A 57,671-nucleotide genomic window follows, 5' to 3' on the forward strand; every position below is an offset into this window, starting at 1 on the left:
TGTTTTGTGATGGGGGGTGAGGGGGTGTAGAGTAAGTTGGAATAAAAAAAAGTGAGCTGGGGCTCACTTTGGTTTGGGGGGTGTTTGTTATTGACCGGCTGGTGCGGGCGCTACAGCGGTAGAAGTTGCGCAGCCCTTCACTGCAAAATCTTCACCAACATCACTGGTACAGCTCCAGCCATTGGCTTGAGTATAGCCCCAGGTGACCTTTTTGCCCTGAATGCTTGTTGATGCATTATTGGCAAAAGTTGCTTCAATTTTGACATCGTTCCCAAGCGTGATGGTTGGCTTGTTGTCCTTCATTAAATCGCTGTTAAAGGCACCGATATCGCATTTGGCAGCATCGGTAATGCCTTGCATTAAGCACATATCAACAGCGGTTCTGAGCTGGCTGGTTTCCATCACCACACGGCTGACTTGGGATGATGCAGTGTAATTTTGGTATTGCGGGATGGCAAACATTGCCAATACGCCGATAATGACAATAACGATAAGTAACTCAATGAGCGTAAATCCTTGTTGGGATTTCATGTTGTGTTTTCCTTTAAAAACAGATTATGTGAATAGGGAATTTAAAAAGTGCAATTGGTGAATAGTATAGAGCAGAGTACCAATAAATTCAAGGTGTGGTTAGTTTTATTAATTGAAATATCTCCAATTGTTCAACTTAAGCAAACCCTGCATTTTCTAAGCGACCTATGCGGTCATGAAATGCACCAAAGCTAGTTGCTATCAGGCTGCACCTCTTACCGCCACTATCTGCCACACGGGGGCGATATAGATGTAATCGCTGTCTGTGTGATAGCCAAGCCCATGGTCGCCTGTGTGCGTTTTGCCGTTGAACACGGCAAAAGCGATAGCCAAGTCGCTCAGAATGACGGATGGTTTAAAGTCGTCTGTATATTTGGTCACGAAAACACCCCAAAGGCCGTCTAACTTTTGGGGTGCGGTTTAGATTTAAGCGGTTGTTTTTTTGCATACAAAAAAGTCAAATAATTTAGGCAAAAAACGCATAAATCATTTGACTTTTATTGTAGTATTTACTATAATAAACACAACAAGGCAAGTACTCGCAATACCTGCCTTGTTTAGGTGGTAAGGCTGACAACCTTACTTAAACCCACCCAGTAGAGGAGTAACTGCGATGAAACGAATTATCCAAATCGCAATTATCCTTGTGCTATGTATTCTACTTAAGTCTAGCAGTTAAGTCAAGTAAATAGCACAAGCGACTACCCCAGCGGTATCGGGGTAGTCCGCTACTAGCGTGGTATGACTTTTAAGGATGATACGATGCCAAAACTTGTTAAAACCCCAAAAACCCGCTCACAAATCCAAGCCGATTCTGATGCCAAGCGTGGTGTCAAAGTGGCAAGCTACAAATTCCCGATTGAGTTCATCGACGAGCTTGCCGAGCTATCTGCCAAAACAGGCTTATCACGCTCAGACATCATCATGGCAGCAGTCAAGGCGTGGAATCAAAACATCGACTGATGCCGTAGCACCATTGCCACTCGTTTTGCCTAGTTTTCGCCAAAGATTTCTCGCACGTTTTCTAAGCGACCTATGCGGTCGTGAAGATGGCGGTGACTCGAGCGGTGGCCACAGGCATTTTCTAAGCGACCTATGCGGTCGTGAAGACATTCATAACGACGCAACAAGTCAAAGAATTTTTCTAAGCGACCTATGCGGTCGTGAAGGAGTATATCAACGCTAACAAAGATGATATTTTTTTCTAAGCGACCTATGCGGTCGTGAAGGTGATTGTTTTCTTATGTCATTTAAGACATTATTTCTAAGCGACCTATGCGGTCGTGAAGAACCAGCAACAGCAGAAGCCAAAGAAGCTTTTTTTCTAAGCGACCTATGCGGTCGTGAAGTAGCCTGCCAATCGCCCTAAAACTGATGCAATTTTCTAAGCGACCTATGCGGTCGTGAAGACGGTACGTCAGCATATACGCTAATCTTTGTTTTTCTAAGCGACCTATGCGGTCGTGAAGGGTATCAAGCTGTGCTTATGCGATCTGCCACTTTTCTAAGCGACCTATGCGGTCGTGAAGACCTAAATATCACTGGTTATGGCTTTTATTCTTTTCTAAGCGACCTATGCGGTCGTGAAGTGCTCATTGCGTAATCTTTGTGCCCGTAGTCTTTTCTAAGCGACCTATGCGGTCGTGAAGTGATTAGCTCGTTGACGATGCGTTTGGCGTGTTTTCTAAGCGACCTATGCGGTCGTGAAGATACAAGCAATGCTATTGATGCCGCCTTTGATTTTCTAAGCGACCTATGCGGTCGTGAAGTCATCAGGTTCGGCTTTAGCATACTGCTCAACTTTCTAAGCGACCTATGCGGTCGTGAAGCCTGCACTCATGGCTTGACCGTCTGCACCATTTTTCTAAGCGACCTATGCGGTCGTGAAGTATGCCACAGGGCTCATAACCCTGCTGATGCTTTTCTAAGCGACCTATGCGGTCGTGAAGATACAAGCAATGCTATTGATGCCGCCTTTGATTTTCTAAGCGACCTATGCGGTCGTGAAGTTATTGTTTTGCTTGATAACAAAACTGGTTTTTTTCTAAGCGACCTATGCGGTCGTGAAGCCCCGTGAAGTTCACAAGGATAAGTTTTTCCATTTCTAAGCGACCTATGCGGTCGTGAAGAGCCTTAGCATCGATGTCGGCCTAAGATAATATTTCTAAGCGACCTATGCGGTCGTGAAGACTTCACAAGTGCCCAAATGCGCTATCGGATGTTTCTAAGCGACCTATGCGGTCGTGAAGGATAAGGATAGAGTCAAATGCATATCGAACAATTTCTAAGCGACCTATGCGGTCGTGAAGTACACGCTCATGGGGCAACAATTTAGCTGATTTTTCTAAGCGACCTATGCGGTCGTGAAGTTTAAGGGTCGCCGTCAATTGGTTTGGTCTCGTTTTCTAAGCGACCTATGCGGTCGTGAAGTACGAAATCTCATTCCACCCTTGCTACATATATTTCTAAGCGACCTATGCGGTCGTGAAGATAAAGGCGACAATTTAAAGGTTCTATTGAGTTTTCTAAGCGACCTATGCGGTCGTGAAGTTGCATTAACATAATAATCAAGTAATTCATCATTTCTAAGCGACCTATGCGGTCGTGAAGAATAAGGCTTTGAGATTATCACCGCGATAATGTTTCTAAGCGACCTATGCGGTCGTGAAGAAAAAGCCCCGTCATAGTGCTGGAACACTCGGTTTCTAAGCGACCTATGCGGTCGTGAAGCGGCTAAACTTGTACCTGCTGCGATTTCTTGGTTTCTAAGCGACCTATGCGGTCGTGAAGTTCAACATTAGCTTGAGCAAATAACGGAAAAATTTCTAAGCGACCTATGCGGTCGTGAAGGCTTTTGTGATGATAGCACCAAACGCATCATTTTTCTAAGCGACCTATGCGGTCGTGAAGGACTAAAAGCCTAAAAAATGGCTGCCGCATTATTTCTAAGCGACCTATGCGGTCGTGAAGTTACCAAGTAACTCCAGACGGCGCAGCTCTCGTTTCTAAGCGACCTATGCGGTCGTGAAGAGTAATTATAACTGAAAAAATTAAGAAATAACAGTCATTTATGATGGATTGACCTTTTTTGCCCAATCAAAAATTGACCAGTTATAACTTATTGATTTTATTAAGTTTTTAAATAGTTGCAAAAATAAAGGTATTTTTTACACCCATCATCATCCGACGGCAAATTCAGTATAGCATAACTCATACGGCGGGCGAACACTATAAGCTTATAATTTAGCCATTTTATCGCTTGACAGCTTATAATGTGTATGATTAAATTAAATTTATCATAAAGGAAATTAACGCCATGGACACGCTCAAACCTACTGATTTAAAAGCAATTTTACATTCAAAACGTGCCAATATCTTTTATTTGGAACATTGCCGTGTCATGCAAAAAGATGGGCGTGTTTTGTATTTGACGGAAACAAAATACGAAAATCATTATTACAATATCCCTATTGCCAATACCACTTGTATTCTACTCGGCACAGGCACATCTATTACCCAAGCCGCCATGCGAATGCTTGCTAGTGCAGGGGTTTTGGTTGGATTTTGTGGGGGTGGGGCGACGCCGCTATTTTCGGGTGCTGAAATTGAATGGCTAAGCCCACAAAGTGAATATCGCCCGACTGAATATGTGCAAGGTTGGCTGTCCTTTTGGTTTGATGAACAAAAACGACTGACCATCGCCAAAGAATTTCAATATAAACGTATAGAATTTATTCAAAAAATTTGGTCTAAAGATAAAGAATTAAAAGAAGCAGGTTTTCATATTGATGACTCTGATATTTTTGGGGCTTATAGTTTCTTTAAAAATAAAATTCCTGAGATAAACTGTGTCAATGACTTGCTTTTAACTGAAGCACAAATGACCAAACAACTCTATAAAGCAGCAGCCACACGCTGTCAGCTTTCTTTTGAACGCAATCCTGAAGCAGGCGACAGTGCCAACAATTTCTTAAATCATGGTAACTATTTGGCGTATGGATTAGGGGCGACAACGCTTTGGGTGCTGGGTATTCCACATGGTTTTGCAGTCATGCACGGTAAAACTCGGCGTGGGGCACTCGTATTTGATGTGGCGGATTTGGTCAAAGATGCGATTGTGCTCCCTTGGGCATTTGTTTGTGCCAAAGACGATTTTAGCGAACAAGAATTTCGCCAAAAAATCTTGCAAAAATTCACGCAACATAAAGCACTCGATTTTATGTTTGAACAAGTGAAATTGGCATCACAATATTTCAAATAAGGGAAATAAAATGATTGTTACCTTTATTTCTCAATGTGAAAAGAGAGCACTCCCACGCACGCGTCTTGTGCTGGATGCGTTTGCCAATCGGATTGGTGATAATACTTGGCAAACGGTCATCACCGAAGACGGTTTGGCAATGGTTAAAAAATTGCTCTCTCGTACCGCCAGCAAAAGTACGGCAATTAGTTGCTATCGTTTTCATACTCGTAAACACAGCGAGCTTTTGTGGATTGTGGGTAATCGTCATAAGTTTAATGAATGGGGCTTTGTGCCTGTCAATCGCACCAAACGCAATATTTTGCATAGTGAATGGCAAAATGATTGGCAATATATTAGTGCTATTCAGATTATGGCGACTTTATCAGCGTTATTACATGATTTGGGTAAATCAACGCTTGGCTTTCAACATAAATTAACACAAGGGAGTACACAGGGCGACCCGTATCGTCATGAATGGATTTCTTTAAAAATACTGTTGTGGCTAACGCAAGATTGTCAAACGGATACCGCATGGTTAGAACGCTTTGCTCAAATTGATGATTGGTTAGCGAAACAAAAACCATCGGCATTAAGTCGTTATTTACAAACGGATAAATTGGATTTTGCGGATTTGTCCAAATTACCGCCATTGGGCGGGTGGCTTTCTTGGTTGATTGTCAGTCATCATCGTTTACCGCCTTTGACGGATATGTTTTTCGGTCATAAAGAGCGTCATCAATTTCAATATCACCCGACATCACGATTGTATTTTGAGCGGTCTTTAAGCAAAGTTTATGCTGAGCTAAAAGCCCATAATTATTGGGTCAGAAATCCTAAAACATTGGATACAGGTGGTAAAAAGCTCAAAGATTTTTGGCAATTTGAAGAGTGCGTGATTGACAGTAAATCTTGGCAAGGCAGTGTCAAACGCTGGGCAAGAAAAGCCTTACAAGACCCGACACTACAAGCATTATCAGCAAAAAATCAGCCTGTTGATAATGCTATTTTGCTCTATTTATCAAGACTGTGTTTGATGGTTGGAGACCACAATTATTCATCATTAAAAGATAATGATGCTCGCCGTATAGCAACGCAATCTGCACTTACTCTATTAGCCAATACCGACCGCAACACACGCAAACCCAAGCAATATTTAGATGAACATTTGTTGGGTGTAGCGTCATTTACCGCACATTTTGCACGCCATTTGCCGATTATTAGCGAGCAATTACCCACGCTCATTAAACATCGTCCATTAAGTAAAAATACCGATATTGACCGATTTACTTGGCAAAATCATGCTTTTAAAATGGCTAAAAGTGTACAAGCCGATAGTGATACACACGGCTTTTTTGGGGTCAATATGGCATCTACAGGTTGTGGCAAAACGATTTCTAATGCCCGTATTATGTATGCTTTATCCGATGAGAAAAAAGGGGCGAGATTTACCATTGCGTTGGGACTTAGAGTTTTGACTTTGCAAACTGGCTTAAGTTTACGCAAAGATTTACATTTAAATGACGAACAACTGGCAATTTTGGTAGGCGGTAGTCAAGTGCGTCAATTATTTGCTATCAATCAACAAGAACAGGCATTGGAGCAGAACACGGACGACCAATCAAGCACCACATGGGGCAGTGAATCGGCAGATGAATTGGTCGATGGGATTGTAGATTTTACGCCAAATTTCCATGCGTTAGATGAGCTTAATATTGATACCTTGCTAGCTGAACGTAAGGCACGAGATTTGTTATTTTCGCCTGTGGTAACGTGTACCATTGACCATTTAATCGGGGCGAGCGAATGCAAACGGGGTGGTGGATATATTGCTCCGATACTTCGTTTGTTAAGTAGCGATTTGATTTTGGATGAACCTGATGATTTTGACCATCAGGATTTACCTGCATTGGCACGTTTGGTGCATTTGGCAGGAATGTTTGGCTCAAAAGTGTTGCTGTCATCGGCAACGCTACCGCCTGATTTGATAACAGGATTATTTGAAAGCTATTTGGCAGGGCGAAAGTTATTTAATCAAAGCCAAAACAAACCCACGCCACAAGTGGTGTGTGCATGGTTTGACGAACAAAAAAATGGGACGAAGATTGAGTGTTGTAGCGACACACAAAAATTTAATGAATGTCATCAAGCCTTTGTACAAAAACGTGTGAAATTTTTGCACGAACAACCTATTCGCCGTAAAGCAAGCATTTTGCCTGTTGAGATTGCGTATCATCAAGACAAAAAGGCTCAATTTTATACAGAATTGGGGCAAAAAATTATTGATGGAGCAATGGAACTACATCAATCCTATCATACGGTGAATGAAAAAACAGGGCAATCCATGAGCATTGGTTTGGTTCGGATTGCCAATATCAAACAGTTGGTACGGCTTGCGTTTTATCTAAAAGATGCTCAAGTGGATGAAAATACACATATTCATGTGGCGTGTTATCACGCTCGGCAGTTATTGGTTTTGCGAAATCAGTTGGAATACGCATTGGATAAAGTCTTAAAACGCAATGAATATGATGAACAGGCGATTTTTGAGCATAAAGAAATCTATCAGACGATGGCTAAAAGCCCTACAAAACATCATATTTTTATGGTGCTGGCAACACCTGTGGCAGAAGTGGGACGAGACCATGATTATGATTGGGCGATTGTTGAGCCAAGTTCCATGCGGTCAATGATTCAGCTTGCAGGGCGAGTGTGGCGACATCGTCCCAAAAAACAGGCAACGAATCGCAATATTTTGATATTCAATCATAATATTCGTTATTTACAGCATCATGGTCAGCAGTTAGTTTTTACAAGACCGGGGTTTGAAACCGAGCATTATAAGCTTACAAAACATGATATGACCACGCTGATTAGTGATGATACCTTAACTCAAATTGACGCACGCCCACGCATTTGGACGAAGGAAATCAAAGGACAGCCTGAAACATTGGCAGAGTTAGAACATGGTTTGATGAACCATTTATTTCATCAAAGTAAAACCAATTATGTTAATGCCTATTGGCGAGAAGTTGGCTCATCTAATCGGATACATACGCACTTGCAACAAGTTTCGCCATTTCGCCATAGCGATGAACAACAACAAGAATGGGTACTTATTCCCAAACAAATCATGGAAGAACATGACGATGGCTTTTGTGTGTATGCCGTAGAAGATATTCAAAAAAATGGGTTAAGAAATGCCAATACACACAATGCCTATATCCAAACCATAGCGTTTGATTACGAGCATTCGCAAATTAGCACTTGGCTTGTAGGCGATGTGTATGATGAATTATTGCATTTGCAAACGCATTTGCCTGAACAAAGTTTATCGTATTTGGCAATCCAATTTAGCCGAGTGATGTTACCAAGCGGTGGGCGGCATGATAAATGGTATTTTTGTTCATTTTTGGGGATTGTGGCGGAGCGGTTAAGCTCCTAGCTATTGCTTTATAAAATATGATTTAATACGAAATAATAGAAATTAAGGAAGTTTTTAAGATGATAACAAACGACCTTGCTCAAACGGCAGTCAGTAGATTTTTAGAGCAACAGATTGACGTTAAGTCAGAAAAATTGCAAAAACAACTGCTGAAAGCTCAAGAAGATGGCAATCATGCTTTGATAACAGAATGTCAGGCTGAAATTGACGAAATCAAACAAAAATTTGAACGTACACATTGGCTAGATTTGGCTGTGAATAGCATGGCAAAACAGCTTAAATTTGGCACGCACATTTCCAAAGGCATTCACCCTGATGCCAAAGGCGATAATGTCAATTTTATCCCTAAACAACAACGACCTAATACCTTGGTTGGCACACATAGCCTTGCTAATCCTGCATTAGATGCCAATGGCAATGCGGCAGCTCTACCTTTAGCGTCATTTTTTGATTTTGATGTAGCTGAAGGTGTAAAAGTTCGTGATTTGATTTTAGCTGATAATGAGCAATTTATTGCGTCTTTGTCTGATGATAAAGAGACGGCAAGCGATTATCACGCACGCTTTAAACAAGTTTTACAAAGCACGATGGAAAATCCAACGACCCATGAACGCAATAAACAAATGCTTTGGGTAACCAATGATGATACGGCTAATCATTTAGATGAACTACAATACATCAACATTATTCCGTTATATCCATCTGCTTTATCTTATGAAGTTTATTTAAAAATTAACCAATTAAGATATTCTGATGAAAATAAAAAAGCATTAGAAAATCGTTTTAAACCCAATGCCAAACATACGCCATATGTCAGCATGAAAGATTTGGCAACTGTACAATTAGGCGGTTCAAAACCACAAAATATTAGCCAGTTGATGAGCCGACAAGGCGGTCGCAATTATTTATTGCCATCATTACCGCCTAAAATTGCACAAAGTCGTGAATTTGCGTTATCTAAATTTGCAGAAAATTTCTTTCATAGCAAAACTTTAAAATACCATATTCGTGATGATTTTGAATATGTCATTCAAGTCGTGAAAGATGCCAGAAACAATGTAGATGTGCGTGATAAACGCAAAGATGCGATAGACCGTATGTTGCATACCATTTTTGCCATTGCACACACATTGCAAGACAAACCAGCAGGTTGGTCAAAAGATTATGCTTTATCACTCTCGCAAAAAGTATGGTTAGACCCTTACCGTGCAGATTTGGACGGCGAAGAAGAATTTGCCCAATACAAATCCCAAAATGAATGGCAAAAAGACATTTTGGACGACTTTGCGTCATGGTTTAATAATGAATTGAGAGAGCAATTTAAAAACTTAAAATATGATATTGCCGATGCAGAATTTACCCAGTGGAAACGAGTAATTGAAGAGATGCAAGGGTTCTATCAACGTATGGGCAAAGGGGTATTTTTATGAGTGAAAAAATTCCAGTTGGTTACATCTATTTTCACAAAGTGGTGATTTGTGATGCCAATGCCATTTCTAGCCCTTTAACGTTTGGCTTTCCTGCGGTAACAGGGTTTACAGGTGCATTTCACGCTTTATCTCGCACCATGATGGCAGATGCACGATTTGCTGATTTGGCATTGGGTGGTGTGTTGTTGGCGTGTTATGACTGTACGCCCAAAACTTATCGCACCAGTAAATACCGTGATTATACGTTTAATCAAACTAGAAATCCGCTTAAAAAAGATGGCAGTACAGCGTCTATTGTGGAAGAAGGCAAATGCAATTTGGTGATGAGTTTTGCGGTAGAAGTGTTGGCAAATGACCTGATTTCTGAGCAACTAAGTCAGGAATTAACCCAATTTTTATCGCAAGCAATTTTCAGACAGCGAATTGCAGGCGGTAGTGTAATGGGAATGGCAAAAACCGACCCTGTACGATATTTTAATCTTTATAAAGTACAAGAACTTGTGCCATTGTTAATGCCTGCATTTGTATTGATGGACGCAAGTTCAGAATTTAGTGAATTAATTACCAAAGCCCAAAGCCAAAGCCAAAACCAAAGCACAACACCGCTTGATGTGCTGTTAGATGTTTGCACATTACATCATATTCCTGAATTAGATATTGATGGCAATACCAAATGGCATACCCAGTCCATTAAAACAGGATATGGCTGGCTTGTTCCCATGCCGATGGGGTATCAAGCGATTAGTGAGCCGTTTGACGCTGGCAAATTGGCAAATGTGCGTAATCCCGAATATCCAAGTCAATATGTAGAAGCCGTTTATGGTTTGGGCAAATGGGTGTATCCACACCATTTAAAAGACAATATTGAAACGGCTTTTTGGCGACAACAGTATGATGAAACTGGACTGTATTTACTAACACAAGCAACATCATGGTAAATATTTTTAATGAAATTTAAGGAGTTTATTTTATGAGCAAATTAACGACTGCAAGCGTATTGGCATTTGAACGCAATTTGGACATTTCTGATGGTTTTATGGCACAAAAAAATAGCCAAGATGAAAAAAGCGTGGCGACTCCTGTGCGTATTCAAGAAAAATCTATTCGTGGCACAATCAGCAACCGTTTGAAAAATAGCATTACGGCTGACCCTGCCAAATTAGATGCGGAAATTGAAAAAGCTAATTTACAAAAAGTGGATTCAGCGTCTTTGTTGGAAGAAAATGACACGTTGATTGTATCGTGGACGTGCAAAGTATTGTCTTTTGACGGTAAACCAAATGTATGTAATGACCAAGCCTATCAAAGCAAATTATTGGCAACGGTACAAGGTTATTTACAAGAACACGGCGTGAAAGAATTAGCACATCGTTATGCGACCAATATCGCTAATGCTCGTTGGTTATGGCGTAACCGTGTGGGTGCAGAGAAAATTACTGTATCTGTAACGTGTAAAATCGCAGATAAAGAGCATACTTTAACCTTTGATGCGAAAAACATTTCGGTACACGATTTTGCAACGAATAATGCTGAATTAGCAACTTTGGCAAATTGGATTGAACAAGGTTTAACCAATCAAGCTTTTGTGATTTTGAATATTAAAGCCGAAGCGATTGTTGGTTACGGTCAAGAAGTGTATCCATCACAAGAGTTGATTTTGGATACAGGTAAAACCAAAAGCAAAGAATTGTATAAAATCAATGATAAAGCGGGTATACATTCACAAAAAATTGGTAATGCCATTCGTACCATTGATACATGGTATCCAGATGCCCAATTTCCGATTGCGATTGAACCCTATGGTGCAGTAACGACTATGGGTACAGCATTCCGCCAACCGAAACAAAAACAAGATTTCTACACTTTATTTGACAACTGGGTGTTGAAAGATGAAAAACCGAGCGTAGAAAATCAACATTATGTGATTGCGGTGTTGATTCGTGGCGGTGTGTTTGGGGCAAGCGGGAAAGAATAATGCAATTTTATCAAGAAATCACATTATTGCCTGATGTAAACCTTAGTCCATATTTTTTATGGACTAAGGTTTACACCCAACTCCATCTTGCCTTTGTTGAACAGCAAGATGATGATGGCAAAATCGCCTACGGTGTTGCATTTCCGCAGTACCGATTAAAACCAGAAAAACAAATTGGTTTTTTAGGGTTTAAAGTGCGTGTGTTTGCCCAAACTGAAGCGGAGTTGCAGGCATTAAACCTAGCAAAATGGCTAGAGCGACTGACTGATTATGTGCATATCACCAGTATTCGCCCTGTACCTGTGGATAAAGTGACGGGTTTCTCACACTATTACCGCGTCATTCCAAAAATGTCTTTAGATGAGCGTATTGTACATCAAGCGGCTCGCCATGATGTATCAGTAGATGCTGCACGAGAGCATTTAAAGGGCTATCAGACCCAAGCGACCATTGAGCCATATATTCAGCTCAAGAGCCAAAGTACAGGGCACAATTTTGCTTTACACATCGGCAAGCAGTCTGCCGATGGTCTGGGCGATGGCAAATTTGGTGCTTATGGACTTAGTCGCAGTGCAGGCGTGCCAGAGTTTGGGTGATGGACGATGTTTTGGCGGAGATTCTTGCCAATCATTTGTGCCACAACACTTCTGCTCCGCCATCTAGCCGTGCCACCACACGCGCTAGGATAAACAGATAATCCGATAGGCGGTTTAGATACTGTAAAGTCGTCGTACTGATATTGCCATCACGCTCGTGCAAGCGGATGACAAGCCGTTCGGCATCACGGCAGATACTGCGTGCGATGTGTGTTTGGGCGGTTGCCACCGAGCCTGCCGGCAAGATAAATTCCTTGAGATAGGGCAAATCATTATTGTGCGTCGATGCCCAGTTTTCAAGCTGTGTCACATCGCTTGCTGTGATGGCGATATAGCCGATGTCTTGGTGGTTTGGTAGGGCGATTTCGCCGCCGATATTGAATAATTTATGCTGAATGGCGCTGATTTCATCGCAGACGGCGGGCAGTTTGTCCGCCAAATACGCCTGTAGTAGCCCCATTTGAGCATTTAGCCCATCTATGATGCCCATCGCATCAAAACGCAAATCCGCCTTGGATAGACGGCTGCCATCGCCAAGTCCTGTTGTGCCATCATCGCCTGTGCGTGTGGTGATTTTGGATAATCGGTTGCCCATGATGTCTCTCTTTTATTAGCTATCTTGCCATCATAGCACAAGTCTCAAATGTGTGTAAATTGTGAGTTGAGGCCGATTTTCGGCTTTGGATATTGGTAAAACAAAAAAGCATTCGCTGAACATGATGTCATGCGAATGCTTTGACAGCCTTGCAAAGAATTAAGAAATAATTATTGCGAAGATGTAATTATGTATAGTGCAAGAACTAGCTAATTGCTAGTCAAACATGATGTCACACTTAGGTAATAGTTCTTGCAATTCATCTTTTTGCTCATCTGTCAAATGATCGGTAATTTCCGTATTTCTCAAATCAAGAATGAGTAATTTTTGCAGAGATTTGGCAATATTAAATAAATTTTCAATATCTTCTTCTGGATCATCGGCGCCAATACTAGTGTCGCTCAAATCAAGATGAGTAAGATTTTTGATTCCCGCTAAAGAATGTGGGATAAAACTTAGGGTATTATCATGTTTGAAGCTTAATGATTTTAATTCCGACAGATATGCCAATCTATCGAAATGTTCAAAGCAAAAGCCTACAAGCCAGCTGCCAACTTCAGACTGAGAGGCTTCAGTGACAGACAGATGCTCAAGTTCCACAATATAGTCATTGACAAGATAGGGCATTAAGGCGTCATTTGCTTCCTGATTTAATTGCTCGATAGATCTGTGGTAAATATAGAACGCACCATCTTCATCTGTTTCACAATTATTATCACTTAATATACCCAATTGTCTTTCAAGCTCATAAAGTAGCAAAAAGCGCATATTGCTACCTGCGTTTAGCCACCACTCCCAGTTTTCATTTGCCTTTTCATCTTCATCAATGCTTTCATCGATGTCATCGGCATCATCTTGGTGTAACTCGCCATTTAATAAGTCAATGAGTTTCGCCCCCATGGTCTGAGTATTCCAGTTCTTATCATAATCTTCATTCATGTCAGCAAAAATCAAGCGCAAAATGGCTTTGGTGCTGTCAGGAGTAATGGTGATAATATTGTTTGCAGACTGTTCAATGGTGTGTTTGTATAGCCCATCCACACCATTAAAGATGGCTGCTTTTTTGGCATCGGAAGATACTACGTTGCTAGCATCTTGTGCATGCAAAAAGTCGATAAGCTTTGCACCAAACTGCTGAGTCGTCCAACTTGTCTCATAGTCAAAACCACAATGTTTGGCGATTAGACGAAGTTGTGCTTTTGTGCTAACGGGAATAACTTTGATAGAATTGTCTTCTAAGCGCTGAATGGTGTGTTGGTGCTTGCCGTTACTGCCAAGATATTCGGCATAATTATCACTCATAAAAACTCCTATAATTTCTGATTGCATTTCTCGTTGCGAGATAGAGAATAATGTAACTAGCATTGATTCCGACAAGCTTAAGCGCTTCATCTGTGGATTCGGTGCTAAGCCATCAGGATTCATTCATAATCTGATAAGTTACTACCATTCGATTGACAGAATGATTATATCTTTTGTATTTGGGAAACGCTTTTTAAAAGCTACAATCACAGCAGATTCGCTCTTGCCGTCTGCTCTGAAATAACTGCAATTCATTTTGTTTTTTCCCACTTGAGCTGGTATACTCAAATCGAACAGTTTTTGCTGTATATTGAGCCATTAGGTTCATCCTTAATGTTTGCTAAAGCTTATTTGTATTCTACTTCTCCCTTACGCACCGTGTCAAGCTTTATGTAGAAGAAATTAGATGACCGACAAGCTTGAATACAAAGAGCTGAATTTTAAGAGAAGGTTTGTTATAATGGGTTGTTAAATACCACCAAGGACTACCTATGCAAACCTTTAACCCAGCTGAGCACATGGTGTTTTGTCGTAAATACAAAGAAAATTTGCCAAAACTGCCAAATCCGCCATTTCCCAATGCCAAAGGTCAAGAAATCCAAAACACCGTGTCTGCCAAGGCATGGAATGAGTGGATTGAACTACAAACCATGCTGATTAACGAAAATCATCTTAGTATGATTGACCCAAATGCCAAAGCATTTATCAACGAACAGCGTGAAAAATTTCTTGATAATGCCGATTATCAAAAGCCGCAAGGCTACACACCGCCAAAGGCATAATCAAATTGCATGAATTGATGGTAAGGATATGCTATGCTTAAGATTGAGAATATTATTGAGCCGATTTTGGTGGGTGATGCTCGCCCAAGCAGCTTGGTAGAATTTCCCGTTGTCCATGTCCAGCCTGTCCAATGGGGCGATATGGATAGTTTTAAACATCTAAACAATGTCGCCTATTATCGTTATGCAGAGTCGGCGCGTATCAGCTATATGCGTGCGCTTGGACTCATGCATGAGCGTGAGGATTTGCTGACGATTTTGGCAGGTTCAAGTATGCAGTATCGCCGTCCGGTCAATTATCCAGATACCTTGCTGATTGGCGTGCGTATCAAGCATCTTGGCAATACGAGCCTTGTGCAAGAATACACGGTGTTCAGTCATGACCAGCAGGCGGTTGTGGCGATGGGCGAGGCGGTGATTGTTCGCACTGACAGTACTATGTCAAAGACGCCGTGGACGGATGCTGAGCGAGCATTGATTGAGGCTTTTGAAGGTCGCAAGTTTGAAAAAGCCTGACTAAGCAAGTCTTGATTGGTTCTGACCTAATTTTTTGATTTGCCAAACCAAATCATTGCAAAAAAACAAACCCTGCCGATGAAAGTTGGCAGGGTTTGTTTGTCGATGCGCCTGAATAAGACGGATAGAATTAAGCGAGTGCCGCCACAATCTTACCATGAATGCCTTCAAAGCCCCCATTTGACATGATGATGATGGCATCACCTGCGGTGGCATTCGCCTTGATGTGGTCGATGATGGCATCGACGCTATCTAGCACTAGCTGATTTGGCGCATCACCGATGGCATCGACAAGCCCCCAAGTCAAGCCCTTTGGTTCATACCAAATCACCTGATCAGCGAGCGATGCCGATGGCGCTAGGCTATCACGATGACTGCCAAGCTTCATGGTGTTTGAGCGTGGTTCGATAATCGCCCAAATACGGCGGTCAGCTAGGCGTTTTTTAGCGCCATCAAGTGTCGTGGTGATGGCGGTCGGGTGGTGAGCAAAGTCATCAAAGACCAAGATGTCATTCACATCACCGATCAGCTCCATACGGCGCTTGATGCCACCGAAGCTTGATAGTGCAGCACAAGCTGTCTCGACGCTGACACCGATATGGTGCGCAGCGGCGATGGCGACCAGGCCATTATTGACATTGTGCAGACCGCTCATGCCCCAATGCACTTCGCCCATCTCATCGCCAAAACGAACGCCAAATGCTGAGCCGTCAGCTGACTGTAGTGTCGCCTGCCAATCACCATCACCGTCGATGGCGGTGCGTAGCACTGGTGTCCATACGCCTTTGGCTAGGGTTTCTTCTAGGCTGTCAGTGTTTGATGGCATGATGATTTGCCCTGAGCTTGGAATCATGCGAATCATATGATGAAACTGCGTCTGAATGGCGTCCAGATTGGCAAAAATATCCGCGTGATCATATTCTAAGTTGTTCAAAATCGCAGTCGTCGGGCGATAATGCACGAACTTAGAACGCTTATCAAAAAACGCCGAATCATACTCGTCCGCTTCGATGACAAAATACTGCTCACCTAGGTGACTAGAATGAGCAAAAGCACGCTGCAAGCGTTCATCTTCGGTGGCAACGAGTGGCACACCACCAATCAAAAAGCCCGTATCAATCCCTGCATACTGCAAAATCCATGACAGCATGGTCGTGGTCGTAGTCTTGCCATGCGTACCTGCGACAGCAAGCACATGGCGATTTTTTAGCACTTGTTCATAAAGAAACTGCGGGCCCGATGTATAAGGCAGGTGCTGATCGAGCATATACTCCACCGCTTCCATGCCGCGCTTACAGGCGTTGCCCACCACCACCAAATCCGGTGCAGGGTCTAGATGTTCGGCTTTGTATCCTTCCCAAATCTCCACGCCAGCGTCTTGTAGCTGTGTGCTCATCGGTGGGTAGATGTTGGTATCTGAGCCTGTGACAGTATGACCTAGATCACGAGCCAGTAGTGCAAGCGACCCCATAAATGTGCCACAGATACCAAGGATATGAATGTGCATAATTGACCTTTAAAACTGTAAAACTTGAAAATAATAAATGGATAAAATTAAGGTTGGTTTTTTAAGATTTTTTTCAAAATCACACCTTGTACAACCAAGGCAAAGATAAACATAATCAGCGCCTGTGCAGGGATGGATAGCCCAAGCACCGTCCAGTCGATGATGGTGCAGTCGCCTTTGGCAAATAGAACTTTTGAAAAGACATCACCCATCGGCATGGTGTCAATCATATAGTTGAGCCCTGCGCCACATTCGACCATCTCGGTTGATGGGAAATAATGAATCCAAGTATGACGAGCAGCGACGCCAAGCCCCCACAGCGTGCCTGCCATGCCACCTAACCAAAATAGCAGGCGGACGGTTTTGCCTTTTGGATTAAAGATGGCTGCCAATAGCGCAAACACGCCCAAAATCCACAGACCAATCCGCTGAAAGATGCACAGCGGGCACGGGTCAAGGAATAAATAATTTTGTAGATAAGCGATGACAAAGACGCTGACCACGACCGCCATGACGACAAGTAGGGCATTTAGGGTGCGATAACTTAGGTTCATTGGGCGCTCCAGTTAGCGGTAGGCTTGCACATAGTCATAAAAATCAACGGTATCCGACGCTTCTAGGCGTGCTTGCTCGGCGATGGATTCGGCGGCGATGGCATCAAATTTGGCTTCGTCGGCGCAACTTAGTGCATGACGCAGTAATTCGCCTTGATGTTTTTGGGCGAGCAGTTTACCCAGCGCCCATGTGCCACCGGCTCGGCGTGAGTCGGCTTCGATTTGTGCGGAGAGCGTAAAATCAGGATTGGTGGCTTTGCCTTGCATCATCGCCAGCGCACTGCGGTAGTCATTGCCCCCATGATGCGCATCAAAGGCGTCAGCGATACGCTGCATCTGCGATAGATGATGGACAATCCAATCATGCAGGCAAACCTCGCCAGTCTCGGTGCTGATGGTGATACCGCTTTGGCGACCGTGATTGACGACGGTTTCGATGTTTTTGTTCAGGCGTTTTTCTTCATCAGGCAGTAGCGCAGGCGATTCATTGAGCAGGCAGTACAGTGCCAAGACTTCCAAGAAACACGCCGTCGGCACGCTGATGCCGATATCGACATAGGGGTCTAGGTCAATGGCTCGAAATTCCACATAAGCAATGCCCCGTGCCGCCAGTGCCGCCGTTGGCGTCTCGCCAGATTTGGTGGCTTGTTTTGGGCGAATCGGGCTGTAATATTCGTTTTCGATTTGTAGAATATGGCTATTAATCTGAATCGGATTGCCCTGCGCATCATCGACGCCGATGGCTTCAAAGTCGGCATACGGCGTGCCGATGGCTTTTCGCAGACCTTGAATATATTCATCTAGGTCATTATAGCGAATATCCAAATCTTCTTGGACGCTGTTGGTGTAGCCAAGCTTGCCCATGCGTAGGCTCGTGCCGTCGGGCTGATAATAGCTACAAGTCTCGCCAAGTCTGACAAGGCTATGCTTACGCCCACTCAAAAATGTCCCACACACCGCAGGGCTAGCACCAAGTAGATACAGCACCAGTGGCGTTAGGCGTTTAAAATTGCGAATCAGTGCCAGATATTTGGCATTTTTAAAGCTTGCCAAATCCTTGCCATCGTCATCGGCAGCGTGCCATGCGCTAAACAAATCATCGCCCACAGACAGATTATAATGCAGTCCTGCAATCGTCTGCATCTTGCGACCATAACGCACGCCAAGTCCCGAGCGGTATAGGGTCTTAAGCTTACCAATATTGGATGTGCCATAGTCCGCCAGTGGAATGTCGCTGTCGGTATCTGATGACATACACGGCATCGACATCGGCCACATCAGCTCATCATTCTCAAGCGAGCGATGCACGAGTACATGCAAATCTCTGAGCATATCCAAAGCTTGTTTGATGGATGGCTTGGGGTCGGTGATGAGCTCAAGTAGATTTTCAGAATAATCGGTGGTGATATAAGGGTGGGTCAGCTTTGAGCCGAGCTTGGCTGGGTGAAAAGTCTTGGCAGAATAGCCATCAGGCTGCATCCGCAAACCTTCTTTTTCGATACCACGCTGCATCCCTGCAACCAAATGCGGTGCAAACCAAGTCGGTAGAGTAAAGGTTGATTGAGTCATGGTGCAATTCTTATGTTATGGTGTTTGCTTGTTGGATTGTCTTGTTATTATAAAGAGAAGCAAACCGCTTGGCAAAATAATTTGGGGCGCGGCGGTGTGCTGCTTTTGCATATCGATAGGCAAAAACGGCACACAAGCCCTTAGATAGAGAACGATGAGCCACAGCCGCAGGTGGTGGTGGCATTTGGATTATTGACAATAAAGCGAGAGCCTTCGAGCCCTTCGGTGTAGTCGATGGTCGAGCCTGCCAAGTATTGATAGCTCAATGAATCCACCACCAAAACTTCAGTACCATTATCAAAGGTGGCATCATCATCGCCCAATTCTTCAGCAAAATCAAAGCCATAGCTAAAGCCAGAACAGCCACCACCTGTCACATAGACACGAAGCATCAAGGCGTCATTGCCTTCGGTGGCTTTGAGCTTGGCAAGCTTGGCAGCGGCATTGTCAGTTAGGGTCAGACCAGTATTCCCAGTATTCATAGCGACTTTGTCCAAATAGTGTCCAAAAATTAATTCTTGACTTAAATAAGACCGATTGTCAATTATACAAGGTTTTGTTGTGGAAAATAAGTGATTTTTGGTAAATTTCACCGTGCTATACCACCGCCAAAATCAGCACAGTGGTAGATGAGCGATGCTCGCCAATAACAATGCCGCCGATTGTGGCGACAGTGTGTGATGTGGTTAAGCCATGGTTTTAAAACTTAATCACATCATTTTCTGCAGGTACAAATACTCTATCGCTAAATTTATGTGTTTTGATAAACTCACGCATTTGCTCACGACTGACCGTTGCATGGTTCACAGCGTCCATATGCACCGTGATGATTTGGGCATGGGGGACGGCTTTATAAGCATGAGCCACATCGTCCGTTCCCATAATCAAACTACCATCAAAACCTTTTAATTGGGCATAGCCTGTATTTAACACTAGCACATCAGGACGATAGTGTTTTAAGGCACTATTAACGTCATCATTCCAAATGGTATCGCCCACGACATACAGCGTTTTTTCACCACGAGCTTGAAAAACAACACCCATCGCATCACCTGCAATTTCTGCAACTTGTGGAATGGCATACATGGCATCTGTGCCATGCTGTCCGCCAGTTTTGGATAATAAGACATCGCCAAATTGTGTATTTTTGCCTAAAACTCTGACATCTTTAAACCCTTGTTCACGAATAATGCGTGCATCACCTGCATTTTGTACAAAAATCGGCAAATCTTTTGGTAAGCGGGTTTGGGCGACTTCGTCCCAATGGTCAGCGTGAGTATGGGTAACAATAATTGCATCGACACCTTTAATCACTTCATCAATGCTTTGTTTCATATCAATCAAAGGATTGCGTTTTTCGCTATTGACCGTGCCTTCAAATCCTGCATAACGCCCTTTTTCTGCCAAATATGGGTCAATCAAAAAGGTTTTGCCTGCATATTCAATTTTAGCGGTTGCATTACGAATATGTTGATATTCACTACTGGTTTGAGAGATTGCTGTTTTGGTCACAACCTGATGTGATGTCGCTTGACAAGCAGTTAAGCCAACAAGGCTTGCTAACATAAGACCTAAAGTGAATTTTTCAAACTTAACATTTTTGATAAACATAGCTTTCTCCAAAATTATTCAATGGTGTTGATGATGTCTATTTTATCAGCCTAAAATTTGTGCTACCATTGACCTATTTATCAAATAACGAAAGTTTTGGGTCAATTATGCAAAAACCTTATCGTATTGGTTTGATTCTGTATCCAGAGATTAGCCCTTTTCATTTTTCAGCACCATTTATGGTGTTTAGCCATTGTCAAGAAAATAATCAAGCTTTGTGTCAAATTCATATCATTGCCACGCCCAGTAGTTTAGCGAATCAAAATAAATTTTTGATACAAGCCGATGGTGATTTGGCATTGCTTGATGATTGTGATATGGCAATTATGTGCGGTTGGCATGATATTCACACACCGCCTGATGATGACTTGGTACAAGCCTTACAGCGGTTTTATGCCAAAGGCAAGAAAATTGTTGGGCTGTGTTATGGTACTTATGTGCTCGCTTATGCAGGATTGCTAGATGGTAAAAAAGCAACAACGCATTGGTATCAAAATGATGTATTTAAAACCTTATTTCCCAACGTACATTTAGATGAAAATGCCTTATATGTTGAAGATGGGCAAATCACAACATCGGCAGGTACAGTTGCTGGGCTGGATTGTTCGCTTGCGATTGTGCGGTCATTGTTTGGGCGTAAAGTTGCCAATCATGTGGCTAGGCTTTTGGTCGTATCACCACACCGATTGGGCGGACAGGCTCAATATATTGAAGAGCCTGTTTACGAGCATCATCAAGCAATGGGTGAATTATTGACACATATCCGCCAAAATCTCATGCATTCCTACCCGATTGATGAGTTGGCAAAACGCCTAAATATGAGCCGTAGTTCCTTTACTCGGCATTTTCGCCGTGCGACGGGACAGTCGTTTCATGATTGGCTGATTCATGCACGGGTGCAACAAGGGCGAGATTTGTTAGAAAGTCATACGCTATCTGTTGAGCAAATCGCTGAACATGTCGGATTTGGCACGGCGACGGCTTTTCGTGAACAATTTAAAAAGATTTATCAAGTATCGCCACAAGCCTATAGACGGCAGTTTTTGGGGGAATAGGCACTAATTGGCATCACTTTTTGGACACACCCCAAAATACCGCTTATATTCACGGCTAAATTGGCTTGGGCTTTCATAGCCGACCTGATGACATACTTGTGTGATTGGAATATTTTCTTTGATAATCAATTGCTTAGCCTGCATCAGCCGCAGCGATTTTTGGTATTGTAGCGGTGATAAGGTCGTGATTTGTTTAAAATGATGATGAAAGCCCGACACGCTCATACCGCACAGCTTAGCTAAGCTATCCACGGACACTGCATCACGATAGTGGCTTTGTAGATATTTGGTGGCCTTAGCGATTTTTTGGGTGTTGGAGTTGATGCTGACCATGCGTTTTAGTTTGTCGCCGTGCTCGCCGATGAGTAGCCGATAATAAATTTCTTGCTGAATCAGCGGTGCAAGAAAGGCAATATCATCTGGAGTTTCGTGCAAGAGTAATAACCGCTCAAAAGCGTGTTTGAGTGCATCATCCAGTTGCCATTGTCCAAAGCTATCTGCTGGCTGTGATGATGGCGCAAGGTCCACTGTATGATTGAGCAAAATCTGATGCACTGCTTGCCTATCAATTTTCATCGATAGCATCACAAACGGCTCATCGACGGTAGCATGGCGAATATTGCCACACATCGGCACATCCACAGGGCAGAACATAAACTGCTCATCGCCAAACACAAACACCTGCTCGCCGAGCTGAATTTCTCGCTCGCCACGAATGACAATGCAGATGCTCGACTCTTGGATGATATTTTCATAAGAAAAAGGCTTATCGGCATGATGAATGATTAAGCCTTGAATGGCAGAATGATAAGTTTGATTGTGCGGAATCACTTGTAATAAGCGGTTCAATTGGTTATCTGATAGCATGAGCGATTATCTAAATATCATAAAAATTTGTAGAAATAGGCAAGTATTTTGCAGTAATGATATACCGCTTATCGCCCAAAATCAATATAATAATCCCATCAACAGTTAATGCAGAACTAATTTTATAGTAATTAATATTTAAGGTGAATTTATGAAAATTTTCTATCATACATCAGCAACAGCAACTGGCGGTCGTGATGGTCATACCCAAGTTGATGATGGTTCAATCGGTTTTGATTTGGTATCATTTCAAAATACCAGTGGCAAAGTTGGCACTAACCCAGAACAGCTATTTGCAATGGGTTACGCCGCTTGCTTTGACAGTGCGATGAACCATGTTGCCCCAAGTTTGGGAATTAAACCGACCAAATCTAGCACGACTGTTGGCGTGGGTATCGGTCAAAAAGCGGACGGTGCATTTGCCCTAGATTTGGATATTACCATCACCGTTGAAGGCTTGAGCGTGGAAGATGCCAAAACATTGATTGAAAAAGCCCATGCAGTTTGCCCTTATTCTAATGCGACTCGTGGTAATGTCGATGTGCGTCTGCACGTCAATGTTGTGCAAACTTTTGATTTATAATCATTAAAATCATCGTATGCCATTTGTGCTATGCAAATGGCATATTTTTTATTGGAGAATGTCAATGTTATTTGTGGCAAAAATTGGCGTATTTTTGATAGCGATATTACATCTGTATATTTTGGTACTAGAGATGTTTTTATGGGACAAAACTGCAGGTAAAAAGACGTTTGGACATAATGATGAATTTGCCAAAACTACCAAAGTACTGGCAATGAACCAAGGCTTGTATAATGGCTTTTTATCCGCAGGGCTTTTTTGGTCATTGCTGTCGGTTAATTTTGTGGCATTGGCGTACTTTTTCTTGGGCTGTGTGGCAGTTGCAGGCGTGTTTGGAGCGATGACTGCCAGCAGAAAAATCATCTTTTTCCAAACCGTGCCTGCACTCATTGTCATGGGGCTTGTGGCGATAAGCTAGATGGCATGGCTTATTTGCTTGGCTGACTTGCCAAAATCTCACTCAAATTCTCTTCAAGCCAATCCACCAAATCAGCCAGTTTGATGCTTGCCGTTTGCCCATATTCGGTGAGCGTATATTCCACATGGGGCGGCACGGTGTTAAACGATTTGCGATGCACCATGCCATCTTGCTCAAGCTGTTGCAGGGTTTGCGTCAGCATTCGCTCGCTGATGCCTTCAATTTCACGGCGGATTTCGCTAAAACGCTTAGTGCCTGTGGCAAGTACAATCATCACCAGCACGCCCCAGCGGTTGGTGAGATGCTGTAGAATTTGGCGAGAAGGGCATTGTGCGGATAAAACTCGCCCTTTTTCAAAATCAAATGAATTTTTTGACATTTTTAAACCTTTTAAAATCAGTGACTTAGCAAAGTTTCGCTAAAAATTTTCATACTTACAAATTTGTAAGTACTTACTAAAAATAATTTATATATTTATAATACGCCACATCAAGCAATTTTGCAAGATTTTAACTGATTAAACAATTGGAGTATATGTTATGAAAAAATTTGCAGTCATCGGCGCAACAGGTTATGTGGGCGGGGCGGTTGTCAAAGAATTGGCAAGCCGTGGTCATCAAGTTACCGCATTTGTGCGTGATATCGCCAAAGCCCCACAAGCGGATAATGTAACAGCAGTCGTAGCTGATGTACATTCAGACAACTTTGCCGAGCAATTACAAGGCTTTGATGCGGTGGTGAGTGCATTTAACCCCGGTTGGACAAACCCAAATATTGGGGCGGATTTTACCCGTGGGGCAAATGCGATTGTAGAAGCAAGCAAAGTCGCTAATGTGCCGTATTTATTGGTTGTGGGTGGTGCAGGTAGTTTGTTTGTTGCGCCAAATGTGCAACTGATTGATACTCCTGCATTTCCAAAAGAGATTTTTGATGGGGCTAACGCTGCACGCAATTTATTAACTGACTTACAAGACCGCCGCGATGTCAATTGGGCGTTTATCTCACCGCCTGCCCTGCTTGGCGTCACTGCTGGCTATAGCGAAGAGCGTACAGGTGTATATCGTTTAGGCGATGATAATCTGTTGATGAATGGTGATGTACCTGCAGGCATTAGTGTTGCGGATTTGGCGATTGCGATTAGCGACGATGTAGAAAATAAAGCACATTTGCACAAGCGTTTTACTGTGGCAAGTAAGTAATTGAAAAATCAATAATAAAATGGTCAGTTTTGCTATTATCATTTGCAGAATTGACCATTTTTATTTTTAGGTAGTCTGAAAATTATTACCAATCCCTATCCGCAAAATACCCCACCAAAAAATCCACCAACTTCCGCACCGTCAATGGCAATTTATGCCGAGACGGGTACAGCAAATAAATCGTGAATTTGGGTAATTGCCAATCGGTCAACACCGCTTGCAGTTGCCCCGTTTGCACATGATGTTCAATCAAATATTTCGGCAACATCGCCACGCCACTATGCGACAACACGCTATTCAACAAAACGGTGGTTTCGTTGGTGGTTAATTGGCTGGTTAATTCTAATACATATTCTTGATTATTTTGATAAAAATACCATTCTTTGCGGTTGATATTGGCGTGGGTTAAATAGCGGTGTTGGCGTAAATCTTCGGGGTGCGTGGGCGTGCCAAATTTTGCCAAATATTCAGGCGTGGCAACAATCAACGAATGACAATCCGCCAATTTTCGCGCCACTAAATTCGGGTCGGGCTGATTGGTAATGCGTACCGCCAAATCAATGCGTTCAGCAACCAAATCCAGCAATTTATCGCCTAATTCCAAATGAATGTTTAAATTGGGGTGTTCACGCAAAAACACATTAACCGCTTGCGTCAAATGCACCGCCCCAAACGAACCACTACTGCTCAACCGAATATTGCCCCGCAAATCGCCTTGTTGTGCTGATAATTCTTGTTCTAATTCAATGCTTAACGCCAACATTTTTTGGCAAACAATCACGGCTTGTTCGCCAGCGTCTGTTAATTGCACTTGCCGTGTGGTGCGTTGAAACAAACGAGCGTTGAGCCATTCTTCCATTAGGGCAATATGCCGTGTAATCATGGGTTTGGACATATCTAAACGGTCGGCGGTGGCGGTAAAACTGCCTGTTTCAGCAACCGATAAAAACACTTTGATGGCGGTTAATTTGTCCATGTATGCTCCTAATTATTTCAAATAAAGAAATAATGATATTCAAAAATCGGTATTTTTCGCAAATTTTATTTCATTATAATACACATATTCAATGATTTTTTTAACTTTTAAGGTGAATAGTATGAACTTGAAAACAGTCTTTTTAACATTAACATTAGGTCTTTCTGCTGCTGCACATGCTGAATTAAATGTGAAAGTGTATCAAGCAGATAGCAATAGTTTTAATGTTACTTCCACGTTGGTAACAGGAGAAAAAGAAGCCATTTTGATTGATACGGGGTTTACTCGTGCGGACGCATTGCGTATTTCTGCCGATATTTTGGACAGCAAAAAGACGCTGACCACCATTTTAGTCAGTCAAGCCGACCCTGATTATTATTTTGGGGTAGAAACCATTAAAGAAATTTTCCCAAATGTTCAAGTGGTTACGACACCTGCGGTATTGGCAAAGATTGAAGCGAAATTACCCAATAAATTAGCCACTTGGTCGCCAAGAATGGGAGCAAATGCACCCCGTAAGCCGATTTTACCAACGGCATTAAACGGTACAACTTTGACGCTGGAAGGCGAAACCATTGAAATTCGTGGGACAAAAGGTCTGTTGGCACATCGCCCTTATGTGTGGATACCGTCTATTCAAACGATTACTGGCAATATTGGCGTATTTGGCAATATGCACGTTTGGACTGCCGATACGCAAACCAAATCATACCGTCAGGCGTGGATTGCCCAATTAGATGAGATGAAAGCCTTAAATCCGCAAAAAGTGATTGCAGGTCATATGGCACAAGGCACGGCATTGGATAGCACCGCCATTGATTTTACAAAAACTTATTTGCAAACTTTTGAGCAAGCATTAAAGGGCAAAGACAGTAGCACCGTCATTGCTACGATGGATAAGGCATATCCTAATTTACCTGCCAAATTCAATTTGGAATTAGGTGCAAAAGTGAATAAAGGTGAGATGAAGTGGTAAAAGTCATTTCAGGCAGCCTGAAAATTGGAAAAATCATGAAAATTTATTATCTTTTTGACCCGTTGTGCGGTTGGTGCTATGGGGCGAAACCTGCGTTAGAAACGGTTGCGTCTCAATATCCTGTGGAGCTTACGCCAACGGGTTTGTTTTTCCGTAGCGGTCGCGTGATGGACGCGGATTTTGCCCAATACGCATGGGGTAACGATGAGCGTATCGAACGCTTAACAGGGCAAGCATTCAGAACCGCTTATCGTGAAAATGTGTTGCAAGGCGGTGGGCAATTTGATTCACAAAACAGCTTATTGGCTTTGACTGCCGTCCGTGAAATGGCACCTGAACAAGAAATTGCCGTATTGAGTGCCTTGCAAACCGCGCGTTATGTGGACGGGCGCGACAATGCCGATTTGAGCGTGATTGCCGATATTTTGCAAACACAAGGTTTGGGCGATATTGTACCAACAGTAAGCGACCCTGTAACCGAAGACCATCTATTAGCATGCATTCGGTTTGGGCAGCAGTTGGCACAGCGTTTGGGCGTGTCGGGTGTGCCACAATTGGTGATTGAGCATGATGGCGGGTGGCTTATTGTACCAAATCAAGCCCTGTATGGTGATGGGCAAGCATTACTTGAATATCTAGGGCAGTTTAATGATAAAAACGGTGCGTGATGCGCCGTTTTTTACCACCCAAAACCCCAAAATCACCTTGCCCAAATCCTGTATCAATGCGATAATAAGCAGTTAAGCCTTTATTGTCATAAACCAAAAACAGGAAACTCATGGCTCAATATATCTACACCATGAACAAGGTGTCAAAAATTGTTCCCCCAAAGCGTGAAATCCTAAAAGACATCAGCCTATCATTTTTCCCGGGTGCCAAAATCGGCGTGCTCGGTCTAAACGGCGCTGGTAAATCAACGCTACTGCGCATCATGGCAGGCGTGGATACCGAGTTTAGCGGTGAAGCCCGCCCACAAGCAGGCATCAAAGTTGGCTATCTACCCCAAGAACCACAGCTCGACCCAAATAAAGATGTGCGTGGTAATGTCGAAGATGGCGTGCGTGAAGCACTAGATGCACTAGCTCGCCTTGACCAAATTTATGCTGAATATGCTGAGCCTGATGCGGACTTTGATAAGCTTGCCGCCGAGCAGGGCAAGATGGAAGACATCATCCAAGCATGGGATGCGCATAACCTAAACACCCAGCTTGAAAAAGCTGCCGACGCACTACGCCTACCCCCATGGGATGCGGATGTGTCCAAGCTATCAGGTGGTGAAAAACGCCGTGTGGCACTGTGCCGTCTGCTACTGTCCAAGCCTGATATGCTACTACTTGACGAACCGACCAACCATTTGGATGCAGAATCAGTGGCATGGCTTGAGCGTTTCTTAAAAGATTATTCAGGTACGATTGTTGCCATTACCCACGACCGCTATTTCCTTGACAATGTCGCTGAATGGATTTTGGAGCTTGACCGTGGCTATGGCTACCCATATCAAGGCAACTACACCGAGTGGCTTGAGCAAAAGAACAAGCGTCTAGAACAAGAGCAAAAGCAAGAAGAAGCTTTTGCCAAAGCCCTAAAACAAGAATTGGAATGGGTGCGTAAGAACCAAAAAGGTCAGCAAGCCAAGTCTAAATCTCGTCTAGAGCGTTTTGAAGAAATGAACTCTCGTGAATTCCAACAGCGCAACGAAACGGCGGAAATCTATATCCCACCAGGACCACGCCTAGGCAACAAAGTCATTGAAGTGAATAACATTTCAAAATCATTTGGCGACCGCCTGTTGTACGAAAACCTATCATTCACCGTGCCACCGATGGCAATTGTCGGCATCATCGGCCCAAATGGTGCGGGTAAAACCACACTGTTTAACATGATTTGCGGTAAAGACAAGCCAGATACCGGCACGGTCGAAGTCGGCGAGAGTGTCAAAGTCGCCTATGTCGGTCAGGTGCGTGATGAGCTTGATGACAATAAGACTGTGTGGGAAGAAGTGTCTGACGGGCTTGATATGATTACGGTTGGTGAATACACCACGCCAAGCCGTGCTTATATCGGCCGCTTTAATTTCAAAGGTCAAGACCAACAAAAACGCGTCGGTCAGCTATCAGGCGGTGAGCGTAACCGCTTACAACTTGCCAAGACGCTCAAGCAAGGGGCGAATGTTATCCTGCTTGACGAACCATCGAACGATTTGGACGTGGAAACTTTGCGTGCACTAGAAGATGCGGTGCAAGTATTCCCGGGTACAGTGATGGTGGTCTCGCATGACCGCTGGTTCCTTGACCGTATTGCCACGCATATCCTAGCATTCGAAGAAGAAGGCCCTGTGTGGTATGACGGCAACTACACCGAGTACGAAGCCTACCGCAAAAAGATGCTTGGTGCGGATGCAGGCCCTAAGCGTATGAAATATAAGAAGATTGGTGGCTAAGCCATCGATTGTAGAGGCGACAAGTCGGATGGCTTGTCGTTTTTTTTATTGACAGGATTATAAACAAAATGGCCCAACGCAGAGTTGAGCCATTTTGTTTGTTTATCGATATTATTCCACCGTCACCGACTTGGCAAGGTTACGTGGTTTATCCACATCTGTGCCACGCACTAGGGCGACATGATAAGACAATAGCTGTACGCCGATGGTATGAACGATTGGCGAGAGCACACCGACATGGCGTGGGGTGCGGATGACATGGATGCCATCACCAGCGGTGAAATCACTGTCTAGGTCAGATAGGACAAACAGCTCACCACCACGGGCGCTGACTTCTTGCATATTGGCTTTGACTTTATCAAGCAATCCATCATTTGGTGAGATGACGACGACAGGCATATTCTCATCCACGAGTGCCAACGGGCCATGCTTAAGCTCACCAGCTGGATAGGCTTCAGCATGGATATAGGTCAACTCTTTAAGCTTCAATGCGCCTTCTAGAGCGATTGGATAATGGATACCACGACCTAAGAATAGTGCCGATGGCTTGGCGGAGAATTTTTGTGCCCATGCGCCAAGCTGTGGCTCTAGGTTCAAGGCGTGCTGAATGCTACCCGGTAGCAGGCGTAGCTCTTCGGCATATTGCTCAGCAGTCTCATCGCTGACATGGCCACGGATCTTGCCCAAAGTTACCGCCAAGCCAAATAGCACTACAAGCTGTGTGGTAAAGGCTTTGGTGCTTGCCACGCCAATCTCAGCACCAGCACGGGTATAGATAGCCAGCGTTGAGCTGCGTGGTAGCGCCGATTCCATGACATTACAAATCGATAGGCTGTATTTGTGCCCTTGGGTCATGGCATATTTGAGCGCTTCCATCGTGTCAAGCGTCTCGCCTGATTGGCTGATGGTGACGATGAGTTCATTTTCATCACCGATGACATCACGATAGCGGTATTCGCTGGCAATCTCAACATCACAGCGGATTTTGGCGATGCTCTCAAGCCAGTATTTGCCTGTCAAAGCGGCATAATACGAAGTACCGCAGGCAAGGATTTTGATGCTGTTGATTTTGCCAAAGATTTCTGGTGCATCTTCGCCAAAGTTCTCAGCGATAAAGCCACCTTCCAAGAAAATCTCAGCCGTATCTGACACCGCACGAGGCTGCTCATAAATCTCTTTTTGCATAAAGTGGCTGTATGGGCCAAGCTCAAGCGATGCCAAAGACAGCTCAGAAGTTTTGATGATGCGTTCAGCTTCGTTGCCGTCTTTATCGAGTAGTTTGGTGATACCATCAGCGTGCAATAGGGCGATGTCGCCATCTTCTAGATAAGTCACTCGGCGAGTAAAGGCAATCACCGCCGACACATCAGAAGCGATAAAGATTTCATCATCACCGAACGCCACCAGCAGCGGACAGCCCATACGAGCAACAACCATTTGATTTGGCTGATCATTGGCGATGACGGCGATGGCATAAGCACCATGAAAGCGAGCAGTGGCTGACTGTACCGCTTGGTATAGGTCATGGCCATTATTGATGTATTCGTGGTGTACGCTATGGGCGATGACTTCGGTGTCAGTTTGTGATTCAAACACATAGCCCAGTGCTTCTAAGCGGCTGCGTTCGGCTTCAAAATTCTCAATGATGCCATTGTGCACCACCGAGATAAGTCCTGCTGAAATGTGTGGGTGTGCATTTGGTTCGGTGACGCCACCATGCGTCGCCCAGCGCGTATGACCGATGCCGGTATGACCATAGATTTCTTTGTTTTTGGCGGCTTCTTCCATCAAAGCCACACGACCAACACGACGCACACGGCGAATCCCTGTCTCGGTTTGCACGGCGATGCCTGATGAGTCATAGCCACGATATTCTAGGCGTTTTAGCCCGTCTGTCAAAAAATCAACCACATTATGATGGGTGCGAATAGCACCAACGATACCGCACATAAGCTGTTCCTTAGTATCAAAAAAATGTCAAAAATAAAAATCATCAACCGCAAGCACTTCGCCCCAAATCGTTAGGCAAGTATTTTGCGCATTAATCGTACTATTATATCACGCCATATTTGGACGATATTGTAAATTTTTATAACTACAAATGGGTGATGAGATAACAGATGTATTGCTAAGTTTGACGCAGAATGTCTTGTTTCTCGCTGATTGTAATTTAGCTTGAATAAATTGTGAATGTATGTAAAAACGCTTGTAATACATATTTTGTTACATCTAATAAAAATAGAACAATTGTTCACTCATTCAATTAACATGAATTTATCATGGATTTTAAGGAGAATATGATGAAAGCGTTATTAAAAACTTTGGCATTGGGTTTGCCAATGGCGATGGCTTTGGTAGGTACAGCACACGCAGGTGATGTGAGCTGTTCATCGACACTTGGCAAAAAGCGTATTGATGGTGATGTCGTGGTGCGTGGCACTTGTACGCTAAACGGCACTACGGTCGATGGCGATGTCCAAGCTGACAAGGCAAATTCGGTGAGCATCACGGGCGGTGCGGTCAATGGCAATATCCAAGTCAAGCAATCAACAACCGTGCGTGTCAGTGGTGTGCGTGTTGATGGCGACATTCAGCTGTTTGACAACCGTGGCAGTGTGCGTGCTGAACGCAACCATGTCAATGGTAATTTGCAATGCAAAGGCAATACCAAAAAAGTCGTCGGTCAAGCCAACCGTGTCAATGGCAATAAAGAAGACCAGTGCAAAGCACTATAAGCAGACAAATGCCAAAAAACCAAGTCATTGTTATGGCTTGGTTTTTTTGGTTTAACGCCGAATTTGTTGCAAAAAGCTTTGGGTACGGGGATGGGTTGAATCTTCGAATAATTGCTTGGGGCTACCTGCTTCGATGATGTGTCCGCCTTCCATCAGTACCACGACATCCGCCACTTCACGGGCAAAATTAATCTCATGCGTTACCACAACCATCGTCCAGCCATCATGGGCAAGCTGTTTCATCGTGGCAAGCACATCTTGCACCAGTTCAGGGTCGAGCGCTGATGTCGGCTCATCGAACAATAGCAGTTCAGGCTTGATGGCGAGCGCCCTTGCGATGCCGACACGCTGCTGCTGACCGCCTGAGAGTTGATAAGGGTATAGATTAGCTTTATCCGCCAGTCCCACTTTGGCAAGTAGCGCCAAGGCTTCTTGTTCAACTTCGCTTTTTGGGCGGTTTTGGGCGACGATAGGCCCAAGCATCAGATTTTGTAGGGCAGTTTTGTGGGGGAATAGATTATAAGACTGAAACACCATGCCGGATTTTTTGTGCAAGGCTTGCAGGTCGGCTTTGGGTAGTTTTTTGCCAAAATCGACGGTCAATGAGCCATCATCAAAGCGGATTTGCCCTGCATCAGGCAGCTCTAGCCCATTCAGACAGCGCAAAAAAGTCGTCTTGCCTGAGCCTGATGGTCCAAGAATAACCACCACTTGACCTTTTTTGATGGTCAAATCAATCCCTTTTAGGACGGCATTGTCGCCAAATGTCTTATGAATATTGGTTACTTGTATCATATCAATCCTAAATCCCGTAGCTATTTGGCAATATGGCGGTCAAAGCGATGCTCAAGGCGTGTCTGCACAAAGCTGAGCACAAGACAAATCACCCAATAAATGAGCGCAGCTTCGATATACACGAGCATAAATTCATAATTGCGTGCGGTGATGATTTGCGCTTGTTTAAATAGCTCGGTCACGAGCACCAATGATGCCAGCGATGTGTCCTTGACAAGGCTAATAAAGGTGTTGGATAAAGGCGGAATGGAGACACGAAACGCCTGTGGCAAGATGACATGGCGAAAGGTCTGCATATAGCCAAGACCGACGCTTGTACCCGCTTCCCATTGACCTTTTGGAATGGACAAAATCGCCGCTCGTACGGTTTCGGCGGCATAGGCACCGACATTGAGCGAAAATGCAATGATGGCAGATGGTACAGGGTCAAGCTTGAGCCCAAGACTTGGCAGTCCATAAAAAATGATGAACAACTGTACCAATAAGGGCGTGCCACGAATGGCAGAAATATAGACGCCAGCCATGCCGTACAGTAGCTGATGCACAGGTGTGGTGCGTGGCACAATGCGAATGAGCGCCACAACCAAAGCAATCACAAGCCCCAGAAAAAACGACACAATCGCCAAAGGGATTGAATAATAAATCGCACCCTTTACCATCGGCAAAAATGAGCTGATGACAATCTGAGCTCGATCGGGTGTCATGAACGGCAACGAAGACAGTAAAGTGGTGAGCATAGAAAAACTCCACCCAAGACTGCAACTAGCCTTGGGTTTGTCGAATAAAAACAGTATCGTGGCACAGCTAAGCTAAGCTAAGCTAAGCTAAGCTAAGCTAAGCCATGCTAAGAGATGATCAGCGATTATTGTTGTGGCTTGCTGACATCTTGACCGAAGAACTGCTCGCCTAGGCGTGCCAAAGTGCCGTCATCTTGTAGCTGTTTGATGGCGTCATTGAGCTTGGCAACGGCTGCTTCCTCGCCTTTACGCAAGGCGATACCTGAGCTTTGCTCATACTCTTTGCCACCTTCTAGCTTGATGACTAGACCGTGGTCAGGCTTGGCTTTGAAGTATTCAAGCACAGCCAGCTTGTCATTGATGGTAACATCAGCACGGCCTTGTTGAACCAATGTGATGGCTTGTGATAGACCTTCGATTGGCTCAAGTGTCGCCCCGTATTTTTCGGCGATTTTACCAAAATTCACCGTCAATGATTGTGCTGATTTTTTGCCTTTTAGATCTTCCCAGCTTGCCACTTGCGTTTCTGGCTTGGCAAGTACGACAGCGGTTGAGTAGGTGTAGTTGGTTGTGCCGTCGTATTTGGCTTTGCGTTCTTCTGATTGTAGGTTGACTTGGTTTGCCACCATGTCAAAACGACCCGCATCCAGACCTGCTAGCATCGCATCCCATTGAGTTTCTTTGAACTCAACTTTTACGCCAAGCTTATCAGCGATGGCACGGGTCACTTCAACATCATAGCCAGTTAGCTTGCCAGTTTCGTCATGATAGCTAAATGGCGCATAAGTGCCTTCGGTGCCGACGATAATCGTGCCGCCGCTGTTTAGACGCTCAAGTAGGTCGCTTGCGGTGGTTTTTGGCGCTTCGCTGGTTTCGGTTTTGGTTGGTGCAGGTTGTTCTGCTGGCTTATCACCGCCACAGGCTGATAGCAGGGCAGTGCCAAACACCACAGGCATCAATGAACGAAAAATACGCATAATAACTCCAATGATAAATAAGCCGGTTGATTAGACAACCAAATAAAAGTTGATGTATTATAAGGAAAAATCACGCCAATCACACGGCTTATTTTGACTATACTTATGACAAATTGCAAATATTTGCAAATTTTGTGCAAAATTTAGCCAAATTGCACCGCCTTGAGACAAAACATTTGCAAAATCGCCCATCATCCCCATATTAGGGGCATCTTATTGACTGGGATGAAACTATGACAACTTATACCGAAAATTACCGCCAACGCTTTTTTATTGACGGCTCTGTCGTGCGTGGGGATGTGGTACGCCTAACGGACGCTTACCAAACGGTCATCGCCCAAAAAGCCTATCCGGCCGCCATCAAAGCATTGCTTGGCGAGATGCTGGTGTCAGCAAGCCTATTGATTGGCACGCTCAAAATCGATGGCAAACTCTCCATTCAGCTACAAAGCTCGGATGATACTGCCAAGCTTAATTGGGCGATGGCAGAGTGCGACCATACAGGTGCGGTGCGCGCTTTGGCAGGTTTTAATGCTGATGGTGATGATAATCAAGCACTGTGGGCATCATTGAGCACGAGTAATCAAGCCTTTGCCGAGCTTGGTGCAGGCGTGCTGTTTATCAGCATTCATCCTGATAAGGGCGAAGCGTATCAAGGGATTGTTGAGCGAGTGAGCGACAATCTGGGCGAGTGCTTGGCACATTATCAAAAACAATCAGCGCAAATCCCAACCATCATCAAGCTTGCCACCAATGATGAAACCGCAGGCGGCGTGCTTGTACAGCTACTCCCACAGAGCGATGCTGATAAAGAAAACGACCCTGATTTGTGGGATCGCTTGACGGTTTTGACTAATACGCTAAAAGCGGATGAAATCACCGATTTGCCTGCTGATGAGATTTTGTACCGCTTATATCACGAAGAAGAAGTGGTGTTGCCTGAGAGTGTGCCGCTGCATTTTGCTTGTACTTGTTCGGCAGAAAAATCACAAGGCGCAATCATGCAGCTTGGGCTAGAAGATGCTAAGCAACTGGTTGCGGCGCATGGGGGCGCTTTGGTGATGGACTGTGGATTTTGTGGCAAAGAATATCACTTTGACGATCAAGCGGTGGATGCGCTGTTTGGCGTAGATGTGCAGACAGGTCAAGCTTAAGTTCACCAACAAAATACCGCTCAATCGTGATGATGAGCGGTATTTTTTTTGTTAAGCCATTTAAGCCATGCTTATGATTTGGTGCTCGGTGGCACATAGCGTTTGTGGCGATTGATATGGCGTTCAAATTGGCGAAAACCAAATAAGAAAATCCAGCTAATCACCAAATAAATCACACCAGCAGCAAAGAACATCTCAAGGTTCAGATAGGTCTTGGCGATAATATCACGCGCCTTGTGCGTCAGCTCAACCACAGTGATTGAGGCTGCCAAAGCACTGCCTTTGAGCATAAAAATCACTTCGTTGCTATAAGCAGGAATCATGATACCAAAGGCACGAGGCAGGGTGATGCGTTTTAATTTTTGGGATTTTGACATGCCGATGGCATCAGCCGCTTCAAGCTCGCCTTTTGGTACGGCTTGTACAGCGCCACGCACGATTTCGGCGATATAGGCTGAGGTGTTGAGCGTCAAGGCGATGATGGCGCACCAGTAGTTTTTGCTAAAGACGGGTTCCCACAAAAATGAGTTTTTGACAGCGTCAAATTGACCCAAGCCATAATAAATCAAGAAAATCTGCACCAGTAGCGGTGTACCACGAAAAAAGAAAATATACGCCGCAGGGATGGCTCGTAACCACGCAATCGGCGACAGTCGCCATAGACCCAACGCCACGCCAAACACTAAGCCCAGTGCACAGCTCAATACCACAAGCTCAATGGTGGTGATGGAGGCTTTGAGCAGTTCGGGAAAATGCTCAAAAATCGCTTGCCAGTTCCAACTCATGATTTGCCCCCAAGCTTACGAAGTTTTTTGGCGTAGCGTGCCGCAGGATTGGCACGATCTTCGAACCACATCATCAAGACAGTGATGATGGATGTCAATGCCAAATAAATAAAGGCGGCTGCCAAAAAGAAAGTAAACGGCTGCTGAGTGGACTGGGCAGCACGCTGTGAAAAATACATCAAGTCTTGTAAGCCGATCAATGACACCAAAGCGGTATCTTTGAGTAGCACTAAGGTTAGATTGCCAAGACCCGGTAGTGCCACCATCCACATCTGTGGCAAGATGATACGGCGAAAGGTCTGCAATGAGCTCATGCCGATACTTTGGGCGGATTCCCATTGACCTTTTGGGATGTCTTGGATTGCCATGCGAAAGACTTCGGTAGCATACGCCCCAAACATGATGGACAATGCCGCTACACCTGCCCAAAATTGGCTGATGTCGATACGACCCGTGTAGCCAAATTGCTTGAGCAAGGCAGCCAAAATCACGCTACCGCCAAAGAAAATAAAGAATACGACCAACAGCTCAGGAATACCACGCACAATCGTAGTATAGGCATTGGCGATTTTTTCCAAAATCCAAATGCCTGACAGTTTGGCAAGCGCACCCAATAGCCCGAAAATCAGTCCAAAAATCAGACTGGCAAGTCCAAGCTTTACGGTAAGTATGGTGCCTTTGATTAAAAGCGGGCCGTAGCCTTGTAATTCAAACACGAGAAAACCTTTATGAATTTTCAATCACCCGATGACCGCAAAAACAGTCATCGGGCGTATTTTAGCAAATTTGCCTGCATCATGAAACAAAATCTTGGCACAGGTTTTGGCGATTATTCCATGCCTTTTGGCATACCTTCTTCACCAAAATGCTTGACGACGATTTGTTTATAAGTGCCGTCTGCTTTGATGGCGGCGATGGCATCGTCAAACTTCTTGAGTAGCTCGGCATTGCCTTTATTGACTGCAACCGCTAGCTTGTCATCGCTTTGGATGTCATCCCCTTTGATGGCGAAATCCTTGCCAAGGTCGGTTTTTAGCCAAGTCAATGCAGGTAGCTTATCCGAAATCATCGCATCAGCACGGCCATTGCCCAAATCGATAAAGGCATTGTCCAAAGTATCATACAGCTGTGGCTTGCTGTTTGGATAAGTTTGGGTCAGCCAAGTGCTTGAAAAGGTTGAGCCTTGAGCGGCGATTTTGGCTGATTCGATATCGGTCGCTGATGTCGGGTCAAAGCTTGAATCTTTTTTGGCAACAAATACTAGGCTGTTGATGTAGTACGGCTGAGTAAAATCCACTTGCTCGCTACGCTCTGGCGTGACTGACATCGCTGAGACGATGGCGTCAAATTTGTCAGCTTTTAGCGCAGGGATAATGCCATCCCAAGCTTGTGCGCCGATTTCGCATTTGACTTGCATTTTGTCACACAGTGCATTGGCGATATCCACATCAAAACCGCCCAAAGTGCCATCTGGATTGGTGAAGTTAAATGGCGCATAAGCACCCTCTGTAGCGATACGCAGTACTTCACCTTCGGTTTTGGCGGCTTTATCTTCGCCACCGCACGCAGTCAATGTCAGCGCACCAATCACGGCTGCTGCTAGACCAAATTTTGTCAATTTCATCACTCTTCTCCTTGATGTGATAGCGAACAGGTTGCCCGTTTTTATGATGACAACCTGTTCCATGTGAAACGTGTATCAATCGTCCAGATTATTCGCCCAAGACAGCTGGGTCAAAGTATTTGCTGGCGATTTCTTTGTATTTGCCATTGGCTTTTAGGCTTGCCAAAGCGGTGTTGAAATGATTGGCAAGCTCAGTATCTTCCTTACGTAGAGCGATGGCGACATTGTCATTGATGTCGATAGGCTCGCCTTTGACTTCAAAGTCTTGACCTTGCTCGGTTTTTAACCAATCTGATGCAGGGGCGATATCAGACAATAGATATTGCACGCGACCAGATGACAAATCTAGATAGGCGTTGACTTGCTTGTCGTAGATTTTTAGCTCGGCTTTTGGATGATTGGTTTCGATATAGCCTGATGCGACGGTGGCTTGCTGTGCGGCAACGGCTTTACCATCGATATCTTTGATGGTGGCGGTGTCGCCTTTTTTGCCAACCAAGACCAGCTTGTTATTGAAGTATGGGTCGCTAAAATTCACTGTCTTGCGACGCTCATCAGTCGCTGACATACTAGCAAAGATGGCATCGTATTTGTTGGCGGTCAAGCCAGGGATTAGGCTGTCCCAGTCATGCGATGCGATGGTGCATTTGGCTTTCATCTCTTCGCATAGTGCATGAATCAAGTCAATCTCAAAGCCTTGATGCTTACCTTCGGCATCTAGATAGCTAAATGGCTTGTAGTTTGATTCGGTGGCGATACGTAAATCATTCAAATCCGCTTTGGCGCTCGCAGCCGGTGCATCAGCAGGGGCGGCTTCGGCGGTTTTTTCGGCAGGTTGGCTACAAGCACTGATAGCAAGTGCCAATAGACCCGAACCAAGTAGATGAAATTTTTTCATAGCAATTCCTTTGTATTACTGAGTATTACTGAGCCTTAACGGTATCGCCAAGATGCTTAGCGGCGATTTCGGCATATTTGCCATTGGCTTTTAGGCTTGCCAAGGCGGCGTTAAATGAAGCTTTTAGCTCGGCATCATCTTTGCGGACTGCGATACCAACTTTATCGCCGATATCGATAGGTTCGCCTTTGATTTCAAAGCCTTGACCCTGTTCAGTGGTCAGCCAATCGGTCACTGGCATGATGTCAGATAGCATGAGTTCAGCACGACCTGCGGTCAAATCCAGATAAGCATTGTCTTGCTTGTCATAGGTTTTGACAGTGGCTTGTGGGTAATTTTTGGCAAGATAATCGGCTGATACGGTGGCTTGCTGTGTGGCGACAGTTTTGCCTGCGATGTCATTGATGGTGATGGCATCACCTTTTTTGCCAATCAATACCAAAGTATTATCAAAATATGGCTCGCTAAAATCAACCACTTTTAGACGCTCTTCGGTGATTGACATCCCTGCCATGATGGCATCCGCTTTGTTGGCTTGTAGGCTTGGGATTAGGCTGTCCCAGTCTTGTGAGATGATTTCGCACTTGGCTTTCATCTCTTCGCACAGTGCATTGGCAAGGTCAATCTCAAAGCCTGCTAGGTTGCCTTGGGTGTCAAGGTAGCTAAATGGCTTAAAGTTAGATTCGGTGGCAATGCGAATTTGCTTTTCGGCAGCGGTGTCTGCTGCAGGGGCAGCAGCTGCGGTGTCAGGCTTGTCATTACCACAAGCAGACAGTACAGCAGCGGTGAGTAGGGCGGTGGCAAACTTAACGGTATGTTTCATGACAAACTCCAAAAAAAAGATAAAAAGGGCGTGGCAATCACGCCCAAGTTGTGGTCAAATGAGCGTTGGATTATTTAGCAAAATATACTGCTTTGATTTCGTCCAATTTGCCACTTTCTTTGACTTTGGCAAGTGCTGCATCGATGTCAGCTTTTAGGGCGTCGCCTTTACGTACGGCGATACCTAGATTGTCATTGTTGTCAATTTCTTCGCCAACCAGACCAAAGGCTTCGTTGCCTGGTTGTTTTAGCCAATCAGAGGCTGATACTTTTTCTGCCATGACAGCGGCGTTACGACCTGCTTTCATGTCCAGATAAGCATTGGTGTAGGTGTCATATAGCTGAACGGTGTTGCCGTCTTTGCCATCATAGTTTTTGCTGATGTAGTCAGCGCCTGTGGTTGAGCGTTGGCTACCTAGCACAAGACCTTTGATGTTATTTGGGTCAAAGCTACCGTCTTTTTTGGCAAGCCACATCATGGTGTTAGCAAAATACGGCTCACTAAAGTCAACCTGTGCTTGACGTTCAGGGGTGATAGACATACCTGCGATGATGGCATCGTATTTATTCGCCATTAGACCCGGGATTAGACCGTCCCAATCTTGGGCGACGACTTCACAGTGTGCATTCATCTCAGCACAGACCGCATTGATGACATCAATATCAAAGCCGATGATTTTGCCATCGGCATCGGTGTCGTTGAACGGAGGGTATGCCGCTTCGGTGGCGATTTTTAGGTGGCGTTGTTCGGTTTTGGTAGCGTCAGCTTTTGGTGCGTCAGCTGCTGGGGCTTTGTCTTGGTTGCAGCCAGCCAGTGCGATGGCGCTGATGATACCGAAAGTAGCGAGACGATTTAGCATGGTAAAATCCTTCGTGTTGAGAGAAACAAAAATTTAGCGGTGTGACGCCATAAACTCACGCACGCGCGCTGATTTTGGGTTGTCAAAGACTTCTTCGGGCGTGCCAATCTCTTCGATGCGACCTTGATGCAAGAACACCACTTTGCTTGAGACTTCACGAGCAAAGCGCATCTCATGGGTGACAATCAGCATGGTGCGACCTTCGGCGGCCAGCTCACGCATGACAGCCAGCACTTCATTGACCAGCTCAGGGTCGAGTGCTGATGTCGGCTCGTCGAATAATAGCACTTGTGGCTTCATTGCCAAAGCACGAGCGATGGCGACACGTTGGCGTTGACCACCTGACAGATTGTCAGGATAGGCATCTTTTTTGTCCAATAGACCGACCTTGGTCAATAGACGCTCAGCATCTTTGATGGCTTCATCCTTACTGATGCCCAGTACTTGGGTTGGGCCTTCGATGATGTTTTGTAAAATGGTTTTGTGTGGCCATAGGTTAAAGCTTTGGAACACAAAGCCAATCTTTGAGCGGAATTTTTCTAGCTGACGGTTATCCGCCGCCACAAGCTCGCCGTTTTTGGTTTTGAGTTTGAGCTCTTCTTGACCGACGATGATTTTGCCTGAAGTTGGGTTCTCAAGCAGGTTAACACAGCGTAGCAAGGTTGATTTGCCTGAACCTGATGAACCCAAAATGCTAATCACGTCGCCATCATGAGCGGTCAAAGAAACGCCTTTTAGTACTTCAAGTGAGCCGTAGCTTTTATGAATGTCTTGTAAGTCAAGGGCAATCGGGCGTAAATCGGTCATGAAAATTCCTATTGATGAATATTCTTAAAATCACATATACAAAAAACTCGCCAAACCCTGGCATGACAAAAGTATAAATTTGTACTAGCATATTTTTACCCAAAACCAAGATAAAGGCAAACATTTTTCACGTTTTTTGCACGATTTTTCACAAAAACTTCTAAAAAATTGCCACAATGTGCCAAAAGCCAAGCAAATTCACCCGTTGCACCCGACAAATCACGCAAAAATGGTGGTATTTTTGCCCAAGAGTGCTTACAATGCCTATCATAGCATCTGATAATTTCTATCAATGACGACCAAAATCCCAAAGGAAATGCCGACATGACCACCATCACCGATGTTCCAAGCTATATGAAGTTGGTCGGTAGCCAAGCCAAAGCCGCTGCCGCTGTGCTTGCCGCCGCCGACACCCAAACCAAAAATCACGCCCTAAGCTGTATCAAGCAGGTGTTGATTGAGCAAAAACAAGCCGTACTTGATGCTAATGCCATTGATGTCAAGGCAGGGCAGGATAATGGGCTTGAGGCGTCACTGCTTGACCGTTTGGTGCTTAATGACGCACGTTTTGATGGTATGATTGCATCGCTGGATGATGTGATTGCCCTGCCTGACCCTGTGGGTGAAATCAGCCAAATGACCTATCGTCCATCGGGCATCCAGCTGGGTAAGATGCGAGTGCCACTCGGCGTCGTCGGGATGATTTATGAGTCTCGCCCAAATGTCACCATTGAGGCAGCAAGCCTTGCCATCAAATCGGGCAATGCCATCATCTTGCGGGGTGGTTCTGAGGCGTATCACTCCAACCAAGCCATTGCTACCTGTATCCATGCAGGGCTTAAGATGGCAGGCGTGCCACAGGATGTGGTGCAGGTGCTCGCAACGACAGACCGCTCGGCGGTGGATCATTTGATCACGATGAAAGAGTCGGTCGATGTGGTGATTCCCCGTGGTGGCAAGGGGCTGATTGAGCGTATCAGTCGTGGGGCAAGCGTGCCGGTGATTAAGCATCTGGATGGTAATTGTCACACCTATATCGATAAAGATGCCAATCACGATATGGCAATCAAGGTCGCTACCAATGCCAAAACATCACGCTATGGCACGTGTAATACTATGGAGACGCTGCTCGTGCATGAAACGGTGGCGAAAGAATTACTGCCTGCCATCACACAGGCGATGATGGATGCGGATAGTGCCATGCAGTTTCGACTGTGTCCGATGAGCCATGAGATTCTAGGACAAGGTGATGCCTATCAAATGGCGAGTGAGGACGATTGGTACGCTGAGTATCTCGCGCCGATTTTGGCAGTCAAAGTGGTGGGCAACCTAGATGATGCCATCAGCCACATCAATCACTATGGCAGCCATCATACCGATGTCATCATCACTGAGAACTACACCACCGCCAATGCATTCGTGCGTCGTGTCGATTCATCAAGTGTGATGGTCAATGCATCCAGCCGATTTGCCGATGGCTTTGAATATGGCTTGGGTGCTGAGATTGGCATCTCAACGGATAAGATTCACGCTCGTGGCCCTGTGGGTCTGCATGGACTGACTTCTGAAAAATGGGTGGTCTTTGGGCATGGGGAAGTGCGATAGCGTGAAAAAGATAGTTTAATTTCATACCGTCTTTGTTTATAATGCAAATAATTATTTACCAAAAAATACTTGCAATGTCTAAATACTTTCTGCTAGCGTTCAGCGTTGTTCAGCGTTGTTCAGCGTTGTTCAGCGTTGTTCAGCGTTGTTCAGCGTTGTTCAGCGTTGTTCAGCGTTGTTCAGCGTTGTTCAGCGTTGTTCAGCGTTGTTCAGCGTTGTTCAGCGTTGTTCAGCGTTGGCTGATTTCGTCTCAATTTTCTAATCAAGCTCCATTCATCTTAAGTCTGCCTAATATTATGGGCGGACTTTTTGTTGTCCAAAATTTATATCAACTCCAAAAAGGCGGTGCAAAATGACAGATACCGCCAAAACTCAATCCCAAACCAAATCCAAAAAGCGTGTCGCTGACCATGGCGAGGTCTTTACTCATGAGCGTGAGGTTCGTGCCATGCTTGATTTGGTCAAAATCCAAAGTCAGCAAATAGGCAGTCGTTTTCTTGAGCCTGCGTGCGGTACAGGCAATTTTTTGGCAGAAATCTTAACACGCAAACTTGCGACAGTATTGGCAAAATCACAAATCAACAAAAGCCAAAAATCCCCCAAATATTCCCAAAGCCACTATGAGCGAGATGCTATTTGGGCGATTTCAAGTATTTATGGCATTGAACTGCTTGCTGATAATGTCAGTGAGTGTCGTAGCCGATTGTTGGGGTTATTTGAGACGCATTATCAGACGCATTTTAAGCATATCAATCCAGCCGTAATGGATGTTGCTCACTTTTTATTATCAAAAAATATCGTCCATGGTGATGCTTTGACGCTCAAGGATAATGATGGTCATGCCATTATGTTTAGCGAATGGACTTTTGTTGGCGACATCAAGATAAATCGCCGTGATTTTGTTTATGAAAATTTGGTAGAAAAAGTAGATAACGCTTCACCGATTGACAAAGGCTTTATCGCAAAGCCAATTGAAGAATATCCCCCAATTCATTTTTTAAATTTATTTGAACAAGGATAAGCATATGCAGGTAGAAAATATTCAAGTGGATAGCAACATCGTTCCTGATTTGGATAATATTGGCAAGGGTCAATTAAATTTATTTGAATTGGCGTACAACCCTGATGTGCTTGATTGTTTATCCAGTCTTTCTAATGATGAAGTTTTTACATCACCGAAACTTGCCAATCAAATGCTTGATTTGTTGCCAGCTGATATTTGGCAAAATCCCCAAGCGACATTCTTAGACCCTGTGTGTAAGTCAGGCGTATTTTTGCGTGAGATTGTCAAGCGATTGGATAAAGGACTTGCTAAGCAAATCCCTGACAGGCAAATTCGCATTAACCATATTCTGACCAAGCAAGTCTTTGGTATCGCCATCACACATCTGACGGCATTGCTGTCTCGCCGTAGTGTCTATTGTGCCAAAGAAGCCAATTCACGGCTATCTATCTGTACAGGCTTTGATGATGATATGGGGAATATCATTTTTGGGCAGGTAGAGCATATTTTTCAAGATGGTAAATGCACACAATGCGGTGCAAGTGAAGCGGTATTCGGTGAGCGTAAAGGGCTAGAAAACCATGCCTATGCGTTTATCCATACCAATAAATCAAACCAATATAAAGAGTTAGAAAAAATGAAATTTGATGTGATTGTTGGTAATCCACCTTATCAGCTTAGCGATGGTGGTGCAGGAGCAAGTGCCGCCCCGATTTATCATAAATTTATTGAACAAGCCAAAAAACTTAATCCCAATTATCTCATTATGATTACGCCTAGCCGTTGGTTTGCAGGTGGTAAAGGGCTTGATGAATTTCGGGACAATATGTTGAATGATAAACACATTAAAGAAATCCACGATTTTCCTAATTCAAAAGATTGTTTTGATAATGTAGAAATCAAAGGTGGCGTTAATTATTTTTTGTGGGATAAAAGCCATAATGATGATTGCATGGTATCTACCTATGATAACGATCATTGTATTTCCCAAGTAAAACGACCTTTAAAAGAAAAAGGAATTGATGTTTTTATCCGCTATAATCAAGCCGTATCAATTCTTAGTAAGGTCAAAAAATTAAATGAAAAAAGTTTTTCTGATTTAGTAAGTTCAAGAAAACCTTTTGGATTGGCAACTAATGTTAAAGGAAACCCTAAACCTTATGTCAATTGTAATGAGAATATAATTTTGTATCAAAATGGTGGCGTAGGATATATAAAACTATCTGATATTTTAAGAAATAAAGACTGGATTTTAAAACATAAGATTATTGTACCAAAGGCATTTGGTAGTGGTGATAGTAAAAGTGATTTATTAAAACCAATTTACGCAGGCATAAATACTGCTTGCACAGAGACTTATTTGGTAATTGGTTGTTTTGATAGTGAGCAAACTTGTAAAAATGTAATGAGTTATATCAATACACAATTTTTCCATTTTCTAATTACACTTATAAAAAATACGCAAGATGCACCAAAAAGAGTTTATCAGCTTGTGCCAATGCAGGATTTCTCAAAACCTTGGACTGATGAAGAGTTGTTTGCAAAGTATGGGTTTAATAATGACGATATTAGATATATACAAGAAATGATACGCCCAATGGACAATGATACAACTGATAAACCTAAGAAATCTCGCAGTAAAAAGACCGCACAATCACAGTTGGATTTGGGAGATGGTGATGAGTGAAATTAACAGTATTGCAGAGTTGGCAAATAAATTAACGCAATTAGGCAAACCAAAGCAAGGATTTACACGATTTTTTCGTGGACACCCGAATTTTAAGTTTGAATTAGAGCCAAGCATTTATCGCAGCGATGAATTTATAAAATATGAACATAAAATGATAAAGGACACATTAACAGAATGTGCTGAATATTTTTATCCACACGAAAATTTATTTGAAAAATTGGTTAGAATGCAACATTATGGCTATAAAACCAGAATTTTAGATATTACAACTAATGTTTTGGTAGCTCTATATTTTGCAGTTAATAATAATGATGATGATGAACAAAATGGCGAAGTTTTGGTTTTTGATATTCCGAATGATGAAATAAAGCATCACGATAGCGATACGGTGGCAATTTTATCTGCATTAAGTTTAAGAGATGAAAAATTTGATGTAGAATTTTATAGAAAAATGGCTCATCAAGATTTTTTGACGGATACCAATATCTTGCTTAATCAATTAAGAAAAAATCCTTTAAATTTACAAGATAATTTGATTAATATCAATACACAAATAGATGATGATATTTTAAGTTATCAAACCAAAGATTTAAATGATGGTTATTTCAAGGCTATCAATAAAATATTTAATGAATATCCAGAGATTATCCAATTATTGAATGATATTCGTAAAGATAAGCCTTATTTTTTGCCAAATATAGATATTCGTGATTTTAATAGGGTTTTGTGTGTTAAACCAACTTTAAATAATGAAAGAATTAAAAGTCAACAAGGAGCTTTTTTAATTTTTGGTATAGAAAATAATAAATTAACACCAGCAAATTTTATGCAAGATTGGCAAAGATTTTATAATGGTGAAAGGCTGATTATTAATAAGCACGCAAAAAGCACAATTTGCGATGACTTAAAATCTTTTGGTATTAGTCATCAAATACTATTTCCCGAAATTGACAATCAAGCCAAGCATATTATTAGCCGTTATGTAGAGATTTAAAATGACCAACCCAACTTTTACCCAAATTCACACGCCAAAGATTTATGTTTATTCTGATAGCCGTTATCCAAATTGTCTCAAAGTGGGCTACACTGCCCAAGAAACGGTAAGTCAGCGAATGAAACAGCATTATCCAACCGTGACACCAAGCCAAAGCTGGCAAGTGGAATATGAAACTTTGGCGATTAAAGATGATGGCAGTTCTTTTAAAGATTTTGCCGTGCATAAAATGCTAGAAACAATGGGCATTAACCGCATTGCAGGCGAATGGTTTGAATGTCATTTGGATACCATTAAAAATGCCATTTTAAATATCAAACAAGCCAAAACTTTTGAGAGACAAAGAACGCAAGATTTTAAAATGCGTCCCGAGCAATTGGACGCTGTGAATAAAACCGCTCATTATTTTAATTCTATCAAGCAGGATAGGAACAATCATCGCACACCGCATTTTTTGTGGAATGCCAAAATGCGATTTGGTAAAACCTTTGCCACTTATCAGCTTGCCAAACGCATGAATTGGCAACGAGTGCTGATTTTGACCTTTAAACCTGCGGTAAAAAATGCGTGGCAGGAAGATTTGACCACGCACAGTGATTTTAATGGTTGGCAATTTATTAGCCGTGATAGTGATTTAAAATTAGCGGATTATGATAAAAATAAGCCAATGGTGTATTTTGCGTCTTTTCAAGATATTTTGGGTAGAGATAAGTTTGGCAATATCAAAGCCAAAAACCAAGAACTGCACGCAATGAATTGGGATTGTGTGGTATTTGATGAATATCATTTTGGGGCATGGCGTGATAGTGCCAAATCGCTTTTTGCCAAAGATGATGAATTGACACAAATGCAAAACGAATATCAAGACATGGAAATCAGCGTAGAAAGTTTTGATGAAAAGGACTTGCCAATTACCACAGAGCATTATTTGTATTTATCAGGTACGCCATTTCGGGCGATTGCGTCTGGAGAATTTATTGAAGAGCAAATTTTTAATTGGACTTATGGCGATGAACAAAAAGCCAAATTAGAATGGGATAATGCAAAAGGGGATAACCCTTATTTGTCATTACCGCAAATGATGCTCTTAACCTATCAATTACCAGAAAATATCCGTACGATTGCCACACAAGGCGAGTTTAATGAGTTTGATTTGGGTGAGTTTTTTAAAGCGGACGGCAATGGTGAAACGGCTAAATTTAAACATCAAACTCATGTACAAAAATGGCTGGATTTAATTCGTGATAATCTTGATGAGATGATAATTACCAATCTCAAACAAGGTAATGCCAAACCGCCAATGCCATTTAGTGATACGAATTTATTAAACAGTTTATTACATACACTTTGGTTTTTGCCTAGTGTGGCAAGTTGCTATGCGATGGCGAATTTATTAAAAGCGCCCAATAATAAATTTTATCATGATTATGACATCATCGTATCGGCAGGCAATCATGCAGGAATGGGCGATAAAGCCCTAGAGCCTGTCAAAAAAGCAATCGGTAATAATCCGCTTTCAACAAAATCCATTACGCTGTCGTGTGGCAAGCTGATGACAGGCGTGTCTGTGCCTGCGTGGACGGGGATTTTTATGCTAAGAAATTGTGCCAGCCCTGAGACTTATTTTCAGGCAGGATTTCGGGTGCAAACCCCTTGGGCAGTGCGGGGTGATGATGAGCTAAATATCATCAAAAATCAATGCTATATTTTTGATTTTGCCCCCAATCGTGCCTTACGCCAAATCGCTGATTATGCCCATAAATTAAACCCAAAAGAAGGCAATCCAGAGAGTAAAGTCGCTGAATTTATTGCCTTTTTGCCTGTACTTGCCTATGATGGCAGTGCGATGCAACAAGTGGACGCTAAACTTTTGCTGGATATGGCGATGAGTGGCACAACGGCAACGCTATTGGCACGCCGTTGGCAATCGGCATTGCTGGTTAATGTTGATGATGTTACTTTAAAAAATCTGATGGCAAATCAAGAGGCAATGGATGCTTTGATGAAAATTGAAGGTTTTAGAAGTCTAAATGATGACATTGAAATTGTCATCAATCGCTCCGAACGCATTAAAGCCATTAAGCAAAAAGCCAAAGATAATGATTTGTCTGATGATGAAAAGAAAGAGCTTAAAAAATTAACTGATGAAGAAAAGGATAAAAAATCCCAACGCCAAAAAATCAAGGAAAATCTGATTAAATTTGCCACTCGCATTCCGATTTTTATGTATTTGTCTGACTATCGAGAGCATAGCCTAAAAGATGTGATACAAGAGCTTGAACCTGAATTATTTACCAAAGTAACAGGATTGTCGCAGGCGGATTTTGCCCTTTTGGTGTCATTAAATGTCTTTGATGAAAGTGTGATGAATGATGCCGTTTATAAGTTTAAACGGTATGAAGATGCGAGCCTTGAGTATGTAGGGATTGATAAAAAAGATGAGTATATCGGATTGTTTAATACACGCATTAGACGAGATGATGTGCTTTAAAATCTGAGCGGTCTGTGATAGCATCTTAATTTGGATTATTATTTCATAAGGAGCTATCAAATGACCAATCAAACCTACCAAAACGGCATCACCGTACGCAAGCAAGTGATGGGGGATGCGCATGTGGAGCGTTCAATGGGGCAGGTAACGCCATTTACCGCACCATTACAAGACTGGATTAATGAACACGCTTGGGGTTCGACTTGGCAACGCGATGGCATCGATCGTAAAACACGCTCATTAATTACCATGGCGTTCTTGATCGCTCAAAAAAGTCCAGCCGAACTCAAAGGGCATATTCGTGGGGCAATCAATAATGGTGCAACGGTTGCAGAAATCCAAGAAGTACTGCTACACAGCTTACCCTACTGCGGCGCACCTGCAACCCAAGAAGCCTACCGTGCTGCCGTCGATGTGCTGACCGAGATGGGATTATTGCCATAGCGTCATCACTGCCAAACGACAAGCTTGACACCGTTTTTGCCATGAGCTGAAGCGGTGTTTTTTTTGCATCACAAAAAATTTCCCCAAGCGATCACTTGGGGAAATTTTTATAGTAAATCCGTTATGAATCGGATTATTTACGCTTGTCCACAGGGACGAACTCACGGTGTGTCTCGCCAGTGTAGCGTTGGCGTGGACGACCGATTTTGAACGGCTCTGAGTGCATCTCAGTCCAGTGGCTGATCCAGCCCACAGTACGCGCTAGAGCGAAGATTACGGTAAACATTGAGGTTGGGATACCGATTGCTTTTAGGATGATACCTGAGTAGAAGTCAACGTTTGGATATAGTTTACGCTCTACAAAGTATGGGTCGTTCAAAGCGATTTGCTCAAGTTTCATCGCAAGCTCAAGCTTAGGATCGTTGATGCCTAGTGCGCCAAGGACTTCATCACAAGTCTCTTTCATCACTTTGGCGCGTGGGTCAAAGTTGCGATAGACACGGTGACCAAAGCCCATGAGTTTGACTTCTTTACGCTTAACTTTTTCCATGAATTCTTCGACGTGCTCGACAGAACCGATTTCATCAAGCATCTGTAGAACTGCTTCGTTCGCACCGCCGTGTGATGGGCCCCATAGTGCGACGATACCTGCTGCGATACACGCATATGGGTTGGCACCTGTTGAGCCTGCTAGACGCACGGTAGAAGTTGATGCGTTTTGCTCATGGTCTGCGTGTAGGGTGAAGATTTTGTCCATTGCTTTGACCAGTACTGGATTCACCTTGTAGTCAGGCTCACCTGGGGTAGCGAACATCATGTATAGGAAGTTTTCAGCATAGCTGAAGTCTTTGCGTGGATACATGAACGGTTCGCCGATTGAGTATTTGTAGCTCATCGCAGCTAGGGTTGGTACTTTTGCGATCAAGTCAACACAAGTCTCATCACGGTGTGCAGGATCAGAGATATCTAGGTGGTTGTGATAGAATGCTGATAGCGCACCGACCACGCCGACCATGATTGCCATTGGGTGAGCGTCACGGCGGAAACCTTCAAAGAACTTACGCAGTTGGTCATGCACTGCCATGTGGTTAGAAACACGTGCGTAGAACTTCTCTTTTTCTTCAGCGTTTGGTAGATCACCGTATAGTAGCGCATAGCAGACTTCTAGGTAGTCAGCGTTTGATGCCAAATCATCAATCGCATAGCCACGATGTAGTAGCTCGCCTTTTTCGCCATCGATATAAGTGATTTTTGATTCAACGGGTGCAGTCGCCATAAAGCCTGGATCATAAGTCCATAGACCAGCCTTGGCAACAGCGCTTACATCCAATACAGGGCGTCCTAGCGTGCTCTCCAGCACTGGCATATCATATTCGACACCATCAACGGTAAGGGTAACTTTCTTTGACATAATTGACCTCTTTGGGGTTGGTTGCGTCTGAAAACCTTGTACTGTGCATAAAAATCACCGAACATCCATGTTGGTGCTTAATTAGCACCATACAATCAGACGAATAAATTCACACTTATTAGGCTAAGCCATCAGCCAACTTAAGTGCGGCTTCCTTGTGTTGTTATTAAATTACGCATCTGTGAACAGATGCACTCAGCAGTGAGTATCTTGGATAATACAAAAACTTTGTCAAACTTACAAGCTTTTTTCGCATTTTAACGAAATTTTAGTAAACACCTATTCATTGCTTCATTCGTGATTTTAGGGACAATGTGGCAAATTGACAAGTGTTTTTGTGGCTCTGACATTGTTTGTAACAATTAATTTGACAGCTTTTTGGTTATTTTTTTAAAAAATCACGGGAATTTTGCACAAAATATAGGAATTTGTTTGTAATTATTGTTCAAGCGATTTATAATTTAAATTATTTATGACTGCATTTCCATAAACGATAATCAATCGCATTATAGGCTTTTGGTACAAGGCATTGTCTTGATTGATTGGCTATCATGCCGCAATTGATGTCGTTGTGGGATTTTTTGCAATTTTTTGTGGTGCTCGCTGTACATCATGTGATGACTGGTGACTATCGTTAGCGATATTTACCGATAGCCGGCTAGCTACTCCTTGCCATTGTTCGGCGTAAATTAGATAAGGATGCCCGCTGTGAAAAGCAACCGACCGATTAACCTACCTTTGAGCCAAGTTATCGCTGTGAACTCAAAATCACCGATTGCTATGGCTTCGATTTTGCATCGTGTTTCTGGGATTGTTTTGTTTTTGCTTGTCCCTGTGATGCTATGTATTCTTCAGACTTCTTTGACTTCACAAGAAGGCTTTGATGCCGTTTTTGAAAATGTTGCACTACGCTTCGTTGCTTGGATTTTTGTTGCGGCGACTGCGTACCATTTTGTCATGGGTATCAAGCACTTGCTGGCTGACCTAGGCATGAACGAAGAGTTCAATTCTGGCCGTACGGCGGCTGTGATCAGCTTTGTGATCGCTGCTGTACTGATTGTCGCATCGTTTGTATGGGTGATGTTCTAATGAGAAATAATTCTGGTATTAAAAGTGCGACTGGTCTAACAGGCTCAGGCTCGCGTGATTGGATTTTACAGCGTATCAGTGCTGTCGTTTTGGCGGTATATAGCGTTGTGATTGTAGGATTTTTCCTATTTTGCGATGTGAATTTTGACGCTTGGAAAGGCTTCATGCTAAGCCTGCCAATGAAGCTATTTAGCTTGGTTGCGATTTTGTCTTTGGTATTCCACGCATGGGTGGGTATGTGGACAGTTTTGACTGACTATGTCAAATCATCAGGATTGCGTTTGGTGATTCAGTCATTGGTCATTATCGCTGTTTTGGTGTATCTATTCTGGGGCGTGATGATTTTTTGGTAATTGACCGATTGGCTTAGCCATTGGTAAATTTGCCCCATCAACACCAATAAAAACATAATTAGGAATAAACATGGCAACACAAGATACTGTAATCAACAACATCCCAACGCTAAACTTTGACGCAGTCATCGTTGGCGGTGGTGGTTCTGGTATGCGTGCTTCTCTACAGCTGGTTAATGGCGGTATGAAAGTCGCAGTCATCACCAAAGTTTTCCCAACCCGTTCGCACACGGTTGCTGCCCAAGGTGGTATCGGTGCGTCATTGGGTAATATGAGCAACGATAACTGGCATTTCCATTTTTATGACACCGTCAAGGGTTCTGACTGGCTAGGCGACCAAGACGCCATCGAATATATGTGCCGTGAAGCGCCAAAGGTCGTCTATGAGCTTGAGCACATGGGTATGCCATTTGACCGTAACGCCGATGGTACGATTTATCAGCGTCCATTCGGTGGTCACAGTGCCAACTACGGCGAAAAAGCAGTTCCCCGTGCGTGTGCAGCTGCTGACCGTACTGGCCATGCGCTACTACACACGCTATACCAAAAGAACCTAGAAAAAGGCACTCAATTCTTCGTTGAGTGGATTGCGCTTGACCTAATCAAAGACGACGAAGGCAACATCAACGGCGTGGTAGCGCTTGACCAAGAAACAGGTAATATCTCTGTATTCCAAGCCCAAACTACCGTACTAGCGACAGGTGGTGCAGGTCGTATCTTCCGTGCATCAACCAACGCCTACATCAACACCGGTGACGGTCTGGGCATGGCAGTGCGTGCAGGTATCCCGCTACAAGATATGGAGTTCTGGCAATTCCACCCAACGGGTGTAGCCGGCGCAGGCGTTCTATTGACCGAAGGCTGTCGTGGCGAAGGTGCTATCCTTCGTAACAAGCACGGCGAGCCGTTTATGGAGCGTTATGCCCCAACCCTAAAAGACTTAGCACCACGTGACTTCGTCTCTCGTTCTATGGACCAAGAGATTAAAGAAGGTCGTGGCTGTGGTCCAAATGGCGACTACATCGTTATGGATATGACCCATCTAGGTCATGCCGAAATCATGAAGCGTCTGCCATCGGTATTTGAAATCAGCCACAACTTCGCCAACGTGGACATCACCAAAGAGCCAGTACCAGTTGTCCCAACCATCCACTACATGATGGGCGGTATCCCAACGAACATCCACGGTCAGGTGACTGTACCTGTGCTAGATGGCGAGCGTGATGAGCAAGGTCTATACACCGAAGGTCGTGTCATCAAAGGTCTATATGCCATCGGCGAATGTGCGTGCGTCTCTGTACACGGTGCGAACCGTCTAGGCACGAACTCACTGCTTGACCTTGTGGTATTTGGTCGTGCGGCAGGTCAGCATATCCTAGATGAGTTTGCTAAGTCAGATCGTGGCTACAAGCCATTGAACCCACGCGTCCTAGACTTCACTCAAGCACGCCTTGATAAGCTACAAAACTCAACTGAAGGCTACAACGCTCAAGAAGTCGCTGACGAAATCCGCTCAATCATGCAGTCACACGCTGGCGTATTCCGTACCCAAGCGTTGATGGATGAGGGTGTTGAGAAGATTATGGCGCTTGCACCAAAAGTTGAGCAAATCCATCTAAAAGACAAATCGGCGGTGTTCAACACAGCGCGTATCGAAGCGCTAGAAGTGGCAAACCTTTACGAAGTCGCCAAAGCAACCATGCTATCAGCATCACTTCGTCATGAGTGCCGTGGTGCGCACAGCGTCCTAGACTATGAGCGTCCTGCAGATGATGCCGAAGCGCCACTAGGTCGTGATGACAAGAACTGGATGAAGCACACGCTATGGTATTCAGAAGGTAACAAGGTAATCTATAAGCCAGTGCGCAAGAAGCCATTGACTGTGGATTACTGTGAGCCACGCGTTCGTACATTCTAATTGACATTTATCTAATTTGAATTTTGGGCGTATTGCATCAGCCTACGCCCAAGCATTTTGCGGAGAAAGACTATGAGTCGTGGAACTCGCACCGTTGAAATTTATCGCTATGATCCTGATAAGGACAAAGCTCCATATATGCAGGCTTATCAGATTGAGCTACTAGAATCTGATCGTATGCTACTAGATGTGCTACTGCGTCTAAAAAAACAAGATGAAACCCTAACTTTCCGTCGCTCATGCCGTGAAGGTATCTGTGGTTCTGACGGTATGAACATCAATGGCAAAAATGGTTTGGCGTGTCTAATCAACATGAACACCTTGCCAGAAAAGATCGTTATCCGTCCGCTACCAGGCCTGCCTGTGATCAAAGATTTGGTTGTGGATATGAACCAATTCTATGAGCAATACGAAAAAGTTCATCCATACTTGATCAACAATCAGCCTGCGCCACCAAAAGAGCGCCTACAATCACCAGAAGATCGTGAGAAACTAAACGGTCTGTACGAATGTATCCTATGTGCGTGCTGTTCAACTTCATGCCCATCATTCTGGTGGAACCCTGATAAGTTCTTAGGTCCATCTGCGCTATTGAATGGCTATCGTTTCATCATCGACAGCCGTGACAGCGACACCCAAGCTCGCCTAGCACGCCTAGATGACCCATTTAGCCTATTCCGTTGCCGTGGCATCATGAACTGCGTGTCAGTGTGTCCAAAAGGTCTAAACCCAACCAAAGCAATCGGTCATATCCGTAGCATGCTGCTAGACCAAGCAGGCTAATGATTGGCAAATTGCCCAAAACCACATCATCTTTGGTGTGGTTTTGTTGTCTTTATAAGGAAAAAAATCATGCAGCAGTTGGTAAAGCCTGTTGTGCTAAGCCTATGCGGTGTGCGCCTTGAGCCACTTAGTCATGCGCACGCCGATGGACTAACGATGGCAGTACAAGATGGTGAGCTGTGGCGTCTGACCGTGACCAGTGCACCGACACCAGAGACTGTGGATGCCTATATTCAAGCGGCGCTAGATAATCTGACTCGCCTTGCCTTTGCGGTGATCGATGAGCGTGATGAACGAGTGCTTGGCACGACCAGTTATCATGATATCATCGATCATATTGGCCGCGTTGAGATTGGTTATACTTGGTATGCTAAATCTGCCCAACGCACGCATGTCAATACCGCCTGTAAGCTTGCGCTAATGACTCATGCGTTTGAAGTGCTTGACTGTGCGGTAGTGGGATGGCGGACAGATATTTTGAACACCAACTCACAACGAGCCATCGAACGGCTCGGCGCCCAAAAAGATGGCGTCATCCGTCACCAGGCGTTAAGGCGAGATGGCACGGTGCGAGATACGGTCATGTATAGTATGCTAAACACCGAATGGCTAATGCATAAAACTCGGCTAATGCACAGGCTGATGGCGACACAAGTCTAATGCCAAAAAAGCTTGAGCAAGTTTGGCATAACATGGATAAACACGGATGATGACACTGATTATTAATAGCCTAATACCGCTGGTACTGTGTATCGCACTTGGCGCTATCTTGCATTGGTATCGCTTTGTGCCTGATACGGTGTGGCAGGGTATTGATAAGCTCAATTATTATGTGCTGTTTCCGTCATTGCTCTTTTTATCTATTTCGCAGGCGCAGGTGGTGCTGTCCGAATTTGGCTCGGTGATGACAGCAGTCGCCATTGTGCTGATGCTTGCGACGATTGCGATGACTGTGGCAAATCGCTTGGGTGTGTTGTATGAGAATATCGGTGTCTATACCCAAAGTGCCATCCGTTTTAATACCTATATCGGGCTTGCACTGGTGGCGTCGCTATTTGGCAATGATGGCTTGACGCTGTATTCGCTGATTATTGCGCTGTTTATTCCAGTGATTAATGTCATCTCGGTGCTGTCATTGACCGCACATCAGGAGCTATCGCCAAAGCGACTGATTCATAATCTGATGACCAATCCGCTGATTGTCGCTTGTATCTTGGCAATCATGGTTAATCTGTCGCCCTTATCCATGCCGACAGCCATCAATGAGCTGATGCGACTGCTAGGCACGGCAAGCCTACCTTTGGGGCTGATATGTATTGGTGCAGGGCTACAGTTTGCGGGGCTGTTGGGTCGGGGTTTACCGCTTGTGATGGCGCATACTTTGATACGCCTGCTATTGATGCCTGCGTTGGCATTCTTGGTGTGTGGCATGATGGGGATTACGGGGATTGGACGGCAAGTGGTGGTGCTATTCTTTGCGCTACCGACAGCGCCGACGGCGTATGTGCTGACTAAGGTGCTGGGCGGTAATCATGCATTGATGGCGCAAATCATCAGCCTACAGACAGTGCTTGCGATGGTAACTTTGCCAACTGTACTGTGGTGGCTGATGGCTTAGGCGGATGGTTCGTGTGCCGAGCTTTTATCCAGATGTGCGATGCATAGCTTAAGTATCGACCAAAGCAGTTCATCTTTTTCGGCCAATTCATTCCAAATCGTATCTTCGCCAAGTACGCTATACTCGCCTGGGGTGCGCGTATCCAAAGTGCCTTGGCTATCAGCATTCATCAGTTCAGCAAATTCAGCACTAGAATAGCTGCGCTCTAGCTGCTGCATGAGTTGCATGGCGTGCGACAGAGTATCTTTGGCTTGGTAGAGTGCAGGCTTTAGGGCAAGCCATTGGCGATAGGTCTCTTGGAGTGCATCAAGGCGTGCTTGTTGGGTGCTTGGTTTCATGTGATGGTTTCCGTTGATGTGGTGTCATTCTTGACCAAAGCCCGTGCCATAAGCAGTCCAAGCTCGAATAATAAGCACATTGGCACAGCCAGCATAATCATACTTGCGCCATCAGGTGGCGTGACGACAGCGGCAATGGCAAAACAGCCCACGATGATATAACGGCGTTTATCTGCTAGGCTTTGGACGCTGACCAGTCGCATCAGCACCAAAATCAGTGTCACCACAGGGATTTCGAACATCACCCCAAAGACTGCAAACAGCTTTAGGACAAAGCTTAAGTAGCTGTCAATATCGGTCATCGGCAGGACGTTGTCAGGGGCGAACATGACAAAAAATTTGAGCGCAGGCACAAGCACAACAAAGTAAGCAAAAGCCACACCAAGATAAAACAGCACAATGGCGGATAATAGCAGTGGCAGAGCGGCTTTTTTTTCATGCTTATAAAGACCGGGGGCGATAAAGCCCCAAATCTGCGCCAAAATGAACGGCACGGTAATAAAGAGCGCCACAAAAAAGCTTAGGCGAATCGGTGCCAAAAATCCAGATGCGACGTCGGTAGCAATCAAGCTG

58 protein-coding genes and 1 CRISPR repeat array (1 of these 59 running past the window's edge) are annotated in these 57,671 nt (G+C 44.1%); of the genes, 31 read left to right on the plus strand and 27 right to left on the minus strand.

The features are described 5' to 3' along the window. Positions 1–87: 87 nt before the first annotated feature. Both B0680_RS03415 and B0680_RS10970 read right to left on the minus strand, forming a co-directional pair. Positions 88–531 (minus strand): pilin, encoded by a 444-nt coding sequence (locus B0680_RS03415; protein ID WP_078253655.1) that lies wholly within the window; start codon positions 529–531, stop codon positions 88–90. A 201-nt stretch (positions 532–732) separates the two neighbouring features. Beyond that, positions 733–864, minus strand: coding sequence for a hypothetical protein (locus tag B0680_RS10970; protein ID WP_265734171.1), 132 nt, complete (start codon positions 862–864; stop codon positions 733–735). Between the two features lie 429 nt (positions 865–1,293). Here B0680_RS10970 and B0680_RS03425 point away from each other — a divergent pair, with 429 nt between their 5' ends. The 7 genes from B0680_RS03425 (at position 1,294) to cas6f (ending at position 12,217) form a co-directional block, all read left to right on the plus strand. Next, a complete protein-coding gene (locus B0680_RS03425) occupies positions 1,294–1,494 on the plus strand; it encodes a hypothetical protein (RefSeq protein WP_078253657.1) in 201 nt (66 codons plus the stop codon). 58 nt (positions 1,495–1,552) lie between these two features. After that, positions 1,553–3,561: direct repeats of the CRISPR family, unit length 28 nt; unit sequence TTTCTAAGCGACCTATGCGGTCGTGAAG. A 286-nt stretch (positions 3,562–3,847) separates the two neighbouring features. Further along, positions 3,848–4,792: a type I-F CRISPR-associated endonuclease Cas1f gene (cas1f, locus tag B0680_RS03430; protein ID WP_078253658.1), complete on the plus strand. Its 945-nt coding sequence runs from the start codon at positions 3,848–3,850 to the stop codon at positions 4,790–4,792. A gap of 10 nt (positions 4,793–4,802) precedes the next feature. Further along, entirely contained in the window at positions 4,803–8,216 is a 3,414-nt protein-coding gene (cas3f, locus tag B0680_RS03435; protein WP_078253659.1) for a type I-F CRISPR-associated helicase Cas3f, read from the plus strand. 59 nt (positions 8,217–8,275) lie between these two features. Further along, entirely contained in the window at positions 8,276–9,646 is a 1,371-nt protein-coding gene (gene csy1 / locus B0680_RS03440) for a type I-F CRISPR-associated protein Csy1 (RefSeq protein WP_078253660.1), read from the plus strand. Next, a complete protein-coding gene (csy2, locus tag B0680_RS03445) occupies positions 9,643–10,584 on the plus strand; it encodes a type I-F CRISPR-associated protein Csy2 (protein WP_078253661.1) in 942 nt (313 codons plus the stop codon). Before csy1 ends, csy2 begins: the two co-directional genes overlap by 4 nt. Before the next feature lie 32 nt (positions 10,585–10,616). Next, positions 10,617–11,621, plus strand: coding sequence for a type I-F CRISPR-associated protein Csy3 (gene csy3 / locus B0680_RS03450; RefSeq protein ID WP_078253662.1), 1,005 nt, complete (start codon positions 10,617–10,619; stop codon positions 11,619–11,621). After that, on the plus strand, positions 11,621–12,217 hold the full coding sequence (cas6f, locus tag B0680_RS03455; protein WP_078253663.1) for a type I-F CRISPR-associated endoribonuclease Cas6/Csy4: 597 nt from the start codon (positions 11,621–11,623) through the stop codon (positions 12,215–12,217). Before csy3 ends, cas6f begins: the two co-directional genes overlap by 1 nt. 31 nt (positions 12,218–12,248) lie before the next feature. On the opposite strand, the gene B0680_RS03460 is transcribed toward cas6f, so the two are convergent. Both B0680_RS03460 and B0680_RS03465 read right to left on the minus strand, forming a co-directional pair. Then, positions 12,249–12,812 carry a cob(I)yrinic acid a,c-diamide adenosyltransferase gene (locus B0680_RS03460; protein WP_078253664.1) on the minus strand — a complete coding sequence of 188 codons (564 nt, stop codon included), beginning with the start codon at positions 12,810–12,812 and terminating at the stop codon, positions 12,249–12,251. Positions 12,813–13,028: 216 nt separating this feature from the next. Beyond that, positions 13,029–14,114 (minus strand): hypothetical protein, encoded by a 1,086-nt coding sequence (locus B0680_RS03465; protein WP_078253665.1) that lies wholly within the window; start codon positions 14,112–14,114, stop codon positions 13,029–13,031. Positions 14,115–14,605: 491 nt separating this feature from the next. Between B0680_RS03465 and B0680_RS03470 the strand changes: the two genes are divergently transcribed. Both B0680_RS03470 and B0680_RS03475 read left to right on the plus strand, forming a co-directional pair. Then, entirely contained in the window at positions 14,606–14,896 is a 291-nt protein-coding gene (locus tag B0680_RS03470) for an oxidative damage protection protein (protein ID WP_078253666.1), read from the plus strand. Positions 14,897–14,929: 33 nt separating this feature from the next. Next, the gene (locus B0680_RS03475) at positions 14,930–15,412 is read left to right on the plus strand and encodes an acyl-CoA thioesterase (RefSeq protein WP_078253667.1); all 483 of its coding nucleotides are present in this window, start codon (positions 14,930–14,932) and stop codon (positions 15,410–15,412) included. A 130-nt stretch (positions 15,413–15,542) separates the two neighbouring features. Here B0680_RS03475 and mpl read toward each other — a convergent pair whose 3' ends face one another. From mpl to B0680_RS03500, 5 genes are all read right to left on the minus strand, one after another. Beyond that, positions 15,543–16,919 carry a UDP-N-acetylmuramate:L-alanyl-gamma-D-glutamyl-meso-diaminopimelate ligase gene (mpl, locus tag B0680_RS03480; protein ID WP_078253668.1) on the minus strand — a complete coding sequence of 459 codons (1,377 nt, stop codon included), beginning with the start codon at positions 16,917–16,919 and terminating at the stop codon, positions 15,543–15,545. A gap of 47 nt (positions 16,920–16,966) precedes the next feature. Next, on the minus strand, positions 16,967–17,473 hold the full coding sequence (locus B0680_RS03485; protein WP_078253669.1) for a disulfide bond formation protein B: 507 nt from the start codon (positions 17,471–17,473) through the stop codon (positions 16,967–16,969). A 12-nt stretch (positions 17,474–17,485) separates the two neighbouring features. Further along, positions 17,486–19,042, minus strand: a complete 1,557-nt coding sequence (gshA, locus tag B0680_RS03490) for a glutamate--cysteine ligase (protein ID WP_078253670.1) — start codon at positions 19,040–19,042, stop codon at positions 17,486–17,488. Between the two features lie 140 nt (positions 19,043–19,182). Next, entirely contained in the window at positions 19,183–19,524 is a 342-nt protein-coding gene (gene erpA / locus B0680_RS03495) for an iron-sulfur cluster insertion protein ErpA (protein ID WP_078253671.1), read from the minus strand. Positions 19,525–19,741: 217 nt separating this feature from the next. After that, positions 19,742–20,653: an MBL fold metallo-hydrolase gene (locus B0680_RS03500; RefSeq protein ID WP_078253672.1), complete on the minus strand. Its 912-nt coding sequence runs from the start codon at positions 20,651–20,653 to the stop codon at positions 19,742–19,744. 107 nt (positions 20,654–20,760) lie between these two features. On the opposite strand from B0680_RS03500, the gene B0680_RS03505 reads away from it, so the two are divergent. Next, on the plus strand, positions 20,761–21,708 hold the full coding sequence (locus B0680_RS03505) for a GlxA family transcriptional regulator (RefSeq protein WP_078253673.1): 948 nt from the start codon (positions 20,761–20,763) through the stop codon (positions 21,706–21,708). Positions 21,709–21,711: 3 nt separating this feature from the next. On the opposite strand, the gene B0680_RS03510 is transcribed toward B0680_RS03505, so the two are convergent. After that, on the minus strand, positions 21,712–22,575 hold the full coding sequence (locus tag B0680_RS03510) for an AraC family transcriptional regulator (RefSeq protein ID WP_078253674.1): 864 nt from the start codon (positions 22,573–22,575) through the stop codon (positions 21,712–21,714). 151 nt (positions 22,576–22,726) lie between these two features. On the opposite strand from B0680_RS03510, the gene B0680_RS03515 reads away from it, so the two are divergent. Continuing rightward, positions 22,727–23,158 (plus strand): organic hydroperoxide resistance protein, encoded by a 432-nt coding sequence (locus tag B0680_RS03515; protein ID WP_078253675.1) that lies wholly within the window; start codon positions 22,727–22,729, stop codon positions 23,156–23,158. A 64-nt stretch (positions 23,159–23,222) separates the two neighbouring features. Beyond that, the gene (locus tag B0680_RS03520) at positions 23,223–23,576 is read left to right on the plus strand and encodes a DUF1304 domain-containing protein (protein ID WP_078253676.1); all 354 of its coding nucleotides are present in this window, start codon (positions 23,223–23,225) and stop codon (positions 23,574–23,576) included. Between the two features lie 10 nt (positions 23,577–23,586). Here the strand turns inward: B0680_RS03520 and B0680_RS03525 are convergent, their stop codons facing one another. After that, entirely contained in the window at positions 23,587–23,955 is a 369-nt protein-coding gene (locus B0680_RS03525) for a winged helix-turn-helix transcriptional regulator (RefSeq protein ID WP_078253677.1), read from the minus strand. 160 nt (positions 23,956–24,115) lie between these two features. Here B0680_RS03525 and B0680_RS03530 point away from each other — a divergent pair, with 160 nt between their 5' ends. Further along, complete coding sequence (locus tag B0680_RS03530; protein WP_078253678.1) at positions 24,116–24,775, plus strand: NAD(P)-dependent oxidoreductase; 660 nt, start codon at positions 24,116–24,118, stop codon at positions 24,773–24,775. A gap of 85 nt (positions 24,776–24,860) precedes the next feature. Here the strand turns inward: B0680_RS03530 and B0680_RS03535 are convergent, their stop codons facing one another. After that, a complete protein-coding gene (locus B0680_RS03535) occupies positions 24,861–25,751 on the minus strand; it encodes a LysR family transcriptional regulator (RefSeq protein WP_078253679.1) in 891 nt (296 codons plus the stop codon). Between the two features lie 121 nt (positions 25,752–25,872). Between B0680_RS03535 and B0680_RS03540 the strand changes: the two genes are divergently transcribed. The 3 genes from B0680_RS03540 (at position 25,873) to ettA (ending at position 29,167) form a co-directional block, all read left to right on the plus strand. Then, a complete protein-coding gene (locus B0680_RS03540) occupies positions 25,873–26,727 on the plus strand; it encodes an MBL fold metallo-hydrolase (RefSeq protein ID WP_143821341.1) in 855 nt (284 codons plus the stop codon). A gap of 35 nt (positions 26,728–26,762) precedes the next feature. Continuing rightward, positions 26,763–27,395, plus strand: coding sequence for a DsbA family protein (locus B0680_RS03545; RefSeq protein WP_078253681.1), 633 nt, complete (start codon positions 26,763–26,765; stop codon positions 27,393–27,395). A 110-nt stretch (positions 27,396–27,505) separates the two neighbouring features. Continuing rightward, positions 27,506–29,167: an energy-dependent translational throttle protein EttA gene (gene ettA / locus B0680_RS03550; protein ID WP_078253682.1), complete on the plus strand. Its 1,662-nt coding sequence runs from the start codon at positions 27,506–27,508 to the stop codon at positions 29,165–29,167. Between the two features lie 111 nt (positions 29,168–29,278). On the opposite strand, the gene glmS is transcribed toward ettA, so the two are convergent. After that, positions 29,279–31,117, minus strand: a complete 1,839-nt coding sequence (gene glmS, locus B0680_RS03555; protein WP_078253683.1) for a glutamine--fructose-6-phosphate transaminase (isomerizing) — start codon at positions 31,115–31,117, stop codon at positions 29,279–29,281. A gap of 350 nt (positions 31,118–31,467) precedes the next feature. Between glmS and B0680_RS03560 the strand changes: the two genes are divergently transcribed. Next, complete coding sequence (locus tag B0680_RS03560; RefSeq protein ID WP_211271253.1) at positions 31,468–31,902, plus strand: polymer-forming cytoskeletal protein; 435 nt, start codon at positions 31,468–31,470, stop codon at positions 31,900–31,902. 51 nt (positions 31,903–31,953) lie between these two features. Here the strand turns inward: B0680_RS03560 and B0680_RS03565 are convergent, their stop codons facing one another. From B0680_RS03565 to B0680_RS03575, 3 genes are all read right to left on the minus strand, one after another. Next, positions 31,954–32,697 (minus strand): amino acid ABC transporter ATP-binding protein, encoded by a 744-nt coding sequence (locus tag B0680_RS03565; protein ID WP_078253684.1) that lies wholly within the window; start codon positions 32,695–32,697, stop codon positions 31,954–31,956. Between the two features lie 20 nt (positions 32,698–32,717). After that, positions 32,718–33,434, minus strand: coding sequence for an amino acid ABC transporter permease (locus tag B0680_RS03570; RefSeq protein ID WP_456080956.1), 717 nt, complete (start codon positions 33,432–33,434; stop codon positions 32,718–32,720). A 125-nt stretch (positions 33,435–33,559) separates the two neighbouring features. After that, positions 33,560–34,411, minus strand: coding sequence for an amino acid ABC transporter substrate-binding protein (locus B0680_RS03575; protein ID WP_078253685.1), 852 nt, complete (start codon positions 34,409–34,411; stop codon positions 33,560–33,562). A 233-nt stretch (positions 34,412–34,644) separates the two neighbouring features. Here B0680_RS03575 and hslO point away from each other — a divergent pair, with 233 nt between their 5' ends. After that, a complete protein-coding gene (hslO, locus tag B0680_RS03580; protein ID WP_078253686.1) occupies positions 34,645–35,565 on the plus strand; it encodes an Hsp33 family molecular chaperone HslO in 921 nt (306 codons plus the stop codon). 71 nt (positions 35,566–35,636) lie between these two features. Here the strand turns inward: hslO and B0680_RS03585 are convergent, their stop codons facing one another. The 8 genes from B0680_RS03585 to B0680_RS10720 form a co-directional block, all read right to left on the minus strand. Continuing rightward, positions 35,637–36,350: an ABC transporter permease gene (locus B0680_RS03585; protein WP_078253687.1), complete on the minus strand. Its 714-nt coding sequence runs from the start codon at positions 36,348–36,350 to the stop codon at positions 35,637–35,639. Further along, positions 36,347–37,066 carry an ABC transporter permease gene (locus tag B0680_RS03590; protein WP_078253688.1) on the minus strand — a complete coding sequence of 240 codons (720 nt, stop codon included), beginning with the start codon at positions 37,064–37,066 and terminating at the stop codon, positions 36,347–36,349. The genes B0680_RS03585 and B0680_RS03590 overlap by 4 nt, the downstream gene beginning before the upstream one ends. Before the next feature lie 113 nt (positions 37,067–37,179). Then, a complete protein-coding gene (locus tag B0680_RS03595) occupies positions 37,180–37,974 on the minus strand; it encodes a transporter substrate-binding domain-containing protein (protein WP_078253689.1) in 795 nt (264 codons plus the stop codon). An 88-nt stretch (positions 37,975–38,062) separates the two neighbouring features. Further along, positions 38,063–38,872, minus strand: coding sequence for a transporter substrate-binding domain-containing protein (locus B0680_RS03600; protein WP_078253690.1), 810 nt, complete (start codon positions 38,870–38,872; stop codon positions 38,063–38,065). Between the two features lie 25 nt (positions 38,873–38,897). Then, a complete protein-coding gene (locus tag B0680_RS03605; protein WP_078253691.1) occupies positions 38,898–39,695 on the minus strand; it encodes a transporter substrate-binding domain-containing protein in 798 nt (265 codons plus the stop codon). A 70-nt stretch (positions 39,696–39,765) separates the two neighbouring features. Then, positions 39,766–40,554 (minus strand): transporter substrate-binding domain-containing protein, encoded by a 789-nt coding sequence (locus B0680_RS03610; protein WP_078253692.1) that lies wholly within the window; start codon positions 40,552–40,554, stop codon positions 39,766–39,768. Between the two features lie 33 nt (positions 40,555–40,587). Beyond that, a complete protein-coding gene (locus tag B0680_RS03615; RefSeq protein WP_078253693.1) occupies positions 40,588–41,361 on the minus strand; it encodes an ABC transporter ATP-binding protein in 774 nt (257 codons plus the stop codon). A gap of 95 nt (positions 41,362–41,456) precedes the next feature. Continuing rightward, a complete protein-coding gene (locus tag B0680_RS10720; protein WP_143821342.1) occupies positions 41,457–41,687 on the minus strand; it encodes a hypothetical protein in 231 nt (76 codons plus the stop codon). On the opposite strand from B0680_RS10720, the gene B0680_RS03620 reads away from it, so the two are divergent. The 7 genes from B0680_RS03620 to B0680_RS03650 all read left to right on the plus strand — a co-directional run bounded on the left by B0680_RS03620 (position 41,686) and on the right by B0680_RS03650 (position 49,588). Then, positions 41,686–42,966, plus strand: coding sequence for a glutamate-5-semialdehyde dehydrogenase (locus B0680_RS03620; RefSeq protein ID WP_078253694.1), 1,281 nt, complete (start codon positions 41,686–41,688; stop codon positions 42,964–42,966). The genes B0680_RS10720 and B0680_RS03620 overlap by 2 nt on opposite strands. Before the next feature lie 74 nt (positions 42,967–43,040). Further along, entirely contained in the window at positions 43,041–43,322 is a 282-nt protein-coding gene (locus tag B0680_RS03625) for a hypothetical protein (RefSeq protein WP_143821343.1), read from the plus strand. Further along, positions 43,319–43,987, plus strand: coding sequence for a DNA methyltransferase (locus B0680_RS03630; protein ID WP_078253696.1), 669 nt, complete (start codon positions 43,319–43,321; stop codon positions 43,985–43,987). The genes B0680_RS03625 and B0680_RS03630 overlap by 4 nt, the downstream gene beginning before the upstream one ends. A 4-nt stretch (positions 43,988–43,991) precedes the next feature. Continuing rightward, complete coding sequence (locus tag B0680_RS03635) at positions 43,992–45,656, plus strand: Eco57I restriction-modification methylase domain-containing protein (protein WP_078253697.1); 1,665 nt, start codon at positions 43,992–43,994, stop codon at positions 45,654–45,656. Continuing rightward, entirely contained in the window at positions 45,649–46,653 is a 1,005-nt protein-coding gene (locus tag B0680_RS03640; RefSeq protein WP_158078296.1) for an FRG domain-containing protein, read from the plus strand. The genes B0680_RS03635 and B0680_RS03640 overlap by 8 nt, the downstream gene beginning before the upstream one ends. Position 46,654: 1 nt before the next feature. Continuing rightward, the gene (locus B0680_RS03645) at positions 46,655–49,144 is read left to right on the plus strand and encodes a GIY-YIG nuclease family protein (protein ID WP_078253699.1); all 2,490 of its coding nucleotides are present in this window, start codon (positions 46,655–46,657) and stop codon (positions 49,142–49,144) included. A 60-nt stretch (positions 49,145–49,204) separates the two neighbouring features. Continuing rightward, entirely contained in the window at positions 49,205–49,588 is a 384-nt protein-coding gene (locus B0680_RS03650) for a carboxymuconolactone decarboxylase family protein (RefSeq protein ID WP_078253700.1), read from the plus strand. 133 nt (positions 49,589–49,721) lie between these two features. Here B0680_RS03650 and gltA read toward each other — a convergent pair whose 3' ends face one another. Next, positions 49,722–50,999: a citrate synthase gene (gene gltA, locus B0680_RS03655; RefSeq protein WP_078253701.1), complete on the minus strand. Its 1,278-nt coding sequence runs from the start codon at positions 50,997–50,999 to the stop codon at positions 49,722–49,724. A gap of 699 nt (positions 51,000–51,698) precedes the next feature. On the opposite strand from gltA, the gene sdhC reads away from it, so the two are divergent. The 6 genes from sdhC to B0680_RS03685 all read left to right on the plus strand — a co-directional run bounded on the left by sdhC (position 51,699) and on the right by B0680_RS03685 (position 56,760). Continuing rightward, positions 51,699–52,088 (plus strand): succinate dehydrogenase, cytochrome b556 subunit, encoded by a 390-nt coding sequence (gene sdhC / locus B0680_RS03660; RefSeq protein WP_078253702.1) that lies wholly within the window; start codon positions 51,699–51,701, stop codon positions 52,086–52,088. Then, complete coding sequence (gene sdhD, locus B0680_RS03665) at positions 52,088–52,441, plus strand: succinate dehydrogenase, hydrophobic membrane anchor protein (RefSeq protein WP_078253703.1); 354 nt, start codon at positions 52,088–52,090, stop codon at positions 52,439–52,441. The genes sdhC and sdhD overlap by 1 nt, the downstream gene beginning before the upstream one ends. Before the next feature lie 64 nt (positions 52,442–52,505). Continuing rightward, positions 52,506–54,359 carry a succinate dehydrogenase flavoprotein subunit gene (gene sdhA, locus B0680_RS03670; RefSeq protein ID WP_407661997.1) on the plus strand — a complete coding sequence of 618 codons (1,854 nt, stop codon included), beginning with the start codon at positions 52,506–52,508 and terminating at the stop codon, positions 54,357–54,359. A 72-nt stretch (positions 54,360–54,431) separates the two neighbouring features. Beyond that, positions 54,432–55,142 (plus strand): succinate dehydrogenase iron-sulfur subunit, encoded by a 711-nt coding sequence (locus B0680_RS03675; protein WP_078253705.1) that lies wholly within the window; start codon positions 54,432–54,434, stop codon positions 55,140–55,142. A gap of 69 nt (positions 55,143–55,211) precedes the next feature. Next, the gene (locus B0680_RS03680; protein ID WP_078253706.1) at positions 55,212–55,802 is read left to right on the plus strand and encodes a GNAT family N-acetyltransferase; all 591 of its coding nucleotides are present in this window, start codon (positions 55,212–55,214) and stop codon (positions 55,800–55,802) included. Between the two features lie 46 nt (positions 55,803–55,848). Continuing rightward, on the plus strand, positions 55,849–56,760 hold the full coding sequence (locus B0680_RS03685) for an AEC family transporter (protein ID WP_078253707.1): 912 nt from the start codon (positions 55,849–55,851) through the stop codon (positions 56,758–56,760). On the opposite strand, the gene B0680_RS03690 is transcribed toward B0680_RS03685, so the two are convergent. Beyond that, positions 56,757–57,098 (minus strand): DUF4298 domain-containing protein, encoded by a 342-nt coding sequence (locus tag B0680_RS03690; protein WP_078253708.1) that lies wholly within the window; start codon positions 57,096–57,098, stop codon positions 56,757–56,759. The two genes, B0680_RS03685 and B0680_RS03690, sit on opposite strands and share 4 nt — an antisense overlap. Next, on the minus strand, positions 57,095–57,671 hold the 3' portion of the coding sequence (tatC, locus tag B0680_RS03695) for a twin-arginine translocase subunit TatC (protein ID WP_078253709.1). The gene runs 176 nt beyond the window's last position; only the last 577 of its 753 coding nucleotides appear in the window; its start codon lies off the right edge, out of view — the gene reads right to left on this strand; the stop codon is at positions 57,095–57,097. The genes B0680_RS03690 and tatC overlap by 4 nt, the downstream gene beginning before the upstream one ends.

The sequence above is a fragment of the Moraxella pluranimalium genome (genome assembly GCF_002014825.1).
Lineage (GTDB): Bacteria > Pseudomonadota > Gammaproteobacteria > Pseudomonadales > Moraxellaceae > Moraxella > Moraxella pluranimalium.

Excerpts from the sequence above, each read along its gene's own strand:
- B0680_RS03415 (WP_078253655.1), bottom strand. The coding sequence starts at position 531 with ATGAAATCCCAACAAGGATTTACGCTCATTGAGTTACTTATCGTTATT.
- B0680_RS03425 (WP_078253657.1), top strand. The coding sequence starts at position 1,294 with ATGCCAAAACTTGTTAAAACCCCAAAAACCCGCTCACAAATCCAAGCC.
- cas1f (WP_078253658.1), top strand. The coding sequence starts at position 3,848 with ATGGACACGCTCAAACCTACTGATTTAAAAGCAATTTTACATTCAAAA.
- cas3f (WP_078253659.1), top strand. The coding sequence starts at position 4,803 with ATGATTGTTACCTTTATTTCTCAATGTGAAAAGAGAGCACTCCCACGC.
- csy1 (WP_078253660.1), top strand. The coding sequence starts at position 8,276 with ATGATAACAAACGACCTTGCTCAAACGGCAGTCAGTAGATTTTTAGAG.
- csy2 (WP_078253661.1), top strand. The coding sequence starts at position 9,643 with ATGAGTGAAAAAATTCCAGTTGGTTACATCTATTTTCACAAAGTGGTG.
- csy3 (WP_078253662.1), top strand. The coding sequence starts at position 10,617 with ATGAGCAAATTAACGACTGCAAGCGTATTGGCATTTGAACGCAATTTG.
- cas6f (WP_078253663.1), top strand. The coding sequence starts at position 11,621 with ATGCAATTTTATCAAGAAATCACATTATTGCCTGATGTAAACCTTAGT.
- B0680_RS03460 (WP_078253664.1), bottom strand. The coding sequence starts at position 12,812 with ATGGGCAACCGATTATCCAAAATCACCACACGCACAGGCGATGATGGC.
- B0680_RS03465 (WP_078253665.1), bottom strand. The coding sequence starts at position 14,114 with ATGAGTGATAATTATGCCGAATATCTTGGCAGTAACGGCAAGCACCAA.
- B0680_RS03470 (WP_078253666.1), top strand. The coding sequence starts at position 14,606 with ATGCAAACCTTTAACCCAGCTGAGCACATGGTGTTTTGTCGTAAATAC.
- B0680_RS03475 (WP_078253667.1), top strand. The coding sequence starts at position 14,930 with ATGCTTAAGATTGAGAATATTATTGAGCCGATTTTGGTGGGTGATGCT.
- mpl (WP_078253668.1), bottom strand. The coding sequence starts at position 16,919 with ATGCACATTCATATCCTTGGTATCTGTGGCACATTTATGGGGTCGCTT.
- B0680_RS03485 (WP_078253669.1), bottom strand. The coding sequence starts at position 17,473 with ATGAACCTAAGTTATCGCACCCTAAATGCCCTACTTGTCGTCATGGCG.
- gshA (WP_078253670.1), bottom strand. The coding sequence starts at position 19,042 with ATGACTCAATCAACCTTTACTCTACCGACTTGGTTTGCACCGCATTTG.
- erpA (WP_078253671.1), bottom strand. The coding sequence starts at position 19,524 with ATGAATACTGGGAATACTGGTCTGACCCTAACTGACAATGCCGCTGCC.
- B0680_RS03500 (WP_078253672.1), bottom strand. The coding sequence starts at position 20,653 with ATGTTTATCAAAAATGTTAAGTTTGAAAAATTCACTTTAGGTCTTATG.
- B0680_RS03505 (WP_078253673.1), top strand. The coding sequence starts at position 20,761 with ATGCAAAAACCTTATCGTATTGGTTTGATTCTGTATCCAGAGATTAGC.
- B0680_RS03510 (WP_078253674.1), bottom strand. The coding sequence starts at position 22,575 with ATGCTATCAGATAACCAATTGAACCGCTTATTACAAGTGATTCCGCAC.
- B0680_RS03515 (WP_078253675.1), top strand. The coding sequence starts at position 22,727 with ATGAAAATTTTCTATCATACATCAGCAACAGCAACTGGCGGTCGTGAT.
- B0680_RS03520 (WP_078253676.1), top strand. The coding sequence starts at position 23,223 with ATGTTATTTGTGGCAAAAATTGGCGTATTTTTGATAGCGATATTACAT.
- B0680_RS03525 (WP_078253677.1), bottom strand. The coding sequence starts at position 23,955 with ATGTCAAAAAATTCATTTGATTTTGAAAAAGGGCGAGTTTTATCCGCA.
- B0680_RS03530 (WP_078253678.1), top strand. The coding sequence starts at position 24,116 with ATGAAAAAATTTGCAGTCATCGGCGCAACAGGTTATGTGGGCGGGGCG.
- B0680_RS03535 (WP_078253679.1), bottom strand. The coding sequence starts at position 25,751 with ATGGACAAATTAACCGCCATCAAAGTGTTTTTATCGGTTGCTGAAACA.
- B0680_RS03540 (WP_143821341.1), top strand. The coding sequence starts at position 25,873 with ATGAACTTGAAAACAGTCTTTTTAACATTAACATTAGGTCTTTCTGCT.
- B0680_RS03545 (WP_078253681.1), top strand. The coding sequence starts at position 26,763 with ATGAAAATTTATTATCTTTTTGACCCGTTGTGCGGTTGGTGCTATGGG.
- ettA (WP_078253682.1), top strand. The coding sequence starts at position 27,506 with ATGGCTCAATATATCTACACCATGAACAAGGTGTCAAAAATTGTTCCC.
- glmS (WP_078253683.1), bottom strand. The coding sequence starts at position 31,117 with ATGTGCGGTATCGTTGGTGCTATTCGCACCCATCATAATGTGGTTGAT.
- B0680_RS03560 (WP_211271253.1), top strand. The coding sequence starts at position 31,468 with ATGAAAGCGTTATTAAAAACTTTGGCATTGGGTTTGCCAATGGCGATG.
- B0680_RS03565 (WP_078253684.1), bottom strand. The coding sequence starts at position 32,697 with ATGATACAAGTAACCAATATTCATAAGACATTTGGCGACAATGCCGTC.
- B0680_RS03570 (WP_456080956.1), bottom strand. The coding sequence starts at position 33,434 with ATGCTCACCACTTTACTGTCTTCGTTGCCGTTCATGACACCCGATCGA.
- B0680_RS03575 (WP_078253685.1), bottom strand. The coding sequence starts at position 34,411 with ATGCGTATTTTTCGTTCATTGATGCCTGTGGTGTTTGGCACTGCCCTG.
- hslO (WP_078253686.1), top strand. The coding sequence starts at position 34,645 with ATGACAACTTATACCGAAAATTACCGCCAACGCTTTTTTATTGACGGC.
- B0680_RS03585 (WP_078253687.1), bottom strand. The coding sequence starts at position 36,350 with ATGAGTTGGAACTGGCAAGCGATTTTTGAGCATTTTCCCGAACTGCTC.
- B0680_RS03595 (WP_078253689.1), bottom strand. The coding sequence starts at position 37,974 with ATGAAATTGACAAAATTTGGTCTAGCAGCAGCCGTGATTGGTGCGCTG.
- B0680_RS03600 (WP_078253690.1), bottom strand. The coding sequence starts at position 38,872 with ATGAAAAAATTTCATCTACTTGGTTCGGGTCTATTGGCACTTGCTATC.
- B0680_RS03605 (WP_078253691.1), bottom strand. The coding sequence starts at position 39,695 with ATGAAACATACCGTTAAGTTTGCCACCGCCCTACTCACCGCTGCTGTA.
- B0680_RS03610 (WP_078253692.1), bottom strand. The coding sequence starts at position 40,554 with ATGCTAAATCGTCTCGCTACTTTCGGTATCATCAGCGCCATCGCACTG.
- B0680_RS03615 (WP_078253693.1), bottom strand. The coding sequence starts at position 41,361 with ATGACCGATTTACGCCCGATTGCCCTTGACTTACAAGACATTCATAAA.
- B0680_RS03620 (WP_078253694.1), top strand. The coding sequence starts at position 41,686 with ATGACCACCATCACCGATGTTCCAAGCTATATGAAGTTGGTCGGTAGC.
- B0680_RS10720 (WP_143821342.1), bottom strand. The coding sequence starts at position 41,687 with ATGTCGGCATTTCCTTTGGGATTTTGGTCGTCATTGATAGAAATTATC.
- B0680_RS03625 (WP_143821343.1), top strand. The coding sequence starts at position 43,041 with ATGTCTAAATACTTTCTGCTAGCGTTCAGCGTTGTTCAGCGTTGTTCA.
- B0680_RS03630 (WP_078253696.1), top strand. The coding sequence starts at position 43,319 with ATGACAGATACCGCCAAAACTCAATCCCAAACCAAATCCAAAAAGCGT.
- B0680_RS03635 (WP_078253697.1), top strand. The coding sequence starts at position 43,992 with ATGCAGGTAGAAAATATTCAAGTGGATAGCAACATCGTTCCTGATTTG.
- B0680_RS03640 (WP_158078296.1), top strand. The coding sequence starts at position 45,649 with ATGAGTGAAATTAACAGTATTGCAGAGTTGGCAAATAAATTAACGCAA.
- B0680_RS03645 (WP_078253699.1), top strand. The coding sequence starts at position 46,655 with ATGACCAACCCAACTTTTACCCAAATTCACACGCCAAAGATTTATGTT.
- B0680_RS03650 (WP_078253700.1), top strand. The coding sequence starts at position 49,205 with ATGACCAATCAAACCTACCAAAACGGCATCACCGTACGCAAGCAAGTG.
- gltA (WP_078253701.1), bottom strand. The coding sequence starts at position 50,999 with ATGTCAAAGAAAGTTACCCTTACCGTTGATGGTGTCGAATATGATATG.
- sdhC (WP_078253702.1), top strand. The coding sequence starts at position 51,699 with ATGCCCGCTGTGAAAAGCAACCGACCGATTAACCTACCTTTGAGCCAA.
- sdhD (WP_078253703.1), top strand. The coding sequence starts at position 52,088 with ATGAGAAATAATTCTGGTATTAAAAGTGCGACTGGTCTAACAGGCTCA.
- B0680_RS03675 (WP_078253705.1), top strand. The coding sequence starts at position 54,432 with ATGAGTCGTGGAACTCGCACCGTTGAAATTTATCGCTATGATCCTGAT.
- B0680_RS03680 (WP_078253706.1), top strand. The coding sequence starts at position 55,212 with ATGCAGCAGTTGGTAAAGCCTGTTGTGCTAAGCCTATGCGGTGTGCGC.
- B0680_RS03685 (WP_078253707.1), top strand. The coding sequence starts at position 55,849 with ATGATGACACTGATTATTAATAGCCTAATACCGCTGGTACTGTGTATC.
- B0680_RS03690 (WP_078253708.1), bottom strand. The coding sequence starts at position 57,098 with ATGAAACCAAGCACCCAACAAGCACGCCTTGATGCACTCCAAGAGACC.